The sequence below is a fragment of the Fulvivirga imtechensis AK7 genome, from assembly GCF_000331535.1.
GTDB classification, from domain to species: domain Bacteria; phylum Bacteroidota; class Bacteroidia; order Cytophagales; family Cyclobacteriaceae; genus Fulvivirga; species Fulvivirga imtechensis.
In genome coordinates this window covers 1-57,671 of sequence record NZ_AMZN01000046.1, presented here as the reverse complement: position 1 = coordinate 57,671, position 57,671 = coordinate 1, and the positions used below count along the sequence as shown (strand labels likewise).

The window sequence follows — 57,671 nt, the reverse complement described above, 5'->3', positions numbered from 1 at the left end:
GCAGCTTTAACATAGCACCGATCACTGTCGTTTTATTTTCTCAGCCGCTTGATGATCTTACCAATATTCACCCTTCTGTGGGTCGTGATTTTATAGGTATAAATATCATCAGGCAGTTTTGTAGCATCGAAAATGAATGAATAGGTCACACCTTTTTTGACCATACCTTCATATAATCTGCCGATTCTCCTTCCTTGTCCGTTGTAAACATCTACTGTTGCAAATTCATCAGCATGAGCGGCATAGCGTATAGTTGTACTTTCCATGAATGGGTTGGGATATGCCAGCACCTCTGCTTCCGGCCACGACTGTTTAGCAGACACTTCGTCATAGCTCACACAGCCACCATATTTGTAGCCCACTGTGAAATTCATCTCAGACAAAGTACTTGCGCAATCTGCATTATCAGTGCAGATGGTAAATTCAATATCAAACTCCTCAGGCATACCACCCTCACCAAAGCCACCGATGTCATCGATTTTGAAGCCCGACAGTCCTGTGGTCGGATCTGTACCAAATTCCATTTTCCAGTTTTCAGAGTTGGTCAAAGCTTCAATAGTGCCGCATTCAAGGCCAAACGAAACGTGCGACAATCCATGGACATGCTGTCCGTCATAAGATATAGTGGCTGAGTAGGTGTAGCAATTGCCTTCGACAGATACTAATACTACTTCTGTTTCAAAAGGATCATAACACCCATTACCGTCTCCACCAGTACCTCCACCACCGGAATCGCCATCTCCCGAGGCGCCATCGTCATCTCCACTATCTGAGCCATCACCGTCAGAACCGTCACCACCATCTCCACTTCCATCACCGCTGTCATCATCATCATCAGAAGAGCCGTCATTACCACCTGTACCATCATCACCGCCAGATCCATCGTCCGATCCGTTATCATCTCCGGTATCTGACCCGTCATCAGTACCATCATCCGATCCATTGTCAGTACCGTCATCAGATCCATCATCAGTTCCCTCATTCGGATCAGTAAGATCAGTACACTCTGTCAATGTAGGGTCTACGGAATAGGTATGGCTTGTTGAGCAACCATTACTGTCTGTTATTTCTACCGTATAATCACCGATAGCCAGCCCGGACACGTCTTCTGAGGTTGCACCATTTGACCAGGCAAATACATAAGGAGCGGCACCACCGGTTACTGAAAGATCGAGGCTGAACCCCTCAATTTCACAATTAGCATTATTAACAACAGCCGTTGCCGATATCCCGGCCGGGTCGTTAAGCACAAAATACAGCTTTCTCGAACAACCTGCGGCATCAGTGATGGTGACATTATAGATGCCACTGGTCAGTCCGGTGAGGTCTTTATCCATACTTCCGGTTGACCATAAATAGGAATAGGGGGCTGTTCCTCCCAAAGGGGCAACCTGTATAAAGCCATCGCCCGTTCCATGACAAGAAGGATCCTGCGTATTGCTGCTTACCTGAAAGGTTTCTGCCACTATTGAAATTCGGAGAGTGGCTTGGCAGCCTCCAGTATCGGTTACGGTTACTGTATAAAAACCTGCGGCTAAATTTTGGATATCCTCTGTTGTGGCACCGTTGGACCATAGATAAGTATATACTCCGGAACCACCTGAAACTGTAAGGTCTATGGCGCCACTGTTATTCTCAACACATGAAGTTCTTGTTGTTACGGCAGTCAGTTTCAATGGGTTCTCTTCCTTAACGATAAAAGACCTGCTGACACTGCATCCATTAGCATCTGTTACCTGCACCTGATACACTCCTGCCCCTAAAGCATCAATGTCTTCAGAAGTAGAGCCGTTAGACCAGGCATAAGCGTATGGAGCTGTTCCTCCTGATACCGTCAGGTCTAGGCTTCCGTTTGCTTCGGCACAACCTGTTGGTGTTGATAATGCCGATACCTCAATGGTCGTTATATTTTCTATCGAAACGGGGACTACTTTTTTACATCCTACTGCATCGGTTACAACCAGTTCATAATAGCCGGCACCCACACCATCAATGTTCCCTGTGGTTGCCCCATTTGACCATGCGTAGGTGTAAGGAGTCGTTCCTCCAATTACGGTCACCGATGCGCTGCCATCATTTTTGCCACCACAGGAAGCATCAGCTACATCTAATACCACTTCCATCGAGGCAGCCTGATTAATGAGGGCTGAGAGATTGAGTGATTCACCGGTAGCATCGGTAATAGTTACCGAATACTCTCCGGCAACAACGCCAGATATTGTCTGGTCACTTCCTCCATTCGACCATTGGTAGGTAAAAGGTTCCTGCCCGTCATCTATGATCACTGTTGCACTTCCGGTTGCCTCCCCAAAGCAGTTTATATCCTGTGTTTCAATATGAGCAGATAAATGGCTGCACACAACCTCAGTTTGCTCCCGGTAGATGCATTGCCCCGCCTTGTAAGCCACCTGTGGCGACCAGCAGTCGAGCGAATCACCGCATGAATCATTACTGCAGACAATAAAATCAACCGTAAATTCACCGGCTAGACCATCTTCTCCAAAGTCAGAGATATCATCAATCTTAAATCCATAGATACCGGTAGTAGGGTCTGTTAATCCAATTTCCTGTTTCCAGCCTCTCGAGTTGGAAACGCTAAGGATGTCACCACATGGTACCCCAACTGTGTAGTGAGATAGTGCATGCACACAGTTGCCATCATTAATGATCCGCAGCGAATATTGAAGACATCCGCTTTCCGTTTGGGTAATGTTGACCACCTCCGTTGAGAAACAAGATTCCCCACAATCCTTTCCTGCAGGGAGATGTGCAAAAGAATAAGTACTATATAAACAAAGCCAACTTAAAACAAGACACTTCCATATCGACAATTGCATAGTTCTTCTTTTAAGGTATATGTAGATGCTTTTCAAAGTAATCAGGTAAGTGGCATGATAGACAAGGCGCAGAATAGACCGGTAAGTGATTGATATTGAGGGTTAAGATAGCGGAGTGCGAAGCGTTGAGAGCATGGCGCTTAGTACGTGAAGACACTCATCCCATAGTCCCGACTTTAACCCATCTCTGTATCTCCTCCAAAGGGTGAAACTACTAAATCAAACCATCGTGAACCTTATTAGTACTGTCCTCCGCTGGCGGAGGTGGCCAAAGGCCAGAGGTGGAGAAACTGAAGAGCACCGAACGTCATCGCTAAAGTCTCCCCAACCTGGGGACAGATGTCTGAAGGACAGATGGCACCCCACCCACCTCTGTATCTCCTCCTGGGAGGAGAGCGGTTTCGCATGTTTGGATGAAGATTCGTCTCTCACTCACGACTCACGACTCAATACTAATGACTAAAATTTGCCTACTGCTTCTGCCGATTGCCTACTTCTATAGACCTGCCGGGTTCCGAAAGCTTGTCGCTAAAGTAACCTACTTCCGACTTCGGTCTTCGGACTTTCGACTCCCTAACCTCCCCCTAGTCCCCTCCAAAGGGTGAAACTACTAAATCAAATTATCGTGAACCTTATTAGTACTGTCCTCCGCTGGCGGAGGTGGCCAAAGGTCGGAGGTGGAGAAACTGAAGAGCACCGAACGTCATCGCTAAAGTCTCCCCGACCTGGGGACAGATGTCTGAAGGACAGATGGGCACCCCACTCACCTCTGTATCTCCTCCCAGGAGGAGAGTAGTTCGCATGCTTTGGATGAAGATTCGTTTTTCACTCACGACTCACGACTCAATACTAATGACTAAAAATTTGCCTACTGCTTCTGCCGATTGCCTACTTCTATAGACCTGCCGGGTTCCGAAAGCTGTCGCTAAAGTACCGTACTTCCGACTTCGGTCTTCGGGCTTCGGGCTTCCGGCTCAGCACACCCAATCTCATTTCACTACAATTTCTAGCATTAAATCCCTCCGATCTCCTAAATTTGTCGATTGTATTTGAGTGTGAATAATGACTTACTTCTAAATGAACTGGGAGCAACTACTTTCAAACCAACGGGCAGGAGAGAGCCCCAGACAGCATGACATCAGCCGGAGTGCTTTTGAGCAAGACTACGATAGAATAATATTTTCTCATCCTTTTCGCAGGCTTCAGGATAAAACGCAGGTACACCCTTTGCCTGAGTACGATTTTGTACACACCCGCCTTACGCACAGCCTGGAAGTATCCAGTGTAGGCCGTAGCCTGGGGAAAAGAGCCGGGCAGGTGCTTTTGCAAAGGCATAAGGAGCTTTCTGAAAAATTTTCAGTCCATGATCTTGGAGCTATTGTGGCAGCAGCATCATTGACTCACGACATTGGCAACCCTCCTTTCGGGCATTCCGGTGAAGATGCCATCTCGGAGTTTTTCCTTAATCATCCGGCTGCCAGACTTTTTCAAGATCAGGTAGATGAATGGCAATGGCAGGATCTTACGAATTTTGAGGGCAATGCTCAAGGCTTTAGAATACTCAATAAAGAGCGGTATCAGGGGTTGAAGCTAACCTATGCTACACTGGCTGCATTTAGTAAATATCCGAGAAAATCATTGCTGCCGGGGCGAGACAAGACCAGGAGAAGTCAGAAAAAATATGGCTTCTTTCAGGCGGAAAGCGCACTGTTTGAGGCTATTGCTGACAACGTAGGCCTGATCAGGTATGCAGACCATGTCTGGTCACGGCATCCATTGGCCTTCCTTGTAGAGGCTGCCGATGATATCTGTTATCAACTGATCGACTTGGAAGATGGCTGCCGGCTTAACCTGGTGAGCTACGATGATACCGTGGAGCTTTATGCAGGTATACTTCGCGATAAATTTGATCAGGCAAAGCTGGAACGCATAGAGAGTAACGATGAAAGGATCGGTACATTGCGTGCGCTTTCCATAGGAGTACTTATTGATGAGTGTTGCTCGCTGTTCCTCGATGAGGAAAAAAATCTGCTTAACGGTACATTTGACACCGCTCTTACCGATCAGATTAAAACTACCGAAGTGCTTAAAGACATTGAAAGTCTGTCTATCGAAAAAATTTACAGGGCGCGGTCGGTTATGGAGACAGAGGCTGCGGGATTTGAGGTGGTGCCGGGGCTGCTGGCTTCTTTTACTACGGCAGCCTTTGAGGTGATTAAAAACACCACATTGACAAAAAAAGACCAGTCAGCGCTGCGACTGCTTCCGGTCGAGATAAAAAATGAAATTTCCCAACATACCGATCTGTACAGCGCCCTGATGAGCTGCGTGGATTTTGTATCCGGGATGACGGATTCACACGCTATTTCACTTTATAGAAAAATAAAAGGAATATCTCTACCACGAACTTGATCAGTCGCCAGGTTTAATAGTTTTAAATTATACTTTAAGCCTAAAATGATTACCTTTGTGGTCTTATTCGGACATGTGGACAAAACTCTCGCATATAATTATTAAGTACAGGCTGCTACTGGTGTCGATACTGGTAGCAATTACTGCATTTATGGGGTACCATGCCCGTAATGCAGAGATGAGCTACGACTTTGCCAAAACAGTACCTTCCGATGATCCTGACATGGTTGTTTTTCAACAGTTTAAGCAGGAATTTGGTGAAGATGGAAACCTGGTAGCGCTGGGTATCAGAGATAGTAGCTTGTATACTCCTGAAAATTTTGAAAGACTTCGTGAGCTAAGCACTACAATAGCAGCTTTGCCAGGGGTAAACGATGTGCTTTCCCTGCCACTCATTCAACGGCTTGAAAAGGATACCGCAGAAAGAAGATTTGCGCTTAAGCCTATTTTTAATGAATCTGTGAAGGACCAGGAAACACTGGATAGCTTGCTAAAAGTAGCAGAAGGTCAGAAGTTTTACAGCGGCAGGTTGATCAATGACCAAAACGGTGCGACATTGATCCTGGTTTCTATTAACAGAGAAGTGCTGAATTCTCCAAAGCGGCTGGGCCTGACAGAAAGTATTATTGATGCAGGTACTCACTTTGAAGAAAGCACGAATATTGATCTCAAATATGCCGGATTACCATTTGTACGTTCGGTTGTAGCCGGTAAGGTGAGAAATGAAATGCAGATATTTCTTTTCCTTTCGGTTGCTGTGACGGCATTTATACTTTTTCTTTTCTTCCGCACCTGGGATGCCGTACTTTTTCCAATTATTGTTATTGCCGTAATAGTGGTTTGGGTACTGGGCTCTCTCGTACTATTTAATTATAAAATTACACTACTCACAGGGCTGATACCTCCCGTAATTGTTGTCATAGGCATACCCAATGCGGTATACCTGTTAAACAAGTATCACCAGGAGTTTGAAAAGCATGGAAACAAGATCATGGCGATCAGCCGTGTGATCAGAAAAATAGGACTGGTCACATTGATCACCAATTTCACCACCGCTATAGGCTTTCTGGTTTTGGCCACCACTGATATTACCATACTTAAAGAGTTTGGAATAGTGGCTGGTGTTAATATTATGGCCACTTTCCTTGTGAGCATAATACTTATACCGGCTGTATTCTCCTGGCTGCCCGCACCCGGAGGAAAGCAGTTAAAGCACCTCAAATTCAAAATACTTGATTTTGCGCTTACCAGAATGGATCTGCTCGTGCATAGGCACAGGATCTACATTTACGGCATCACAGTGGTGTTGGTAGTGGCTGCAGTTTTTGGCACTTTAAAGATCAGGGCAGTTTCCTATATGGTGGATGATATTCCTGCTGATAGTCAGATCAAGCAGGACCTGGCTTTTTTTGAAAGGCATTTCAGCGGTATCATGCCACTCGAGATTGTGATCGATACCCACGAGAGAAGAGGCGTAATAGACGTGAGAAATCTTCAGAAAGTGGAGCAGTTTGAAGAGTTTTTGGAATCTAATCAGGATATTTCAAAGCCTGTTTCAATTGTCAGCTTTGTGAAAGCTGCAAAGCAAGCGTTTTATAATAACAACCCCGCAAGGTATAGCCTTCCCGATAGACGTGAGAAGAACTTTATTTTTCCATACCTCCAGGGTCAAAATGATGAAAGCGGATTATTCAGCTCTTTTGTTGATTCTACCTTGCAGAAGATGAGGATATCCATGCAGGTAGCGGATATAGGCTCACACAAAATGGATTCGCTGATCAGTGAAGTGATACAACCGCAAATAGATTCCATGTTTGCAGAGTCGGGCATGACGTTAAGCATAACAGGAACCACACCTCTATTTATTAAAGGAAACAAATTTCTGATAGAGAATCTGCGAATGAGTCTTTTATTGGCATTTTTGATCATTTCTGTGATCATGGCAATTCTGTTTGTAAACTTCAGAATGATCCTCATTTCACTCATTCCAAATATCATCCCATTGGTGATTACAGCCGGTATCATGGGCTTCGCAGGTATTCCGTTGAAACCCAGTACCGCACTTATATTTAGCATTGTGTTTGGTATATCGGTTGATGACTCCATACATTTTTTAGCCAAGTACCGGCAGGAGCTTTTTGCCAATAAATTTTTCGTGCCCGTGGCTGTCAGTAAAACTTTGCGGGAAACAGGGGCTAGCATGATGTATACCTCCATCATACTGTTTGCTGGTTTTGTGATCTTTGCCGGGTCTGGTTTTGGCGGTACGGTAGCGCTGGGGATCCTGACTTCCGTGACGTTGCTAATAGCCATGTTCACCAACCTGATCCTACTTCCGTCATTGTTGATGTCTATTGATGATGGTAAGCGCAGAAAAGATGCACATCCGCTGATAGAACAATATGACGATGGTTTTTACCAGGAAGATGAAGACGAGGAAATAGATCTTGAACTGATCAGGGTAGGTAATAACGAGGCTGCCGAAAAAGAGAACGTTTCTGATAAAATTAAATCATAGAATACTTTAAAGGAGATCAAAAGGTGAAGTACAAAGAGTATAAAGGGCTCAATTATGCCGGAGTAGCTGATCGAATATTGAAATATTGGAAGGAAAACAAGATTTTTGAAAAATCTGTCGATCTACGTGAGGGGCATGAAACATTCACATTCTATGAAGGGCCACCTTCTGCCAACGGTACACCAGGTATTCACCATGTGATGGCTCGTGCTGTAAAAGATATCTTCTGCCGTTACAAAACGCTAAAAGGCTTTCAGGTAAAAAGAAAGGGTGGTTGGGATACCCATGGACTGCCAGTAGAGCTGCAGGTGGAAAAAGAGCTGGGCATTACAAAAGAAGATATCGGGAAAAAGATCTCCGTAGAAGAATATAATCAGAAATGCCGCGAAACGGTAATGAAATATAAAGATGAATGGGACGACCTGACACAAAAAATGGGTTATTGGGTCGACCTGGACAATCCTTACGTTACTTTCGACAGGGAATATATGGAGACGCTGTGGTACCTGCTGAAGCAACTCTACGATAAAGGGCTGCTTTACAAAGGATATACCATTCAGCCTTACTCCCCGGCAGCAGGTACAGGACTCAGTTCTCATGAGCTGAATCAGCCAGGCACGTACAGAGATGTGAAAGACACTACTGTGACGGCACAATTTAAGCTGAAAGGCGAGGAAAATACCCATTTTCTGGCCTGGACAACTACACCATGGACGCTAGCGGCAAATACTGCGTTGGCAGTAGGCGAAAAAATAGACTATGTAAAAGTAAAAACATATAATCCATATACCTTTGAACTGGTTTATGTCATTCTGGCTAAGGATAGAATGGGAGAATACTTCAACGAAAAGGCCAAAGAGGTGTCGTTCGAGGACTTTAAGGAAGGAGATAAATTAATTCCTTTCAAAATTGTGGAGGAATATAAAGGCAGGGATTTAACAGGTATTGAATACGAACAACTACTGCCCTATGTAGAACCAGATGGACCAGCCTTTAAGGTAATACCCGGAGATTTTGTTAGTACGGAAGATGGTACGGGCATCGTACACATCTCTCCTACTTTCGGTGCGGATGACCAAAGGGTAGCCAGGCAGGCAGGCATCGGTGCTATCCTTGTGAAAGATGAAGAAGGTAATGCCGGTCCCATTGTAGACAAGCAAGGGCGTTATGTGAAGGAGATCTCTGATTTTGCCGGTATTTATGTTAAAAACGAATACTACAAAGAGGGAGAGGCTCCGGAAAGATCGCTTGATGTGCAGATCGCTATTAAGCTCAAAGAGGAGAACAAAGCTTTTAAAGTAGAAAAATATGAACACCCTTATCCCCACTGCTGGAGAACGGATAAGCCGGTGTTGTACTACCCATTGGATTCATGGTTTATTAAAACTACTGCCATGAAAGACAGACTGGTGGAGTTGAACAAAACCATCAACTGGAAGCCGGAGTCTACCGGAACCGGTCGTTTTGGCAACTGGTTGGAAAACCTGGTAGACTGGAACCTGTCACGATCGAGGTTCTGGGGCACACCACTGCCTATTTGGGTTACAGAAGACAGAACAGAACAGAAATGTATCGGCTCCATAGAAGAGTTGAAAGCTGAAGTGCAAAAAGCTGTTAAAGCAGGTTTTATGTCCGAACCTATAGGCGATGACTTTGATCTGCACAGGCCTTACGTAGACCGCATATTTCTGGTAAGTGACAGCGGACAGAAAATGTATCGCGAACCGGACCTTATCGATGTATGGTTTGATTCGGGTGCTATGCCCTATGCTCAGTGGCACTACCCGTTTGAGAATAAAGATATTTTTGACACCAACTTCCCGGCTGATTTTATTGCCGAGGGAGTGGATCAGACCAGGGGCTGGTTCTTTACGCTTCATGCTATTGCAGTGATGCTGTACGATAATGTTGCTTTCAAGAATGTTATCGCCAATGGCCTTGTGCTGGATAAAAATGGCAACAAAATGTCTAAGAGATTGGGCAATGCCATCGATCCATTCAAAACATTAGCAGAGCACGGGCCGGATGCCACGCGCTGGTATATGATCTCCAATGCTAATCCCTGGGATAACCTCAAGTTTAACATGGAAGGCGTTGTAGAGGTGCAAAGAAGATTTTTCGGTACCCTTCACAATACTTATTCTTTCTTCGCATTGTATGCAAATCTGGATGGGTTTAACTACAAAGATGGTGAGATTGCCAATGGCGACAGGACAGAAAGCGATCGATGGATACTCTCCAAGTTGAATAGCCTGATAGAGAAAGTGGAGGCTTCTTATGAAGATTACGAGCCCACAAAGGCTGCTAGGCTGATCCAGGATTTCACCACCGATGATCTGAGCAATTGGTATGTAAGGCTGAACAGAAAGCGCTTCTGGAGAGGTGAATACAATGCGGATAAAAAGGCGGCATATCAGACGTTGTATACCTGTCTGGTTACCATTGCGAAGTTGGGCTCGCCAATAGCGCCATTTTATATGGATCAACTGTTTCAGGACCTAAACGCTGTTACGGGGCTGGAAGGCGCAGAGTCCGTACACCTGGCAGATTTTCCTGAGAAGGATGAGTCAGTGATAGATGTAGACCTGGAACAGCGTATGTCGTTAGCACAGAATATTTCATCTTTGGTACACTCACTCAGGAAGAAACATAAGATAAAAGTACGTCAGCCGCTATCAAAAATTTTACTGCCTGTAATAAATGACCAGTTTAAGAGACAAGTAAGTGCAGTAGAAGAGCTGATTTTGTCAGAGGTTAATATCAAGGAAGTAGAGTTTGTGGATGACGAGTCAGGGGTGCTGGTAAAGCATGTGAAACCTAATTTCCGAAAGCTGGGTCAGGAATACGGCCCCAGGGTGAAGGAAATATCCGGGAAGATCAACCAGTTTTCTACTGATGAGATAGCGCAGTTGGAAAACGAAAATAAACTTGTTGTGGAACTATCGGAGGGCACAGTGGAGTTAACGCTAGAGGATGTGGAGATCAACTACCAGGATATTCCCGGTTGGTCTGTGGCTTCCGAAGGAAGGTTAACAGTGGCGTTGGATATCACTATCTCTGATGAACTCAGGAAAGAAGGCATTGCACGAGACCTGGTAAACAGGGTGCAAAATCTTCGGAAGGATATGGGATTAGAAGTTCAGGACAAGATAAAAATTAATATAGAGAGAAACACTGATCTGGTGAATGCCGCGTTGGAAGCCAACAAAGAATATATTTGCAATGAAACACAGGCATTGTCACTGAACATTTTAGACAACCTGAGCGATGGAAGTGAACTGGAGATGGATGAGCACAAGCTTAAGGTTAAAATCGAAGCATAAATGAAGTTATATAAATATTACCTGGCGGCTCTGGGAGTTATAATTATTGACCAGACCGTAAAACTGCTGGTTCATTTTAATATGGACATGGGTACTCCCGGTGAGATTGACGTTTTTGGAGACTGGTTTAAACTACACTATCTGCTCAACCCGGGTATGGCTTTCGGTTTGAAATCAAGCCATGAGTACGGTAAGCTTTTGTTGACACTGTTCCGCCTTGGCGCTATGTTCGGAATTGGGTACTATATTTATTATCTCTATAAAAAGGGCGCAAAAGCAGGCTTGCTATGGTGTATGGGGCTGATCTTGGGAGGTGCCGTTGGGAATGTGATCGATAGTACTTTCTACGGAGTGTTTCTTAATAATGCTCCTGCCGGTTCGCCCTCTCCATGGTTTCACGGGCAGGTGATTGATATGCTGTTCTTCCCCCTTTTTGACGGCTACTATCCGGATTGGGTACCTGGCATAGGCGGTGATTATTTCCTCTTTTTCAGCCCGGTATTCAACATTGCGGATTCGTCCATATTTATAGGAGTTGTACTGATACTTCTGTTTCAAAAGCGCTTCTTTAAAGACAAAGAAGATAATGAAACCATTACCGAAGCTACTGTTTCCATGGATGAACATCATGTTGACAGAGAAAAGGAAGGAGCAATTATTTCATAGTTATATGTGGCTTGATCAGCCACATATGTATGTCATTGTTCGCAATTCAATCGGCTGTCGATAGCTCTGGTAGCCGAACGCATCCTCTCTTCAAACTCACCTCTAACCACTACATAGGGAAGATTCAGCGCTTCCAACTCGCTTTTGAAAAGGTTATAAAAGTACTCCATCAGATGCGGATATTCTCTTTGTGGATCATCTTCCCACGGTATATCGATGTAGGTGAGCAGGTATAGATCATATTTACGGGAGTTGATGGTAGAAAGGATCTCCTTCGGGCAGTAGCCGTACCTGTGTTCATACCATATTTTGATCACGATCAGATCAGTATCACAAATTAGTAATTTATTGGATTTGGCGGCTTTTTCATCTTCCGATCCCAACTGCCCTCTGGCGATCTCTATCAGGTCGCTTTCCTGGTACGGTCGTTGCAGTTGGTCGATATACTCACGAGCATACTCCGGCACCCACTCAGTTTGGTAGTGCGCAGCCAGCGCTGAAGATAAGGATGATTTGCCGGTTGACTCAGGCCCGATGACCACCACTTTTTTCAACTCCCTGCCTGATTGTTCATTGTTTTCTTCCATGCAAGATACCCGGATATCGCCAGACCGATATAGATCAAATACAGAATGGCATAAAAGTAAATGTCTTTGTAAAAATAGACGCCAGTGGCCACTACATCAACAAAAAACCAAAAGTACCAGTTTTCAATTTTCTTTCGTGCGGTTAGCCACATGGCTGTAATACTAAACACTGTGGTGGCACTGTCCCAATAGGGTAGGGATGCATCGGTACGGGATAGCAGGTAGCCTATAAGGAAAGTGCCGGCAAAAGAGGCTACGATGAATAATAATAATAGCGAGGCCGGGGTGTTCGTGACCGGCACCTCTTCTTCCTTGTCTTTATCCCCATGCACCCAATACCACCAACCGTAAATATTCAGCGCCAGAAAGAATACGTGCAGCGCAAAGTCAGCATATAATTTTTCCTGCCAGAATATTACAAATGATACTAATACATAAGCGATTCCCGCGGGCCATGTCCAGATGTTCTCACGGATGAGAAAGACAACCGCCAGCAGCCCGAATATTAGCCCGGCAGCCTCATACGGGTTGATGTTCGTTAAATATTGGACAGTCTGCTCTAAAATCTCGTGCATAGCAAAAGGTGACAAATATATCTTTTTATTTATTATTTTAGCAAAGTCTGAAGTGGCTATAACCCTAATCAGTAGCTCGTGAACAGGAGAAAAGCATTAAAAGGAATAGGTATTGGCGCTTCTGCCGGCCTGTTTCTGCCTACAATATTAACATCATGCAAGGAGGATGATCCCGGAGGGCCAGCCATTGATTATAATGGAAACGTTTTGGTTGTGGGCGCTGGCGTAGCGGGGCTTTATGTGGCCGATCTGCTGATGCAGAAGGGCTTGAATGTGACAGTATTGGAAGCCTCCGAAAGAATAGGCGGACGGATCTTATCTATAAGAGGGTTTGCCGACTTTCCGGTAGAGCTTGGTGCTGATACCATACGAACTGGCGAATCACTGCTGCTGAAGATCACCAGTGAGCTAAATATCCAGGTAAGCGATCTGGCTGAGGCCCGGGAAGACTTATTTTACCTTAACGGACAAACAAAAAACGCTGCCGGATGGGCTGCCGATTCCTCTTTTTCGGCTGCTCAAAATTTCATTAATAATCTTCCCTTCACAGATACTGATCAGTCTATTCTTCAGGCAATTCAGGAGGCAGGCATCACCGGTGATGCGTATCCCCTATTGGAAAGCCTGCTTGGTGACCAGTTGGGTTCTGACAATAGTCGGATCGGGATCAATGGCATAATTAAGTCACTCAACCTCCCAACCAACAATAAATTTTTAGCATTAGCTAATAACCCGCTACAGGACATTATCTTTTCCCGATTTTCCAACGTACTGGATCGAATTGAATATAATACCAAAGTGCTGTCTGTGGATTATTCCGGTGAAGAGGTGACTATTGGGACCAGCAACGGCAATTTAACTGCCAACAAAGTGGTTTTAACGGTTCCGGTTTCAATAATAAAAAGAGGGGATGTAAATTTTATTCCCGGTTTGCCTGATGATAAACTTCAGGCATTGAGTAGGATTGGTATGGATGGTGCCATGAAAATGATACTGAGGTTTAACCGAAATTTTTGGGGGCAGACTACTTTTAAGGTCTTTGGGGGAACAATGATACCTATGTACGAAGGAGCCGGATCTGTCAGAAGCTCCACTAACAGAACATTAATCGCTACGGCATTCGGAAGCGAGGCTGAAGCGTTGGCAGGCTTAAGTGATGAAGTAATAAAAGCTGATCTAATAGCTGAATTAGATGCAATGTTTGAAGGAAATGCCAGTACTAATAATGAATTGAATGCTTTTATAAAAAAAGATTGGTCGGCTGATGAGAATATCGGTGGCGGGTATTCCTATCCGCTGCCCGGAGGTAGCGACAATGATCGCGTTATATTATCGGCCCCGCTCCAGGATAAACTTTATTTTGCAGGAGAAGCGGCAAATGTTAATGGCAACTATGGCACAGTGCATGGAGCGCTCGAATCTGCAGAAAAGACTGTACAAGAAATTATTGATAGCATACTAGCAAAGTAGCCATGAAGAGTTCTCCGTACCATTTTATTCTTTTTGTTGTATTTGCCATTTTCCTGGGAGGTTGTGATTCCCTGGACAGAACCTCGGGAAAGAAGTCCGGCAAGAAAGAAGGAGTGGTCAAACAGTATTATCCGGATGGTTCGCTGAAAAATGAAATAACCTTTGCTGATGGTAAGAAGAATGGAGTAGCCAAAAATTACTATAAAAACGGTCGGCTAAGACAACAAGTCAGCTACCTGAATAATGTAAAACATGGCGATGTGATCACATATTATGAATCGGGAAGTAAATATCAGGTAACGCCTTATGTAAATGGAGAGATCCATGGCCTCAGGAAGAAGTTCCGGGTAGATGGCAGGCTGCTGGCGGAGGTGCCCTATGTTAATAACGAAGCCTGCAGGGGGCTGAAGGAATATTTGACCGATGGAGAGCTGAAAACCCGGTATCCCACTATTGTGGTTGAGGAAATAGACAATCTTTTGAGGTCAAATGAGTTTACTCTGAGAATATCTGTCTCTGATAATTCTAAAAAGGTTGTCTACTATATTGGTGAGCTGGACGAGCAAGGTTGTATTTCCGCTGATGCTATGCGGCTTGAACCTCAACGGCCGGGAGTCTTAGATATTAAATATCATCTCGGTCCGGGGATGTTTATAATGGAAGAGCTCAACATTATTGCAGTAGTACAGACCAGGTTGGGCAATCCTTATATCACCGAGAAAAAGTATAATCTGGCTATAGAAAACAGAGGCTAGCACCAGTGTTGAGTTAAGTGTGCTGTGCCGTATAAGTTGCAGTTATTTTTGTTCCAGGCAACGCAAAAAATATGAGCATCCCGAAAGCTTTCAAGCTTTCGGGACGTAAGCATTTTTAAGGCAGCATGGGACAAAAAGAACAAAGATTGGTATGGCTAAAGTATGCTTAACTCAACACTAGCTAGTACCTCGCTTTATCATTTGATCATACGCTGGCGCACCAATAGCTCATGGTTGCCAGGCGCATACCCCAAACCTTGTGCGATAATGCTTTTTGCTTTTGCGGTATACCCTTTTTTAAAGTAATATACCGCAGCCAGCGAGTACACCCGGCCAATATTTGTAGCATCAATCGTCATTTCAGGCTTGAAGTTTTTTTCAAACAATGCCTTGTACCTGATGGCATCATCAATTTTGTTAAGGTCAAATGAACGACCGCACTGGAGTAAGTACGCATTGACAAGCGCACTGTTAAATAGATTGTTCCCTGCCAGTTGCGGGTGCCTCTGCCGATAGTTTTCAAGACTTTTAATTACAACCAGATTATCACTCTCGTACATCAGGCTACGGCCAAGAGTTGTTACCAGGGCATTGTTTACATCCTGGTTGTCTGGCTTGAGCATAAAAGCATCTTCAAAAAAGGGTAGTGCATCTTTATACTTGCCCTGATTGTGTAAAATACGACCCCGCTCGTAAGCATATAAGTAGTGGATTTCCTGTTTCAGGGTATCATCGGCAATTCCTGCCACCAGCGCTTCATAGAATTTCCGGTAAGTCTCAGCATCCCCTTTATTGATGAGATATACATCATTGATACGGCTGAACTCCCCTAACATCATCTCGCGGGAGATGCCGAATTCTTTGAAACGGGAAAGCTTGCTCAGGTACTGCACATCATTGATATTTTTGTAATTATTCTTGTCAAGGATCTCAACATTCACAGCTATGAGTAAAGAAATAATTTTGTCGGTAGGATAAAAAAGGTATGCTTTTTCCAACTGGCTGTATGCCGCTTCCAGTTGTTGGCCTTCAAGTTTATAAATAGCGTCATTAGTATACTGTACCCCTACTAACTCCTCCAAATTGATTTCCTGGTCGGCAAAGTAGTACTGATCAAATAGCTGAGAAGCTGTTTTTGCCTGATATTCCTCTTGGCTTATCAGTTTGGTTTTTTTCATCTGCTCTACAAAAGCCTGTTTGTACCTTTCGCTAAAAGTGATGAACCCTCCGGTAGGGTCGGTAGTTTCAACAAGTATCCTTTCCGTATCAGGGTAAGCTACTACATAAACATGGGTAGGTTTTTCTTTGATGATAAATGGAATATCAAACCCTTTGAATACCATGCCATAGAGGGCAGATGCAGATACACAATTATAAAAACCATCGGAAAAAATGCTGCTGAACTCGTTTTGTAGTTCGTATTTTTTTAAGAAGCGGTCGTGAATACTGCTATAAATAGCTTTTATTCTTTTTTCAGGCTTCTTTCCTTTCAGCTTTTCAAGGTCAATTTGATCTAACTGTGATTGATAGTGTGAGGCAAACCGGTCATAGGTGGCAGCGTCCATTTGTGGGTTGATGGCCATGAACAGTGCGAGGTAATTATCTTTCGCCTGGGAGAAATGCTCATGGAAAATATCCTTCTCAAAGGTGGAATTAAAGTGGACATCTTTGAGAAAAACCAGGGAATCCTGACTATACCCAAAGGGTGTGAGGGCCAGGGCAAAAAATAAAAGGATAATCCGCTTCATTGTATCATTCAACTAAAACCGGAAAAATAAAGTTTGACCGGGTTAAAATTTCAATGTATAATAAATTAGATTTTTATGCAACTAAGCTGTGGCCTTTGCAGGTATTAATGAATAGGAGGTCGTGATACACTTAACTATTGTCTCTAAGAAAACGCCAATGTCCGCATTACGCTCGTTCCCGACAACTGTAACAACTGTACGGCACTCCGCTTTTTGGAACTTCGCAAGCCTTGACCTTAACGTTCTAAGTGGCTTTAAGAAAGGGCCTGTCCTTCAATCAGGGACCTAAAGCTTCAAATACTCAACTACAAAGCTATCGGGATAGCTTTTGCTGACTTCCCCTTTAAAATTTTCAGCCCTTTCCTGTGATTTGAAATGCCCAACGATCACCCGGTAATTTCGGATACCATCTATCCACCGTGACTGTACGATAACTTCTTTTTGATATGATCTTTTCAGGTTTTCTGATAGCTCAAGTACGCGTCCTAGCTCCTTGAAACTGCCAATCTGAATTCCGAAACCGTTGGGCTGAGTGCGTTCGACCTCCAGGTTAAAGAAGATATTGTTTTCAGTGCCTACGGGCTCCACCACCTCAGGTATATCCGTAGAGGCCATTTCTTCTGCTTGGTTGATTACCTCGATGTTTACTTTTGTTACGCCCTGATGGGTAAATCCCAGTTTCTGAGCTGCTGATTTCGAGAGGTCGATGATACGTCCTTTAACAAATGGCCCCCTGTCGTTGATCCTGACAATGACGGATTTATTGTTCTTTAAATTGGTCACCTTTACCATGGTGCCAAAAGGCAGAGACCTGTGTGCTGCCGTGAGTTTTGAATGTGAATATTTTTCTCCGCTGGCTGTAGGGCGCCCTTCAAACTTGTCAGCGTAAAAAGAGGCTTGTCCATTTTGAACCTGCGCATGAAGCAAACTGAAGGACAATACACCCAAAATTAACAGGGTCATTCTCATGGTGTTAAGGTTGGTTTGATCCATAGTAACGAAGTGATAAAAGGTTCAATTATACATAATATAAATTAATTCGAAAGGTTTCGTTTTTTATATGACCTAATCTGTTTAGTTTTGCCCGGCAAATAACACTAACGCTTATTTGCTATGTCCTTAGACAATTCCAAATTCATTTTAGAAGCCCTTACCTATGACGATGTGCTTCTTCAACCCGGTTATTCTGAAATTCTTCCCAGAGATACCGACACTTCAACACAGCTTACCAGAAACATAAGACTTAACATTCCTTTTGTATCTGCTGCTATGGATACCGTTTCCGAGGCCGAACTGGCTATTGCCATGGCGCTGGAAGGTGGCCTGGGATTTATCCACAAAAATATGTCCAAAGAGGCACAAGCTCAGCAGGTGCGTAAGGTGAAGCGATCTCAGAGTGGTATGATCCTGGATCCGATCACGCTGAATATCAATTCGAATGTATTGGATGCAGAGCACATCATGAGGGAATATAAAATAGGCGGTATACCTGTAGTTGATGAAAACAGAAGGTTGATCGGGATCATTACCAACCGGGACCTCCGGTTTCATAAGGACATGAGCACACCAATCTCGGAGATCATGACCAAAGACGATCTTATTACCGCCGAGGAGAATATTGGTTTGGATAAAGCAGAGGATATATTGCAGCAATATAAAATCGAAAAGCTTCCTATTGTAAACAAGGACGGTATTTTAACAGGTCTGATCACTTATAAAGATATTCTTAAGAACAGAAATAAACCCAATGCCTGTAAAGATGAGTACGGAAGGTTAAGAGTTGGGGCAGCAGTGGGTGTAACTCCTGATATACTCGAGCGTATTGAAGGTCTGAAAACAGCAGGAGTTGATGTGATCAGCATAGATACTGCGCATGGCCACTCCAAAGGGGTGATAGATGCCTGTAAGAAAGTGAAAAAGCATTTTCCTGATCTTGATCTTATCGTTGGAAACATTGCTACCGGTGAAGCTGCCAAAGCGTTGGTAGAGGCAGGTGCTGATGCCGTAAAAGTGGGAGTAGGACCAGGCAGTATTTGTACTACAAGAGTTATTGCCGGTGTTGGTGTGCCACAACTCTCAGCGGTATACGAATCGTCAAAGGCGATAAAAGGCTCAGGAGTACCTGTGATAGCCGACGGGGGCATACGTTTCTCCGGGGATGTCGTTAAAGCGCTCGCAGGTGGAGCTAATAGTGTGATGATTGGGTCACTTCTGGCCGGTACTGAAGAAGCTCCCGGAGAGGTGATAATCTACGAGGGAAGAAAATTCAAATCATATCGCGGTATGGGATCAGTGGAAGCTATGGAAGAAGGCTCCAAAGACCGCTATTTCCAGGATGCTGAAGATGATATTAAAAAGCTCGTCCCCGAAGGAATAGTAGGTCGCGTACCATATAAAGGTTTAGTTTCTGAAGTGTTGTATCAACTGGTTGGTGGCTTGAAAGCGGGTATGGGCTATTGTGGCGCTGCCAGTATCAAGAAGCTTCAGGAGGCTAAATTTGTCAAGATCACCGCAGCCGGCGTACAGGAAAGTCATCCACACGATATATATATCACCAGGGAGGCGCCTAACTATAGCCGGTAATAATATACAACAGGAATTAGCAGCGCTTTACAGAGTTCTGTTGGGCAAAATGTGTGCATCGTGTAATGAAATGACTGACGGTGCACTCATTATCTTTTTTCAGGTTAATAGCCTCTTCCTCAAATTCATTGACACCTTCATGTATTTCTAAAGAACTGCCTCAACATTTCTTAACTATTGCCTCGGCAAATCAATCGGAGTTCCCATCAAATGATGTCAAAATACCTTTCGGTAAGACAACAAAATCATTTAAATTAAAGGTTTGAATTGTGCATTATGAAGAATTTGTTGAAGCGTGATCTTTTGAAGAGTATTATTTCGGGACTATTGCTGACAGCAGCCTGGCCGCCTGTTTCCCTTACTCCTTTACTTTTAGTGGCATTCGTTCCTTTAATTTTAGTGATCAACCGGCAAACCTCTTTGAAAAAAATATGGGGCTACACATACCTCACTTTCTTTATCTGGACATTGGGTACTATGTATTGGATAGGCAATACCAATTTAAATACACAAGGTGTCGCGATAATTGCTATTGCCTGGACCTTGATCCCTTTCTTTCAAAGTTTACCGTTCATGGTCTTTGGCTGGATTAAAAAGGGCTTACCCTCTTCAATCAATTGGCTGGCTTTACCTGTACTTTGGGTGAGCTATGAATATTTGCATAGCAACTGGGAGTTCTCTTTTACATGGCTGCATTTGGGTTTTGGTTTAAGCCCGGTACCATGGCTAGCACAGTTTTATGAAATTACAGGCTATTTAGGCGGGTCGTTGTTGATTATGGTTTTCAATGTGCTGGTGTTTTTGATGATAAGGGATTATGGAAAAAAGCACTTTAGAAGGTGGGTGTATGCTACTACAGCTCTCATCATTATAATTGTAGCTACCAACACCCTTTTATATCCTCAGCCGAGGCACATCAAAACGATAAGGGTAGCTATTATTCAAAGTAATGATGACCCTTATGAAAAATTAGACCAAAATAGTCTTAAAAAACAGGTAGCTGATTTGCGTAGCATGCTGCTTCCACTTCAAAATGACAAAGTGGACCTGGTAGTATTGTCAGAAGGCTTTTTGAAAACTTCACCCATGGCCCCGCTGATATTGAATAATATCGATGAGCAACCGGCGGTGAAGGAAATAAAAGAGGTATCCAGGCAAATTAATGCCCCGATATTAGTTGGATTTATTGGATTTAAATTATATAGCTCGACAAAGTATGCTCCCGCCTCAGCGTTACCGACAGGTGATGGCAGGTACTTCAGTGGGTTTAACGGAGCCATGTTGGTGGCTTATGACCGGCCAACGCAGGTTCAGATGAAAAACAACCTGGTACCCTTCATGGAGAGAATTCCTTACCTCGAACAACTGTCCTTCTTTGAGAGATTTAGGCTAAGGCTAAACCAGGCAGCTCAGAGCTATGAAAAAGATGATGCTGTCAATGTTTTTGAGTATAAAAATATGCGTATCGGAACGCTGATATGCCTGGATGCTCTGTTTCCTTCTTATGCCACGGAATTTGTTAGTAAGCGAGCCAATATATTGGCGGTCATAGCCAATGATAGTTGGGCTGGTAATACTTCAGGGTATCAGCAGAATGCTCAATATGCTTCTACAGTCGCTATTTCTTTACGAAAAGACGTGATACGTAGCGCTACCACGGGGCTCTCCATGTTTGTTGATAAATCCGGGAAAAAGCGCAAGATCACCTCCTGGAATAAATCGGACACTATTATAGATGAAGTGCAGTTGAGCAGTCTCGATACGTTTTATGCATGTACCAATGATTGGCTGGGAGTGATGAGCCTGGTACTGCTGGCAGGCATAGTAATGTACGCTGTCGCGGCAAAAAAGAAGACGGCCGGAGCTTAATACGCTGATCGCTAAATTTCATCCACCATTATTACCCCCTTCTTTTTCCTTTACACGACCTTAAAATTTTTTAATTGTCCCGATTGCCATACAATAAAGCTTTCGGGAGGTTTCAATGTTGTCGCACCTTATTGAAAAACCAGTGATAAACACCTTAAAATGGATTCATGCAAGGTCGATCACTTATCTCGCTGCAAAGCAGATGGTCAATGGTGTACCTGTCATCATAAAGGTAGTGTAATAATGCCGAATAATTCTTAGTATGTTGCAATTGATGAAATATGAACAGGTGTAATTCTGTTTCATGTGATAAAAGAAGTATAATAATAAATTTTTTGTGATTTAGTACAGAATATGGCTATAAGACACATTTTCGAGCCGGTTTTTGCGCTCTGATATAGTCTTATTATGGGAGTTATTTTCCTCTTTTGGGAATTTTGTAAGCAAATACTTGTGCCTCCATTTAGCTAATATATGACATCAAAATGGTGTTTATTAACTCAATAGGTCATTTGTGGTATTTTAAAAGGACGCAGAACGGAAAACTGGCAGAAGTGGCAAATTCTTTGAGTATGTCTTTTGCCGGAAATATTTGGTCTCATTAGTATGAAAAACTTACACCAGGAGAATAGAAGCAAAGAAGAGTTATCTTCGGTTAATATTACAGGAACTAGTAGAGAGACTTACATTGATGGATTGAGTGCAGCAGGATTAAAATTTGTAAGGATTGCCCTGCTTTTGATAGTCGTTCAGTTGGTATCTTATCACCACTCTTTGGCCTGTTGGCCAACCGGTAATGTTACCTGGACAGGCAACAGTAATTCGAATTGGAACAACGCAGCAAACTACAGTGGAAACTGGGGAGCCTTGCCCGGTAACCGTGACAGGGTGATAATAGATCCCGATAACTATACCAATGCACCTGTAATTAATAGTACACCTTCTTTTACGCCAGCATCTATTATGGTGAGAGATGGCGGAAGCCTTACAGTTAACGTTTCAGCCGCTACTAGCTATGTTGAAATTGGGGGTGATGATAATTCCATAGTGGTAAAAAGCGGAGTGAAGCTTTCTGTTAACAGTGATTTTCTGCTGAGTTCCAACGGGGGAAGAGTTACTCTCTCAGGTGGTGGAGATGTTGATGTCAAAAACGACCTGATCTTTGAGAATAATGCCACCCGACTGGTAAACAATTTAACTGGCCAACTTTCAGTGGATGGTGATGCCATTTTTGAAGCCATAGGATCGCGGTTGGACAACAACGGAAACGTTTCGATAGAGGGGGATCTGCGGACTGATGGTATATTGGATATAAACAACAGGGTGAATAATAACTCAGATGCAGTATTGACTATCGGGGGCGATATAGACTTCAAGGGGGCTGCCAGCTATATAGACAATGAAGGTACAATCACCCAATCAGGAAATTTTGCCGGAATAGACCTGTTATCTTTATTTGACAACAAATCCGGGGGCACTTGGAATTGGACTTATACAGGTGGTGCGCCCGATTGGAATGTGGTTTCAGTGCTAACATCAAGCGGTACCATTGTGTACGGGGGCTTAGGGAGCCAGGCAGTATTACCTCTGGAATACAACAACCTGGTAATATCCGGATCCGGTACAAAGCAGCTTCAGGCCGCAACCACTGTAAATGGATCATTGACATTATCAGGAGGCTATGTGGCGCTTAATGATGCCGATCTTACAATTGGTAATAGTGGTAGCATAAATAATGCGTCTGCCTCGCAATTTATTATTACCAATGGGAACGGTCGTTTAACTCAAAATAACCTTGGCTCCGGTGGTCGAACAGGTAATATTCTGTTCCCTGTCGGGACTGCCACTTCCAGTTATACTCCACTTACCATCAACAATTCCGGGGTGGCGGATAACTATTCGATACGACTTGAATCAGGCCTTTATGATGATGGTTATTCGGGGCCAGCGCAAACGGCTAATGCAGTAAACAAAACCTGGTTTATCGATGAAGCAGTTGAGGGGGGCTCCGATGTAACATTGACGTTGCAATGGAATGTTTCAGACCAACTGAGTGGGTTTAGCCCAACTGCCGTGAGAATTATACACTACGATGGCAGCTTGTGGGAGCGTATGTCAGAAGGTGCTGCCTCCGGCACAGGGCCGTTTACCATGTCTGCGTCAGGGGTCTCCTCTTTCTCTCCGTTTGGAGTTGAAGGTGAGGATGGCGTGCTTCCTGTTGAGCTCATGACCTTCAACGCAGCTATGCATGGAGAGGCTGCATTGTTGAAATGGGCAACCGCTTCCGAACTTAATAACGACTATTTTACAATAGAAAAGACAACTGATCTTGAGCATTTTGAGGAAATCGGAATTGTACAGGGTAAAGGTACCACAGATGAGAGAAGTGATTATGAATTCTATGATCGTGATCCTTCGTATGGAATATCTTACTACAGACTAAAACAAACTGATTTTGATGGTACATTTACCTACTCTGAAGTTACAAAAATAGATAACAAAACAGGATCAGAGGTGCCAGGCTTCAAAATGTACCCTGTTCCTAACCGGGGTGAGCACCTGACAATCAGGGCTACAGGTTTGTCTTCAGATGAAGAGTGTGCTCTGGCGATAGTTAATCTGCAGGGACAACTCGTATATCAAGGGTCTGTAAGAATATATAACAATGAGGAAGTGACTCTGAATTTTGGTCAGAAGCTACCCCAGGGCATTTACACCCTCAGGCTAAACGCCACCACACCTATTGTAAAACAGTTTGTGGTTAAGTAGTGTCTCTAAGAAAACGCCAATGTCTGCGTTACGCTCGCCCCAAAAATACTCACGTAGAACAAAGCTTGGAATGGCTAAAGTATGCTTAACACAACACTAGCTAGTTACGGCATCTGCTCTTCAGCGAGTCATAGGTGCGACAATGGTTAACGTATGTTCATAACTATCCTTTAAGGTTGTTGCTGCGAAAGCGTGAAAATAAAAGCGTTGTTCATTGAATAACCCTCCCGACTATCAGTAAAGCTGCATGTATTAGGTCATTAGACTATAAAAAGAAAGGCATGTAAAGTAAAATTATCATAAAGATAATTTGAGAGAAATTCCCTTTTTTGTTGCTTATAACATGCACGATTAAAGTACTATGCATAGTGTGAAATCATTTCATTATGGGCCTGAAAGTCTAAAAATGGGAAGAAATTGCCTGTCTTAATGCCATCAGCATTTGCTACCAGTGATTGGATGTTGAAATTAACTATCTTACCATCAGTATATTATAAAGTGTGCCTTTATTGCAGTTACCGGGCAGCTCCTGTTTCGACACAAAGTGAAAATGTTGTTTTTTAGCTTAAAACATACTTTTAAGATAAAATTTTCATAAAATGATATTTTTAAAGTAAATTGCGTTAATATGGACTATTTGTTACTAAGACAATCTATGAACAACTAGCTGATAATTTGAAGTCTGATATTATGAAACATTTCATCAAAATTCTCTTACTGGTGTTGATTGTTAATCTAGCTGATTATTCCAAATCAATGGCGTGCCTTACCTATACCTGGACTGGGGCATCAAGTTCTGATTGGGGAGATTCGGGAAACTGGGAAGATGATTTTGGGGGTAATGGAGTACCATGGATCTTTGATTACGCAGTTATTGATAAAAGCCAATATGGAACAGCTCCAGATCCGATATTGTCAAGCTCGGAGAACAATCCGTTACAGGTTATCCTGAGTAATAGTGCAAGTCTTACATTAAATAATGATTTTGGTACTAATCAGATAACGACCACAGGTGTAGGAAATCAATTAATTGTAAATGGAGGAGTTACGTTGAGTGCAAATAATTTAGTGCTTTCAGCCGATAACGCTGAGATTAGCATTAGTGGTAATGGAGATATCGACATAGGAGCTTCTATTTATTTTCAGAACAACAACACAAGCCTGACTAATAACCTGACAGGAGAGCTTGATATTGGGGACGATGTGGTTTTTGAGGCAAACAATGCATTGCTGATAAATAATGGCACAATATCTATAACCGATGATATACGCACCACGGGTGCAACAAGAGATGGTAACACTGTCATTAATAACGTAGGGGCAGTATTAAATATAGGAGACAGGATTAATTTTCAATCGGCAGATGGAGTTTTTCAAAATGCAGGTACGATTAATCAAACAGGTAATTTTGTTAACATTAGTACCAATTGTAGTTTTATAAATCTGTCAACGGGTGTCTGGAGTTGGACCTATACAGGTACTCCGCATTCTAATCTGGCAGGTGCATTAACTGCGGGTGGTACTATGATTTATGCAGGTACAGGAGCTCAGCAGATCCAGCCTGTAATTTATGAAAACGTTATAATATCCGGCTCTGGTACAAAGCAGCTTCAGGGCAATACCACAGTAAATGGAACTTTGACGCTATCAGCCGGATATGTGGCGCTCAATGATGCTGATCTTACTATTGGCAATAACGGAAGTATTGCTAATGCCTCTTCATCACGTTTTATCATTACGAATGGTAATGGCCGTTTATCACAAAATAATATTGGTTCAGGAGGCAAAGCAGGTGATATTTTGTTTCCGGTGGGTAGAAGTTCCTCCAGTTATACACCGCTTACATTGAATAATTCGGCAGGTACTGCCGACAATTTTGCGGTAAGATTGGTGTCCGCAATTTACGATAATGGGTATTCCGGGACAGTACAAACTGCTAACGCAGTGAATAAGACATGGTTTATCGATGAAGAGGTAGCCGGGGGGTCAGACGTATCCCTAACGCTTCAGTGGGGTGTATCCGATCAGCTATCAGGTTTTAGTCCATTAAATGTAAGGTTGATTCACTATGATGGCAGTCAATGGGAGAGAATGGCCGAGGGTGCAGCCTCCGGAACAGGACCTTATACCATGTCTGCATCAGGTATTACTTCATTCTCGCCATTCGGTATTGAAGGTGAGGATGGCGTACTTCCAGTAGAACTTGTATCATTCAATGCTGCTCTGCAAAGCGAAGCTGTATTGCTAGAATGGGCAACAGCTTCAGAGCTGAACAATGATTTCTTCACTATAGAAAAAACTACTGACCTTGAGAATTTCCAAGAAGTAGGCACGGTGAAAGGCAAAGGAACTACAGAAGAGAGAAATGACTATAAATTCTTCGATCTAAATCCCTCACAAGGGGTGTTTTATTATAGGCTTAAGCAAACCGATTTTGATGGCACCTTTACTTATTCTGATATCGAAAAAGTAGTCAATACAGCTTCCGGGTCTGCAGAGGCGAACCTGAACATCTACCCAGTGCCAAATAAAGGCGAATTCATAAAGCTAATGGCACATGGAATGGCATCGGATGGCAAGAGATCAGTGACCGTAATGAATGTGCAAGGGCAAATAATTTACGAGGGCCCCGTACTGATCAGCAATAATGAGGAGATCACGCTCAACTTTGACCAAAAGCTTCCCCAGGGTATCTACACCGTAAGAGTACAGGGTTCAGAACCAATGGTGAAGCAATTTACCGTGAACTAGTTTTTTGTAAATTAATAGATTGAAAGGTGTCAGAAAGGGCGCCTTTCTGCTTTTATGTAAAGCGCTGGGGCTGTATATTGAATAATGAGGTGGCTTTAGGATTTTTTGGAGAATGATTACTTCAACTTGCAGTCATTCAGTTGGATATATTTCATAAAGATTGTATCTTTAAAAGATTTTGCCTGTAGGGTTTATGCTGCATCAGGCTTTTTTAGTGTCTCTTCAGCATGGTCCCACAGGATGATTAACCTAAACCCAAACCCAACCAATGAAACTGATAAAACAGTATCATAATACCGGAAACAGACTCCCTGTGGCTATTGGTGTTATTTTAATTTCAGTATTATTATTCTTCTCCTCGTTAACGCTACAAGCGCAATATTATTATCTCGAAAGGTTTAACACCCAACCCAATGGCGCTACCAGCGATGCTGACAATACTCCATGGACAACCATCCAGGGCTCATCCGGGTCTTTGGCTGTTGATGCCAGCTTCCAGGACTTAACTGCCAGTTCGGTGGGAACAGAGGCTGTATGGGAATCAGGATCTATTGCCATTTCCGGAAGTACTTCAATATCGGTGGATGTATTGGAATATAGCAACGCTGAGCCCTCCGATTATGTAAAAGTATACTATAAACTGGATGGTAGCCCGACTGAAGTAGAATTTGCCAGCTTCAATGATGACTTCGGAAGTGGCACTGCCACAACCACAGTTTCAGGATCAAGTGTAGTTATAGTAGTCAGGTTTCTCAACGATCAGGAATTCCATACCATAGATAATGTAGTGGTAGAGAGTGCAGTTGGAGGGGCCACTTTATACTCCATAGCAGATGGCGATTGGGATGATGGCGCTATCTGGTCCACCACGGGTTATGCCGGGGCGGCTTGCAACTGCTTTCCTAACGGAAGTACACCTGTTAATATTGGAAATACCCGCACTGTCAATTTAAATGTGGATGCTGAAGTAAATGACATTACCATTGAAAATACCGGAAGCCTGCTATTTACAGCCGGTAATGTTGAGTTGAATGTTATGAACGATGGTACCTTTACCATTAACAGCGGAGGTACATTCGATGAAAATGGGCAGACCAACTCGGACCTGGACTTTGAGGGGGGCTCGGGTACAAGTCAATTAGTGGTCCATTCGGGCTCAACATTTAGCATCGACAGGTTGTATATGTTTGGTGCCAACACTTTAAATATAAGTGGTGATGGCGATATTACACTGTTGGAAGACTTTCATATCAGCGCTGCAGGGACGATAAACAATAATTCTACCGGAACATTTACTATAGGCGATGACCTGTTGTTCAATGACGACAACGCTACATTCACTAATTACGGAGATATAATAATAACTGATGATCTATTGGCAGGGACAGGCGATGATGGTAATACATTTACCAATGCCTCAGGCGCCCACCTGGATATCGGAGGAGATATTAACCTTTCCGGTAGTAATATGACCATCAACAATTCCGGTACGCTTAGTCAGTCAGGTAATTTTCTTAATATCGGGAGCAGCAGCAGTTTCAACAATCTTGGCGGTAGTTTCTGGTTCTGGGGTTATACCGGAGGGGTGGCCTATGATGCTGATATGCCCAATGTTTTCAATGCAGCGGGTACTGTAAGGTATAATGGCGCAGGTGACCAGTTAGTGATGCCATTGTCTTACAACAATCTGGGCATTGCCGGAGGAGGAACAAAATCATTGCAGGGCGTTACCAGCGTAAGTGGTATGATGTACCTGACCAACGGATTCGTTGCCCTGGGAGACCATAATTTGACTATAGGAAACAGTGGAAGCATTGCCAATGCCTCTTCGGCAAGGTATGTTGTAATCGATGGAAATGGTAGCCTTATTCAAAACAATATCGGCACGGGAGGAAGAAGTGGAGGAGTTTTATTTCCTGTTGGAATAAACACAACCAGCTATACACCTCTGACTATCAACAACTCCGGTACGGCAGATAATTTCACAGTGAGGGTTTGTTCTAATATTTACGAAGAGGGAGGTTGCGCTACCGGTACCATGCAGTCGGTGAATGTGGTAGACAGAACCTGGTTTATCGATGAGGCTGTCGTGGGTGGATCAAGCGCGACACTGGTTTTTCAATGGGGAGCCACTAATGAGCTTTCGGGCTTTGATCGTGCTGACATCAACATAGTGCATCATAATGGCGCTTACTGGGAAACCGTAGGAAACACCTCTGCTACAGGTACAGGGCCTTATACGGCAAGTGTTTCAGGTGTCACATCATTCTCTCCTTTTGGGGTTGAAGATGCTACAGACACTCCGCTTCCTGTTGAGCTGCTCTTTTTTAATGCTAAAAGTAAATCGCATTATGTAGCGCTGACCTGGGAGACTGCTTCGGAATTAAACAACGACTTTTTTACAGTGGAGCGATCAGTGGACCTGGTGTCATTTACTGAAGTTGGTTCAGTGAGGGGAAAGGGTACTTCACATGAGATTTCGAGGTACTATTTAGCAGACAATGCTCCACTGAAAGGCAAAGCGTATTACAGACTGAGGCAAACAGATTTTGATGGTTCCTTCACTTATTCAGCTCCGGTGAAAGTAGAATATGTGGTTATGCAGAGCGACCAGCTACAGGTGTACCCGGTGCCTAATGAAGGAGACTATATCAATATTTTAAACCCGCAACTGAAGGAAGACAGGGTATGCACCATTCATGTAATTGACGGTCAGGGTAAAAAAGTACTCAGCGTTGAAAGGAATGTTCAACAGGGCGTGCCGCTGTTAATTCACTTCAAACATCCTCTTTCACCTGGAATCTATACATTGCTGTTTCATGATGGGGAGCTTAAAAGTCAAGCTTTTATCGTTAAATAGTCCATTTATTTCGTTAAATGTATCATTACTACCATTAAATGGTATGTCTTGATGGTGCAAATCGCGCTGTAAACATACCAGCCTTAGTTTTTGCTTTTTATTCAAAAGCAACTGATAATCAAGTTGTTTACCTTGTAGGTTGGTTTTCAATGTCATTTTGACATTGTGCCGGCTTTTTGAATACATTATCCACTAAAACCAACTAAGACATGGATGTTATCAACAAAAAGCTGTGGCTCATACTTCTTTTCATGATTGTCAGCCCAACCGTATTTGCGCAAGACATAATTTGGCAGGAAGATTTTTCAACTTACCCTAATGGGACCACAGCAGGCTCAGACATTAATTTGCCAGCAGGCAATGATTGGACTATTGACCAACACGGAGGAGGTATTTTTTCAGTACAGGGTGCAGAATTTCAAGCTTCCGGTCTGTCAACTGAAGCAGTTTGGACGTCAGAAATCATAGATATTTCTGTCAGCAACTATGCCAGACTTAGTATAGATGCCAACTGGATTATCACCGCTTTTTTTAATAACAGCGACTATATCCGGATGTACTATAGACTGGACGGAGGTCCTGAAGAATTATTTTTTGAACAAGAAAGCGGTTTTTTTACCGTTGGAGGATCAGCGACAGCTTCACGGGTGTTATCGGGTAACAGCCTGCAGATAGTAATACGCGTGAGTACAGATGACTTTATTTATTTTGATAATGTTACGCTGGCCACAGTTCCGGTGCTTTACTCACGAAGGAACGGCCCCTGGAACAATGGCACCGTATGGTCGGCTGACGATTTTTCGGGAGAACAAGATGCATGTAGCTGTACACCTACCGGGTCGGAAGTAGTGGTAATTGGAGATGGAGATCAGGTGGTGATCAATACTGATGCTACCGCGGCAGCCGTGGTTATTCACAATACCGGCATTTTACGATGGACAGGCAATGCCAGTCTCAATATTGCCTCCGGTTTTGTGGATATACAGTCCGGTGGTACAATTAGTAATAATGGTAATGTTGCCAACATGCGTTTTAACAATCCTCTTTCTGCCCATTTGCACAACTCAGGCAGTTATACCATGACTAATCTGGTCCTTCCCACCGCTGGCGCTCGGCTTGAGCTTACCGGTAACTCGGCCATTACGGTGCTCAACGATATAGATTTTGAGCAAAGGAACACCGTATTGGTCAATAATTCTGCGGCAGGCTTGACTGCAAATCGTATTCTGTTCGATAATGATAACTCAACGCTCATTAACAATGGAGTTATTTCCTTGAACGGTAATATAGAAGCGGGCGCTGGTGATGATGATAATATTATTACCAATACTGCGGGGGGCACCCTGACATTTAGCAATATATCCCTCAACAATGCCAATCTTACCATTAGCAACTCAGGTGTGATCAACCAAACGGGTAATTTTATTAACGGAAGCATCGACACCGGTAGCAGGTTTAATAATTTGCATGGTGGTGTTTGGAACTGGAGCCATACTGGTGGAGGGCATGATACTTCAGTAAATGCCATCCTCAACTGTTCTGATGGCACAAACACATTTAACTACAATGGTGCGGGGCCACAGAACATTATACCGGTGAACTACAGCAACCTGACTGTATCCGGATCTGATGCCAAATCTGCTCAAACGGAACTTGATGTAAACGGAGACCTTTATATTACCGGCTCTTCTCAACTTAATCCTGGCGCTAACAATATTCGTCTTGCGGGAAACTGGACCAATAATAGTGACAATGCCAATCCCTTTAATGAGGGCACGGGTACCGTAATATTCGATGGAATTACGGATCAGACTATTGCCACAACAGGTGAGGAAAGCTTTGGCGGATTGGCAATAATAAAAGGCGGTGGCCGTGTGCTATTGTCTTCCGATGTTCGTGTGGCCGGCACCCTGACATTGAACAGTGGTAATATCGATGTGGGAGGTAGCAATATGATCATTGCAGCCACAGGTCGTATTTCCGGTGGGGCAGTATCAAGTTTCATAGTTGTGAATAACGGACACCTGACCCAGAGTAATATCGGGTCGGGAGGAAGGACGGGGCCTATCTTGTTTCCGGTAGGAGTTTCTTCATCGTCATATACTCCGCTTACTTTCGATAATTCCACGGGCGTGGCAGACAACTTTAGTGTAACCTTATGTGATAAAATAAATTCTGGCGGGGATTGTGGCACGGCAGGCATTGCTGCAGATGCAGTGGGACGCATGTGGTTTATAGAGGAGGAGACGATTGGCGGCTCTGACGCCACGCTAACATTGCAGTGGTCAGCCTCTGACGAACTTCCGGGTTTTGACAGAGCCGATGTTAACCTGCTACACCACGATGGCTCCCACTGGGAGGTGATGTACAACGGCCCTTCTGCAGGTAGCGGACCTTATACCGCGACAGCTTCGGGGATCACCTCTTTTTCTCCGTTTGGTGTAGAGTCGGCAGCCTCAGCGCCACTACCGGTTGATCTTATTTACTTTAAGGCGGAACTTACCGGAGATCAGGTAAACTTATCCTGGAGTACTGCATTGGAAATTAACAACGACTTCTTTACCATAGAGAGAACGACAGACCTTAAAAATTTTGAAGTTGTAGCCACTATACAAGGAATGGGAAACGCTGACGTGAAGAATAACTATACCGCCACAGACTTCTCCCCTGTTGAGGGCACTTCATATTACATCTTGAAGCAAACCGATTTCGATGGCACTTCCAGATACTTTGATCTGGTAGGGGTGAATTATAACATTACCGATCAACAGCAAAAAATAGCGCTTTTCCCGGTCCCTGCCAATGGGGAATACCTTAATGTACGCTTAACAGCTTTTGAAACAGGGGATCTTATACAGGTAGAGGTTTATGATCTTCATGGTAAAACAGTACATGGGCAGACAGCTCCTCCGGGAGCCGGCACGCTGCAATTAGTTTTCCAGAACAAGCTTTCTCCGGGGCTGTATACCTTGCGGGTTAACAGCCCTCACCCGGTGATAGAAAGCTTTACAGTGAAATAATTTTTAAACAATTAACGTGAGTTCGATATAGGATGACTGCCCTTTTTAAAGCATTTTATATCGAACTCACGTTAATTAATTAGTGTCTATAAGAAAACGCAATTTATCGTCATTGCGAGACTTAACATTTTTCACAAAAACGCACAAAATGAGATGACGAATTGTTCTGTTGAAAAGCTGCAGCGAAAGAAATGGGACATCAACTTGTTGCAAATCCAAATGTTGAATAATACGTCATCGGTAACGAAGTGCCGGCAATCCTCTCATCTTTGGCGTGTATTAAGAGGGGGATCACTTCGATTCCTCCCCGTGGCAAGCCCGGAACAGGCGCGATGACGACAAGAGTTTTCTTAGAGTAGACACTAATTAGGGGAGAAATTTAAGCCACTTTAGAATGAAGTGGCTTTTCTTATTATACGGGAAAGGATAATTTATTATCTTCAACCCGCATTATACAATTGCGTTGCAGACTTACGTTTTTAAAAGCAATGTTCAGCAGAAAGGCTATAATAAGATTAAGTACGGTTTTTGCCATCATATCGTGGGTGGGGCTGTTATTTACTGACCTTTCTGTAGTATTTAGCGCGACCAATAATCTGAAACCGGGCATTAGTGCAGACATACCGCCCGTCATGCTTAGCCTGTTTATTTTATCCTTATTCATATTTTTTAAGTATAGGATTGAAAAGGCAGAAAGCATCAATTTTGTGGACCTGCTGTGGAAGGTTTTTGTAACAGGTCTGATAACAACGATCGTATCATTAGCCTTTAGATTGTTTCTGAACCTGCTTGGTAGTACAAAGCTGGTTCAAAATGTAATCTTCCTTGACTTCATATACCTGATCAATCTCGGGCTTATCTGTTCATTTCTGATATCGACATTCATCGTATGGAAAAGGTTGATCCTTTATCAGAAGTCCAAATTTTTGCTTACCGTTTGGCAGATATTTGAGTATTCGCTGTTGTTCAGCCTGCTTTACAACGTTTTGCCGATCCCTGCGGTAAGAGACCTGGAAGAATATTATTCTGTGCTGCTGGTGCTCATGGGAGTTTTCCTTTCTGCAAACATGAAATGGGTGGCCTACCTCAATTTTAAGCAGAAGTGGAAAAGCATTCTGCTTATAGCCTTGGCCATGTTTTACCTGGGCTATTTTGCTTTTACCCTTTTTAGTCTGGCAAGTGATATTGCTGCATCAACAGCAGCATTTGCGGATTTCAGGAGTAATGTATTTATAACGTCCCTGATAGCATTTATTTTTATATACGCACTGTTCTCGCTACTGGTGATACTATTCAATTTACCTACTTCATCAGTTTTCGAACAAAAGCTCGAAGAAGTGGTTAATTTCCAAAGACTTAGTCAGTCAATCCAGACTGAGCAAAGCGAGGAACGGGTGTATGATATTCTGCTTGAGAGCGCAGTAAGTACCGTGTTTGCAGACGCAGCCTGGATTGAAATTTCATCGAATGGCCAAAAAAGTCAGTTCTATACACAGGGGATCACTGTAAAGGAGATCGAGGCAATAAAAAAACATATTAGCGACAACAATGTAAGAGGCGTATTAGATAGAAGTAGTGACAAAACGATAAACCTGAATAAATATTTATCCACCCTTAAAGGGTCAAGATTTAGGTCTATTATGGCTTTTCCCATATATGTAAAAAACCAGCAGTTGGGTACACTTGCCCTGCTTAAGGATGTAAGCGATGGCTTTAACAAAGAAATGACCAAGATCATCGATACTTTCACAAACCAGGCGGGGATATCCATAGAAAACTTCAGATTGCTGTCAGAGGCGCTTGAGAATGAACGCTATAAAGAGGAATTAAAAATTGCCAAAAGAGTGCAAAGCAGCTTACTACCTAAGGTGCTGGATCACGATGGGGACTATGAAATAATGGCTTTTTCTGAAGCTGCTGACGAGGTTGGGGGTGATTATTATGATTCTTACAGGGTTGGCAAATACAAAATAGCCCTGGTCATCAGCGATGTTTCCGGCAAGGGGACTTCTGCGGCCTTTCACATGTCTCAAATGAAAGGGATTTTCCACAGCCTGGCGCAGTTGGATCTGTCTCCGAAAGATTTTTTAGTAAGGGCAAACAAGGCGCTGAGTTTCTGCCTCGATAAGGCCTCTTTTATTACAACTTCCTTTTTTGTAATTAATAGCAAATCGAAAACAGTGGAGTTTGCAAGAGCAGGACATTGTCCTACACTATTTTATGATGCCGAACATGACCAGGCATCCTATTTTCAGAACAAGGGGTTAGGCTTGGGGATACTTCGAAATGATGAATTTGGGAATTACATACAAACCAATACTTTTCATTATAAATGTGGCGACATAGTAGTGCTTTACACAGATGGGATAACTGAGGCCAAGAATGCCAAAGGAGAGGAGTTTGGATATGAAAGACTACAGAAGTTTATAGAGCGTGTTCATAAAAAAAGCGTTCAGGAGATACAAAAAGATCTGATCAGGGAACTATACGAATTTTCGGGAACCAGATCGATTGATGATGATTATACAACATTGATCATCAAGTTCAAATAGAGTAAGTACAAACATTAGTTTAGATATTACGTAAAATAATTATGGTTGACATTAAAAGAATTAAGGAAGGCGAATACGAAGTGATAGCTATCAAGGGAGAAGTAGATGCCAGTTCTTCAATTGAATTAGATAGTGCCATCAGTGATGCTATAAATGATGGAACCAAAAAGCTGCTGGTAGATTGTACATCGCTTGAGTACATTTCTTCAGCCGGGTTAGGTGTTTTTATGTCTTATATTGAAGAATTCAAGAAGAATAATGTTAACCTTGTTATTTTTGGTCTTAATGATAAAGTTGCCAACGTTTTTGGGATACTTGGCCTCGACCAGTTGTTGAAAATTGAAGGAACTAAAATGGAGGCAAAAGCTTTACTAGGATGAAGTACTGTTATAAAGTGCCGTGCAAGAAGGAAAAGCTCAAGGAGATAAGGTGCTTTGTGAAGGAAGTGCTGGATAAGCATGGGCTTTCGGAGGTAGAAGTAAGTACGCTGGTGCTTGCTATTGATGAAGTTTGTGCTAACCTGATGATACATTCACACGGCTGCAACCCAAAAGAATCTATAGAGATTGAGATCAAGGTTGATAAGGGCAAAGGCCTTGAGTTTAATATAATTGACAACGCAGAAATATTTGATATCAATGATTACCAGGAGCCTTCCATTGAAGATATTATAAAAAAGCAAAGAAAGGGAGGTATTGGCTTGATACTGGTCAAAAGGATCATGGATGACATTCAAATCATATCTGATAAAAAGAAACACGTTTGCCGCCTCGTAAAAAAGATCCATATTAATTAAAGCCTTCTCACCACTAATTCTTTAATATTCCCACATTTTCCGTTGAAATTCATTAAAATTGCAAGGTTTTGGAAAAAAATATTTAGAATGAAGCATCAGTTATTTCTGGCTTTACTACTCCTTGCTGCGTGTAAAGCCCCCTCAGATATATCAGGTACAGGAAAAAAAAACAATAATCAGCCAAAAGAGCTTCTTAACGTAGCAGGCGAACCTGTGCCAACCGATGAATTTATCTATGTCTATAAAAAGAATAACGTTAACAATGACAGTGCCTTCACTCGTCAGGATATAAACGAATACCTTGATCTTTATATCAATTTCAAATTGAAGGTTGCAGAGGCAAAAAAAAGGGGGATGGACACGACTGAGGCCTTCTATAGAGAATTCTCTACCTATAGAGAACAACTGAAGAAGCCCTACCTGACAGAAAACCTGGTGACAGAAAAACTTATCAAAGAAGCCTACGAAAGATATAAGACAGAGGTAAACGCTTCTCATATATTGATTGCAGTAGATGAAAAAGCATCTGCTGAAGATACGCTAAAAGCATATAATAAAATTGTTGATATTCGTAAAAGGGCCCTGGAGGGAACGGATTTTGCGGAGTTAGCTGCGGAGTATTCAGATGATCCATCGGCAAGATCAAACGGGGGTAATTTAGGATATTTTACTTCATTTCAGATGGTATATCCGTTTGAATCAGCCGCGTACGATACAGATAAGGGAGCTATTTCCCAGCCTGTGAGAACCCGTTTTGGTTACCATCTCGTTAAGGTTTTAGATAAGCGGCCGAGCCAGGGCAGCGCTGAGGTTTCTCATATAATGATACGTATCCAGTCCAATAAATCAGATTCGCTGGCCGCCCGAAATAAAATATTTGAGATCTATGATCAGGCCAATGGAGGCGTGAATTGGGATGACCTGGCCAGACAATTTTCCGAGGATATCAATACTAAAAATGCCGGTGGTAAGCTCAGGCCTTTCAAAGTAGGACAGATGCCATATAGTTTCCAGGAGGCAGCCTTTAACCTTGAGGAGCCGGGAGATATCTCAGATCCCGTGATGACCCCGTATGGCTGGCATATTATCAGGCTGGAAAAGAAAATCCCGTTGGAAAGCTTTGAGGAAATGGAACCCTCAATCAAGTCCAGAATAGACAGGGACTCAAGAGCACAGCTCAACAGGAAATTTTTGATCAGCAGACTGAAGAAAGAAAACAGCTTTAAGGAGACTGCCTTCAAGAATCAACTATGGAGCTATGCCGACAGTAGTTTGATCAGGGGTAGTTGGAAATATTCAACAGAGAACAACGTTTTAAATGAGCCACTCTTTTTAATAGGTGAGCGAACTTACACCGTAAAGGATTTCTTCACCTATGTACAGAGCAAACAAAAGCCGGCCTCGTATGGTCCTGAAGTTTATATGCAGGTGTTGTACAATAATTTTATAGAAGATACCATTATATCATATGAGGAGGACCACCTCGAGGACAAGTACATTGATTATAAAATGCTTGTGAAGGAATATAAAGAAGGAATTTTGCTTTTTGAACTCATGGAGCGTGAAGTTTGGAATAAGGCTGTTCAGGATACAGTGGGGTTGAAGCAATATTTTGATGACAATCTGGCTAAGTATGTGTGGGACCAAAGGGTGAGTGCAATTGTCTACAACTCGGATAACAACACGGTTTTAGCTGATATTGAACAGCTTATTAATTCCGGGGATTCTCTTTATTTATCAAAAAAGGACCTGGAAAGGAAATATAATAATAAAACCGCTTTAACTTTACAGGTTGAGGAAGGACTTTTTGAAAGGGGAGATCATCCTGTTATTGATAAGATTAAATGGGAGCAAGGCATCCAGCGTATAAACTGGAACGGGAGGTATAACCTGGTATTGATCCGGGAGGTACTTCCGGCCTCATCTAAGGAGCTAAACGAGATCAGGGGATTGGTGATTTCCGACTACCAAAACCACCTGGAGAAACAATGGGTGGAAAAGCTGAAAGAAAAATATACAGTTGAAGTAAATAAGGAAGGGCTAAACTACATTTATGACCAATTGGAAAAATAGAAGTTTGCTGTTGCTGTTCTGCGGGTTGTTTATAATCAGTTGCGACCTGATCAAAATGAAAGAAGACCCGAAAAAGAAAGCGTCATTGAGTGACCCCATTGCCAGGGTGCGCGATCAGTATCTGTACCCTGAAGATGTTGAAGGGATAGCCCCAGCCGGTATGAGTAAAGAAGATAGCACCGAACGTGTTCAACGTTTTGTTAATAACTGGATACACAAGCAGTTACTCATTCAGGAAGCAGCCACTAAGATAGAATTTGACGAAGCTGATATAGAGCGCAAGATCCTTGACTATAAATATAGTCTTATGGGGTATGAGTATCAGGCATACTATGTAAATAAAAATTTGAACACCATCGTTTCGGATGAGGAGGTTGAAAAATATTATGAAGAGAACATCGATAACTTTGTTTTAAAGCAAAACATAGTGAGGGGCAAATTTATAAAAGTACCCAGGGGGGCGCCAAAAACTAAAAAGATAAAGTCACTGTTAATGTCGCAAAAGGTGGATGATATCGAAGAGTTGAATTCGTATTGTCTGAGCTTTGCTACTCAATATCAACTGGATGACAGCGTGTGGATGGTGTTTGATGAAGTGATCAAAAACTCACCCCTGGCTGAAATACCCAATAAAGTACAATTCCTGAAAAATCAGCGGTTTGTGGAGAGTTCGGATGATCAATTCCTATATTTCCTTAAGATAGAGGAGTACCGCATATCGGATAATGTATCTCCTCTTGAATTTGTTAAGGAAGACATAAAAAATATTATTATTAACAAGCGAAAAGTTGGGCTGGCCAAACAGCTTGAAGAGGATGTATATGAAAGAGCAACAAAAGACAAGTCATTTGAAATATATAATTAGCGCTATTTACATAGGCTTGTTGGGCATGGCGCCAATAGCCGGACAATCCCAGCAAAATGGGCTGGTCGTGGATAAGATTATAGCCAAGGTAGATAATTACATCGTTTTGAAATCCGATCTGGAATCCACATATCTTAATTATCTGGCCAGCGGGAATCCTGCTACTCCGGAGGCAAAATGCAGGATACTGGCTCAACTGATCAGCCAAAAGCTCATGGTGGCGAAGGCAGAGATCGATTCTGTAATTGTAACTGATGCTGAAGTGGACAATAATCTGGATAGACGAATGCAAATGATACTTTCACAGTATGGTGGATCAGCGGAGCAACTGGAGGAATATTATGGTAAAACCATAGAAGAATTTCAGGCTGATATCCGTGATCAGGTAAAGGAGCAGTTGGTGGTGCAACGCATGCAGGAATCTATCACTTCAGGTATAAAGGTTACACCTTCAGAAGTGAGGAAGTTCTTTAGCAAAATACCACAGGATAGTTTACCATACTTTTCCACAGAGGTGGAAGTGGCACAAGTAGTAAAGATACCTTCAGTAGGAAGGGATGAGATCGCAGAGGCCAAGCGCAAACTAAATGAAATAAGGGATAAAGTGCTGGCAGGAGAAAGTTTTGAGACGCTGGCCAAGGAATATTCCCAAGACCCGGGTAGTGCCAAATTTGGTGGTAACCTTGGTTTTGCCAAAAGAGGAATGATGGCTCCGGAGTTTGAGGCTGCAGCACTCAAGCTTAAGCCCAACGAAATATCGAAACCTTTTGAAACGCAGTTTGGGGTGCATATTGTGCAGCTCCTGGAAAGGCGCGGAAATGAGTATAACAGCAGACACATACTGCTTATGGCCGCTCCTTCACAAGATGATATTAAACATGCTACCAATTACCTCGATAGTATAAGGAGTAAGATCCTTGCCGATAGCATTTCTTTCGAAAAGGCAGCCAAGGAATATTCAGATGATATTTACACAGCAGGTAACGGAGGCTTTTTTATGGACCAGGTAGGTGGCACAAGAGTGTCGGTTGAAGACCTGGACCCTGTGGTTTTCTTTACTATTGATAGTATGAAGGTAGGGGATATCAGCCGGCCCATGAACTTTAGAACGGATGACGGTAAGGAGGCGGTAAGGATATTATATTATAAATCCAAAGTAAGGCCACATCAGGCCAACCTTCGTGAGGATTGGCAGAAGATACAGGCAGCAGCATTGAATGAGAAGAAAACAAAGGCATTGAACACCTGGTTTAACAAAGCACGGGAAGATGTGTTCATCAGTATAGATAAAACCTATGACCACTGCGGTATCATGAATTAACGAACCAAAAGGTAGACAGGTACGTAAAATAGCGGATGAAAGGCGATGTGATTATTTGCCTATAACAAAAATGATATTGAAGAGGATTGGTCCTCCGAACAATAAATAATCTCAAATGAAGGAATTCAACTCAGAAGTAGAAGCAGCAGATGCCTTACATCGGGCTTATCAAAAATTATCAGATGAAATTTCTAAAGTTGTTATCGGTCAGGATGAGGTTGTCAGGCTATTGTTGACTTCCATTTTTTGTCAGGGGCACTGCTTGCTGGTAGGAGTGCCAGGACTTGCTAAAACACTGCTGATCCAGACCATAGCTTCCGCTCTCGATCTTAAGTTTAACAGGATACAGTTTACTCCGGACCTGATGCCCTCAGATATATTGGGAGCAGAAACTCTTGATAGGGATAGGAATTTCAAATTCATCAAAGGCCCTATTTTTGCTAACATTATTCTGGCGGATGAGATCAACAGAACTCCTCCTAAGACACAAGCTGCCCTGTTGGAATCCATGCAGGAGTATGCAGTGACTATTGCCGGTCAGAGGTATGAGTTGCAAAAGCCGTTTTTTGTTCTGGCCACGCAAAATCCAATTGAGCAGGAGGGTACATACCCTTTACCAGAGGCGCAACTCGACAGGTTCATGTTTAATGTTTTGCTGGACTACCCCGCCTATGAAAAGGAGGTGGATATTGTGAAAAGCACTACTACAGATGTAAGAACTACCATTGGACATGTGCTGAGTGGCGAGGAAATAATTTACTATCAAAGCCTGGTCAGAAAGGTCCCGGTGGCTGATAATGTGATCGAATATGCTGTGAATCTCGTGCATAAAACCCGCCCGGGTACAGAGAAAGCAGCGCCTGTTACAGACCAATATTTGGAATGGGGAGCAGGGCCTCGTGCTTCTCAATACCTGGTGATTGGAGCAAAATGTAATGCCTTGCTCAATGGCAAGTATTCTCCTGATATTGAAGATGTAATCGCAGTTGCCAAACCGACACTGCGTCACAGGGTAGTGAGAAATTTTAAGGCAGAGGCCGAAGGGGTGTCAATTGATAATATTATTGATCAACTGATCAAAGGTTAGAGGAGCTTAGATGGATCCTTCGTGCCTGCTTATGACGTAATTGTATAATTCACTGATTACCAATAATATGAATGGCTGTTGTACCGAACTTAGTAAGATCCTTCTCTGATCAATGTCATCTGGTCATTCTGAGGCGCCCAACAACTTTCAGTTGATTTTGAGGATAATGACATTACGTCATCATTAACCACAGAGGAAGCAGAGGAGGAACAGAAGTCATAAACCACCACGTCATCCTGGAATTTTCGTAGAGCAACGGAGAAAATATTCAGGATCCCCCAGATCAATGGCAGAAGCTAAAGTTCAGTCACAGTCACAGCCAGTAGCGAGGAGATCCCGGATCTTCACTGCGTTACGTCCGGGATGACGGTAGCGGGGGAATTGAATAATATATTGACTATCAGAATGTAATGAAACTTGTCATTGGGAGTGATAGCGAAGAACCTTACCAAGAGCAGAAGGCAAGGAATTATTTTGTATTAGTTGGCGGGTTCATCAGCAATGGTTAAAATTCTCCCGTTGAGGCTTGACCGGTATTTTCTCAGCGGAAATTGTGCCGGTCCTCCTGTGGGATACCCGGTTTTGAAGTTGAACGATGAATTGCAACAGGGGTCTGACATGTATAGTTCCGAAGAATGTACATTAACCGTGGCACAAGCATCATATGGCCTGTAGGAGCAATTCCTTTCGTATACATGGAATGTGGAGGCATTTTCGCGGTAAACAATTATTCCACGGACACCCTGGGACAGTGTAATATACCCCCCATCAAATGACAGATCATTATATGCCGGTAAGTCCAGAGATATACGGATATCGTCAAAGGTAGCATAAGGAATCTCATCCCGTGGAACGTCTTCATTGCAGGAAAATAGGATTGATATAAAGCCGAAGATGGCCAACATCATTCTATTTATAGTCATAAAATCCTTTGCCTGTTTTTCTGCCATGATGTCCTGCATCTACTTTCTGCTGTTGTATTCTGCTGGGCCTGAACTTTGGATCCTGGTAAAAGGAGTTGAACATCGAGGTGGTAACACTGAAGTTGGTATCAACACCAATAAGATCCATGAGTTGAAAGGGCCCCATTTTGAATCCTGAAGCTTGTATCAAAGTATCTATTGTTTCGATACTGGCGACACCCTCTTCCAATACCTTTAACCCCTCGACATAAAAGTGCCTGGCCACCCTGTTAACGATAAATCCGGGAGAATCATTTGCCATAACGGCAACTTTATTCAGTTTTTCAGCAAATTCTCTGGTCAGCATAGCTACTTCAGGGCTGGTTGCCGCTCCTGAGATCACCTCTACCAGCTTCATGATATAAGCAGGGTTGAAGAAGTGCATGCCCACAAACCGATCCGGATGCTTCAACTGCGCACCGATCTGGGTAATAGGAATAGAAGAAGTGTTTGATGCCAAAATAGCGTCTTCCTTGTTTATTTGCTCCAGTTGAGTAAAAACAGCACGCTTAATATCCAGCTTTTCGACTATGGCTTCAACGATAAAATCTGCAACCACTTCAGTGATCTTGGTAGAAGTGGAGATCAGCGCCAATGCCTGCTGCTTTTCAGCCCCGGTTACTTTGCCTTTTTCGATTCCTTTTTTGAGATTTCCTTCTATGAGATTGATTGCATTTTCCAACGCCTTTTCATCGATATCATAAAGAATAGTCTGGTAGCCTGCCATAGCGGAAATTTGCGCTATGCCCTGGCCCATGGTGCCAGCGCCAATTACTCCTACGCTTTTAATATCGTCAATGCTTTTCATCAATGTAAAGTTGAAAACTGCTTGAGAAACCGTACGTCATTTTCAGTGTACAGGCGCAGGTCGTTCACCTGGAACTTAAGTTGTGTGATTCGTTCTATTCCCATTCCGAAAGCAAACCCGGTATATTCTTCATTATCGATGCCACAGTTGGCCAGCACATTTGGATCAACCATTCCCGACCCTGCTATTTCAACCCATCCGGTATGTTTACAGAGTTGACAGCCATCACCCTTGCATATTTGACAAGAGATGTCAATCTCAGCGCTAGGCTCAGTAAAAGGGAAATATGAGGGTCTGAAACGGATCTTCGTGTCTTTCCCGAACATTTCTTTAGCAAAATGATACAATGTTTGCTTTAAATCAACGAAGCTAACATTCTTATCCACATAAAGGCCTTCCACCTGGTGAAATACGCAATGCGCCCTGGCAGAAATAGCTTCATTGCGATAAACACGCCCTGGCATGATAGAGCGGATCGGTGGCTTCTGTTTGTGCATGAGCCTTACCTGCACATTAGAGGTATGTGTACGCAACAAGATATCCGGATTTCTTTCGATGAAGAAAGTGTCCTGCATCTCCCGTGCAGGGTGATTTTCAGGGAAGTTGAGCGCCGTGAAATTATGAAAATCGTCTTCGATTTCAGGTCCGTCTGCTACATTAAACCCGATCCTTTCAAAGATCTGGATGATCTGATTTCGAACATAAGTCAACGGATGCATGCTACCCACTGTATGTCCTGCAGCCGGTAGTGTCAGGTCCTCATGTTCCATAGTTGTTCCCTGTCCGCCCGATTCCAGTTGCTCAATCAAAGCTTTAAACTTTGACTGTGCAGCCTGCTTTACTTCATTAAGTTTCATGCCAAAGGCCTTCTTATCCTCGTTAGGAACATTTTTCAGTTCATTGAATAAGTCGCCAATGACGCTCTTTTTACTAATGTATTTTAAGCGGAATTGCTCGAGTTCCTGTTGATTGGTTGCTTCAGCGGTGGCCAGGTCCTTTAATATAGCGTCTACTTTTTCCTGCATAACTTAATTTAAATGATCATTCCTGCAGCTACCGTTTCATTGGTAGACTCGTCTATAAGTATTACACTACCCGTAATTCTGTTTCGGCTATACCTATCGTAGAACAAGGGTTTTGTTACGCGCAAGCTCACGCGGGCAATATCATTCATGCCAATGTTTTTGTCATCCTCAATTCTATGTAAGGTATTGATGTCCATTTTGTAGTGGATATTTTTGACCATACATCTGGCATCGCTGGTAGTGTGTCTGATACCATACTTCCCGCTTGCTACCAATGGTTTGGCATTCATCCAACACAACATAACGTCTATATCCTGACCGATATTAGGTTTGTTGTTTTCTCTCACGATCATATCACCCCTGCTGATGTCAATATCATCCTCCAGTTGCATAGTTACCGACATTGGAGGGAAAGCTTCTTCGAGTTTATCATTAAAAACTTCGATACTCTTTATTTTAGAAGTAAACCCTGAAGGTAATACCGCTACTGTATCGCCAGGTTTGAAAATTCCACCGGCTATTCTACCAGCATAGCCTCTGTAGTCATGGTATTCATCAGAGTGAGGTCTGATAACATGCTGTACCGGGAATCGGCTGTCAATGTGGTTATGGTCGCTTCCAATGTGAATATTTTCTAAAAGGTAAAGCAGCGTCCCTCCTTTATGCCATGGCATATTCTCGGACTCATTTACTACGTTATCTCCTTTTAAGGCACTGATAGGAAGGAATCGTATATCCTTAACATCTAATTTTGATGAAAACGATTCAATTTCTTCTTTAATACGGTTGTATACCTTTTCATCATAGTCCACAAGGTCCATTTTGTTAATACAGAACACTACGTGTGGGATACCGAGTAGAGCTGCGATAAAAGTATGCCTGTGGGTCTGCTCCACCACACCGTTTCTTGCATCTACCAGAATGAGGGCCAGGTTAGCAGTAGAGGCTCCCGTAACCATGTTTCTTGTGTACTGTATATGACCAGGAGTGTCAGCAATGATGAATTTTCTTTTCGGGGTGGCGAAGTATCTGTAAGCAACATCGATGGTGATGCCCTGCTCTCGTTCAGCCCTGAGACCATCTGTCAGAAGCGCCAGGTTAACATTGGCGTCTCCTTTTTTACGGCTGGATTCCTCGATGGCTTCATATTGATCTTCGAATATTGACTTGGAGTCGTATAACAGGCGGCCTATTAATGTACTTTTTCCATCATCTACGCTTCCGGCTGTGGTGAAGCGAAGCAACTCCATGTCGAGGTATGCTTTTGAGTCTACTGTATTATCACTCATTTTATTTATAGCTTATTCGTTATTTATTATGAAATGTTATGAAATCGGAAATTTTTAGAAATCAGAAATAGGAATCTGAAATTGAAAGGTTTAAGATTCAGCATTCTTCTTAATAATTGAGATGAATATTGAAACTAACGCATCGGACTCTTCGATTAGATTTTCTAAGTCATCGCATACTAATATGCCGCTTTCCTTAATCAGCTCGAGCCAGAAAATTGCTTCGTCAGCTTCTTCAACGACAATACTGAGCTTGGCTCTGAATTCTTTTCCGCTTCTTCCTCTAAAGGCCGATCTGGTATTTGCACCCACAGAAGTTCCACTTCTTAGCAGTTGCTTTCCCAATATTTGTGCTTCAGTTGTTTTAGGCAAACTTTGAAAAACCTTAATAATGTCCAAAGAATATTTTTTAGTTCGTTGCTGAAGATTCTTAGGCTGATCCATTTTTTTAATTTGCGAATTACTATTTCCTATTTCCTATTTTAAAAGTATCCTTGTTTTTTTCGATCTTCCATGGCCGCTTCAGATCGTTTGTCATCCGAGCGAGTGCCTCGTTCGGTTACCCGTGACGCAGCCACTTCATTAATGATTGAGGTAAGATCAGCCGCGTCAGATTCAACGGCTCCTGTACAGGTCATATCACCAATGGTTCTGAATCTTACGGTCTTTTTGATAGGTGCCTCAGTATCCCTTCTTTGAATGAAGTCGCAGCATGCCATAATGGTATTGTCTCTCAGGAACACTTCACGTTCATGTGCAAAATACAACGAAGGAAGTTCAATGTTCTCCTGAAGGATATATTGCCATACATCCATTTCCGTCCAGTTACTGATAGGGAATACCCTAAAGTTTTCGCCAAAGTGCTTGCGGCCGTTGAATATATTCCATAGCTCAGGTCGCTGGTTTTTAGGATCCCACTGGCCGAATTCATCGCGGTGAGAAAAGAACCGCTCTTTTGCCCTCGCTTTTTCTTCATCACGTCTGGCTCCGCCTATGCAGGCATCAAATTTATATTTTTCGATCGTATCAAGTAGGGTTACGGTTTGCAGTCCATTTCGACTGGCATTATAACCCTTCTCTTCTACTGCCTTTCCCTCGTCAATAGATTCTTGTACAGAGCCCACGATAAGCTGAGCGCCTAACTTTTCTACAAAGCTATCCCTAAAGTTAATGGTCTCGGGAAAATTGTGCCCGGTGTCAATGTGTACCAAAGGAAATGGTACTTTGGCCGGGAAGAAAGCCTTTTTGGCCAAATGTGCTACGGTAATGGAATCCTTACCTCCTGAAAACAGGATAGCCGGATTTTCAAACTGTGATGCCACTTCGCGAATGACATAAATTGCCTCCGCTTCAAGTTCTTTAAGATGCGTTAAATTGTAAGCCCTCATGTTATCCTTTGCTGTATTTTACTTTTGGAAGAATGAATTCTAATAATTGATTTAAATTTTCTTCAGCAGAACGATCTGCCGTGTTTAATTCAATGTCCGGATTTTCCGGATCTTCAAATGGAGAGTCGATACCTGTAAAGCTTTTGATCTCCCCCCGCCTTGCCTTGGCATATAAGCCTTTGACATCTCGTTTTTCGCAAACTTCAAGCGGACAGTTGATAAAGACTTCACAGTACTTATCTCCTAATATTTCCTTTGCCATAGCCCTGATTTGCACTGTAGGACTAATCAGCGAACAAATTGTTATAACACCGTTTTGTGCTAAAAGTTTGGATGCTTCTGCAGCTCTTCTGATATTTTCCGTCCGGTCTTCTTCGCTGAAACCCAGATTGTTATTGATTCCGGTTCTCAGGTTATCACCGTCAAGCAGCGCAGTAAGGTAGCCTTCTTTATGCAGGCGGTTTTCAAGGGCTCTTGCTATTGTGCTTTTACCAGAGCCTGACAAACCAACCATCCATATCACAATTGATTTTTGATTTAAAAGAGCTTCTTTTTTCTCAGCAGGGAGTATGGTATCAAATATGGGATGTATGTTTTCAGCCATATGTAGCAAATTTGAACGGCAAAAATACAATTAAATAAATTAATATGTAAAGGAGCCGCACATTTGTGTAGTTTTGTTTTCGTTTATTTTAACCACCTGACATTCGGATTGTTATCATCTGTAAATAAAAAACAGTAACAGCTGTGGCAGCTTAAAAGGCTGCAAAGACCAATACTCAAGACTAAATACTAACTACTAAATTTATCCATGGAGTTTAATATTAAAGAAGAAGAACTGATCAGTTTATCAAGAAAGGCCGGGGAGGCTATCCTTGAGGTTTATAATAATGTTGACCTTGCCAGTGAGGTAGACTATAAAGGAGATGATTCACCACTTACTCATGCAGACAAGGCTTCTCATGAGGTTATAATGAAGGGGTTAAAAGAATTATACCCTAATGTTCCCATTATTTCTGAAGAAGGGGCACACATTAAGTATGAAGACAGGAAAGATTATGAATACTACTGGTTGGTGGACCCCTTAGATGGCACCAAAGAGTTTATCAATAGGAATGGACAATTTACAGTGAATATTGCGCTAATGCACAAGAATACTCCTGTGGCTGGCTTCATCTATACACCTGCACATGATAGTTTATATGTGGGTATAAAAGGTAAAGGAGCGTATAAGGTGGAAAAAGGAGAGAAGAATGAATTGCAGGTAAATAATTCTACCGGAAATCGCATAGCAGTACGAAGCAAATCACATGCGTCTCCTGAGGAAGATGGTGTATTGAAGCAGTATGGTGTTGTGAACGATATTTCAGTGGGCAGCTCTCTAAAATTCTGTATGGTAGCCGAGGGTAAGGCAGACATTTACTATCGCCACGGCCCTACCATGGAGTGGGATACCGCAGCCGGACAGGCAGTGCTGGAGAGTGCTGGTGGTAAAGTATTGAAAGGAACGGGACCGGAAGTATTTAGTTACAATAAAGAAAATTTGTTGAATAGCAGCTTTTTGTGTCTTGGTTTTTAGACGGTAGCCCATTCCGGGTTGTTGTTAACCGCAGAGGAAGCTGAGAAATCGAGATCTCGGAGAATTCCTCTGTGTCCCTCTGCGAAACCTCTGATAGCTCTGCGGTTGAACTTTTCCAACAAGTAATCTTAAGAGCGATTCAGTTTCCGGATAATCAGAAAATCCAGGGTCAGGCTAAGGATAATTGACAAGATCAGAATTAGCGGTAGTAATAGTGCGTCCCCCAACTCAGAACATGCAATGGCCAGGACTATGTACCCCACATTTAATGCTCCCAGCGAAAGGGCAGTTTGAGAGTGCGTAAGGCCCAGTCTCATCAAAGCATGATGCATATGATTTTTATCGGGGGTAAAAGGTGACTGTCTCTTGGATAATCTTAAGATGAAGATCCTTAAGGTATCGAAAAGTGGAATGATAATAATACAGATAGCAGTGGTGATGGAAGCTTTAAACCGGAAGGGACTCTCTACCGGCAAATTGTAATTAGCATCAATAAAATTAATTGCAAGCACTGAGAACATAAAACCAATGACCAGTGCTCCCGTGTCTCCCATAAAAATTTTTGAAGGCTCCCAGTTAAAGGTTAGAAATGCCACAACTGCACCAACCATGCTTAGGGCCAGGATAGCTGTCAATGTTTCTCCGATTAAAAAAAACCATATGCCAAAGGTAGAGAGTGCTATAGTGGCAATAGTACCAGCCAGTCCATCCAGGCCATCAATAAGATTAAAAGAATTTGTGATGACTATAATAGTAAAGACAGTAAGTACGTAACTCACAAACTCGGGTAGTTCGTAGATATCAAAAAGACCATAGAAAGATTTCAATCCGGTACTGGTAAAAATGACCACCATCGAAGCTGCAATGAGCTGCCCGATGAGTTTATAAAGCGGCCTTAACGGGATTATATCATCCCGCATTCCCACGACAAAAATGACTGATACCCCAGCCAGTATGAATTTAAAATCCTGAAATCCATCAAGTGGCATCCAGATGACCAGGGATACGAAAAACCCGAGGAATATAGCAATTCCACCCAATGAAGGAGTGATCTTTTTATGTATCTTCCTTCGCCCCGGGGTATCCATCATTTTCTTTTTCTTTCTGGAAAATTTGATGATCACCGGTATTACCAAAAAGGTAATAATAAACGAAGTAGCTATTGCTAATGTAATCGAAGTCATCTAGGGGTTATTAGATGCGCAAAGGTAAGGAAATATGATTATGTTAAAAATTAAAATATTTGAATGTTTTCGTGTGTACGTTTAGTTTTGCCCGTAAATTAGTAGCTGTGAAGATTCTTTTCTTATCGGACAATTTTCCTCCGGAATATAATGCTCCTGCAACTAGAACATATGAACATTGCAAGGAGTGGGTAAAGTTGGGAGCAAAGGTTACTGTAATCACTTGCTTCCCCAATTTCCCTCAAGGGAAGATTTTTGAAGGATATAAAAATAAGCTGTGGGAGGAAGAATGGATTGATGGTATTCGCGTTATTCGAGTGTGGAGCTTTATAAGTTCTAATAAGGGATTTTTTAGGCGAACAATAGATTTTCTAAGTTATGCTTTTATGGCGTTCTTTGCTGGCCTGTTTATTAAAACTGATATTATTATAGCGACCTCACCTCAGTTCTTTACTGCTGTTTCGGGATATTTCCTTTCTGTATTTAAGAGAAAAAAGTGGATAATGGAGGTCAGGGACTTGTGGCCGGAATCTATTTCTGCCGTAAATGCTGTAAAGGGTAATATAATTATCAAGTGGCTAGAAAAGTTAGAATTGTTCCTCTATCGTAATTGTGCACGAATTGTCGTGGTTACTGATGCCTTCAAAAAAGACATGATTAATAGAGGGATCGATGGTAGTAAAATATTTGTTGTAAAAAATGGTGCCAACCTGTCTCGATTTTCTCCCTTGCCGCCAAATAGTGAAATTAAGGCGAAATTGAATCTAAATGGTAGCTTTGTGATTGGCTACATAGGTACTCATGGCTTAGCCCACAGTCTTGAGTTTATTGTTACAGCGATCTCTAAGATGCAAAATAGCAAAGTTAAATTTTTGTTTATTGGTGACGGTGCGGAAAAGGAGAATGTTGTCAGTAAGGCGCAAGCGCTAAGTGTAGAAAATGTGATTTTTTGTCCACCTGTCGAAAAAGCTAAAGTTCGTGATTATTTATCCGTAATAGATGCAGCTTTGGTGCCCTTAAAAAAGTCGGATACATTTAAATGTGTTATCCCTTCTAAAATTTTCGAATCAGCGGCAATGGGTAAGCCTATACTACTTGGAGTGGATGGTGAATCCAGAGCGATAATAGAGAAGTATGAGGCAGGATTATATTTTGAGCCTGAAAATGAGAAGGATTTTATCGAGAAGGTAAAAGAGTTAGTGAATCAAGGAGATCAGGAAAAGTTCAAAAATGGCTGCTTCAAATTGGCCTCTGATTTTAATCGTGAAAAGTTGGCTAAGGAAATGTACTCTATTGTTTCTGGAGCTGCGAAGAATTACAAATAGGATCAAGTCAGTGTAATTGTCATCTTCAATTTATCTCTAAAAGTAACAATTGCTTTAGTAGTTTCATTTACCCGATTAAAGCCATAAGCAACGTGACACCTTTGGAGTCGTATATCGATATCATCACCTACAAAGCTTATTGTAAAATTACTAGCAGTTAATTGATTATCAATAATTTGTGGATCGACTGTATGGTCAAAGTGGATAAAGGATTTCCCACTTCTATTTTTGCCATTTTCAAGAGTGTCAATAATTGTTATCTCCTCATCGCGGAATAGCCATTCTCTTTGGTGGATAATCCCTAGCTTTTTATAACCATTATGCCTGGCCGAAATAGACCTTTCATTTTCTTCAATCTTAAAAACCTTAGCTCTTCGACCTACGCGAAAGCCTGCCCATACGTGGCTTTGCTCAGTATTGCCTACCATTACTGTGTTATGTGCTGCTGTACTTCTTTGATAATCGCGGAGGGGGCCTATTTCATATGTCGATATAGCAGTATCAATAACTACTGGTTTTTCATTGATATTTAAAATAAAGTTGAAAGTATCACTGTGAGCATGACCGGGAATATAATCTGGACCAATATGTCCGATGTCTATGAATAACTCGTAATTTTTTTTTTGTATTAACCTATACCCTGAGGAACATAAGCTTATTTGTCCAGAAGGGATTTTTAAATGATGAGCGTAACGAAACAATTGATCCGTGGCGGGTGCTATTCCACCAACAGAATCATTGACATGAGGAACGCTTCCATTAGTGAAGGTGATTTTTCTAAGCCATGAGAGCATGAGAGAAGCTTTTTGCTGTAGGAAGAAGTTTAGACCACTTTTGTTCCAGTTATTCTGTGTTAGATTGATGCAATCCAACAAACGGAACAGTAGAATTTGGTGATACATAGGAGACAATTCGAAATGGGCACCATCTTTTAAAACCTGCTCATTTAACTCGTCCCTTAGTAACTTGTCTGCCTTTTTAAAAAGGGTTTCATCTTCAAAGTAATAAGCACCGTATAGGAGTGAGAAGGCATTCTCGAGCAAATGGTTTCCCATAAGATGATATTCGAGATTTTGATATAAATATCTGTAAGTTGAGTAGAGAAAGTCGTCAACTATTTGATCGCTCCTTTTATGAAGGGTGAGAAACTTGATCCAATTTATGTTCCTGAGTGATATAGGATATGGTTCCAAGCCATCTTTTAAAACCTCACTGTTTTGTATATAACTTCTAATCAGTTGAAGACCCAATTCTGGAGAAAGATCTTTCTGATTAAGAAAATCAAAATAGTTTAGATTATAACACCATAGTTTTCCATGGTGAGGGTAATTCCAATCTATTTTGGACAGCCTTTCGAAATTTTGCGATACATTCAAAAAAGTAAATTCAGCTTCTTTGACGTAAGAGCGGTTAGCTACGATAGATGGCAGTAAAGTCAGTGGCTTGGAGTTCTTGCTGAAATTGATCAATTTGAACTTATTGCCTATTACTCTATTCTTTAAAAAGTAAAACCCACGAAAATAAATTTGCATGGGTTTTAAATACTTAAGGGTATTATAATACAGCGCTAACTTACTCAACATCTATCCAAGATTTTTCTTTTAAACTTTTAATGGCCGCAAAGGTAGCTTTTGTGACATTAACTATTTCATTTAGGGAAATTATTGGTTCTCCCCCTTCTACAAGGAAGTTTTTGTAAAGTCGGAACTGATCTGTATGCCCCTTATCCTGTCTTGTTTTTTTATCAGAAGCACGTTTAAATCCGTAGAACTTTGTTTTGCGAAAGTTATCAATTATTGCGGTTCTTTCATTCGAGTATACCTCTATGCGTTCTTTTGAATATGCCTTGCTTCCATTAGAAAAGTAGTTAATAACACCATTTGAGCCATTTTCAAACTTTAAAATAATGGAAGCATTGTCTGTGTCTTCAGCAGGATTTAGCCCTAAGCCGCTCATACACACTGATTTAACTGCACTGCCTGTCAGAAAAACCAGTAGATCAATAAAATGACAAGCTTCTCCCACAATTCGGCCACCGCCTATTTCAAGGTCATGTACCCAAACATCTTTTGGGATATGTCCCGCATTCATTGTGGCTGAAATATTGATAGGCCCAGGATTACTGCCTAAGGCTTTTTTAATGACCTGCGCATGTGGAGAAAATCTTCTATTGAACCCTACAGTAATACTCTTACTTGACTTTTGTTGAGCATTAATTACTTCGTTCAATTGTTGATTGTTCAGCGCTAGCGGTTTTTCCACAAAAACATGTTTGTTGTGATTTAAGGCCTCTGCAGCAATAGAGGCATGACTGCTGTGCCTGGTTGTAATAAAAACTGAGTCTATTTCTGCATCTTCCAATATTATCTTATAATCAGAAGTTGAATTGGCTATTTTAAACTTTTTAGCAAGCGTGGTACTAGACAATCCAGAAGAACTTGCTAAATATTTAACATCAGCGTTGCATTTGGTCAATGCAGGTAAAATGGTCGATGATGTGAAGTTTCCAGATCCAATTATGCCGATTACACCTTTCACAGTGGAATAGGATTTTGTATTCAGCTTTACATTACTTGATTGCAATGGGTTGTCACTGTATTTAATTAACGTAGCAATGGATTTTGAATCCGAAATTTTATCGTAAATAGAAACAACATCTTCCAAAGAAACCTCTTCAGTAATCAGAGGCTTAACATCCAGATTTTTGGTTTGCATGGCATGTAGCACTGCCTCGAAATTACGCTTCTCTGTCCATCGTACGTAAGGCAAGGGATAATCATTACCTTTCAACTCATACTCCTCATCATATCTACCAGGTCCGTAACTACAGGATACTTGAAAGCTTAATTCCTTTTCATAAAAGTCTGAGCGATTAATGTCCAGGCCAATCACACCAACAAGTATTATTCTACCCCTCTTTCGACTCATTTGAGCTGCTTGGGATATGATGTCGTTCCTTTTATTGGAAGCGGTAATGACTACACCATCAGCACCTATATTATTTGTGAAGCTGGTTACAAAGTTGACTGGGTCTGTGCCATCAGCAAGATTGACCGCAGTTATGCCTTTACTCTTCGCCAAATCCACTTTTGTGGCATCAAAATCAAATCCTATGACTTTACAACCATTCGCTTTGAGTAATTCAGCGGTTATTAAACCAATAAGTCCTAAACCAACAACAACAATCGTTTCCCCAAAGGTCGGGTTACATAGGCGTATGCCTTGTAAACCAATAGCACCGATGATAGTAAAAGCTGCTTCTTGATCTGTTACTTCATCAGGTATTTTAGCGACTAGGTTTTTCGGTACATTTACAATCTCCGCATGCGGCCCGTTTGAAACTACTCTATCACCAATCGAAAATTCCGTGACACCATTTCCGATACCAATAACTTTACCAACATTACAATAACCTAAGGGGAGTGGTTGATTTAGTTTATTGAAAACAGCATCCACCGTAGGCTTGATACCATCTGTCTTCATTTTATCTAGTACCTGTTTTACCTTTTCTGGTTGCTGACGTGCTTTATCAAGGAAGTTAGCTTTGCCAAATTCAACCAACATCCTTTCAGTGCCAAGCGAAATTAAGCTTTGAGTGGTTTGTATTTGTATATGTCCTCTTTTAATCTGCGGTGCAGGTACTTCTTCAAGCACTGTTTCTCCGGATTTTAAGTTTTGGATAATTTGTTTCATGTTCTGTTTATTGAAGGAGATAAACTTTTGTGCCGTCTATTGAATTAAAAGATAAACTGGCAAAAAATGCAAGGGTACACTTGAATACATTTTGCATGATTCCGGATAGCAGCTTTTGCATATGAATAAATTTATACTTCATAATTTAAAATGAGGTAAAAAAGACAATACAATTAATATGGATCCTTAATAGGGTTTTGAACTTAATTATAACTGCATTGTTGATCATCTTCTGAAAACGATATTCTTTTAAAGTTGACTGTGTTTTTGACCATGTCTGCAATAATAAGCATCAAGTAAGTAGAAACTTCTATTTCTTTCCAATTCCTTTGGTCTTTCTTCTTTAGAAAAGGCTGGTTGATAGCAAGAACATGACCAACGTCCTTAGGAAAAAATCTTTTTGAATATTTTTTTTCCTTCTCCCATATAGTAATTTTTTGGAAATCATCAATCTTCGCTATTAAATTGGCATCTTGAAAATTAATTGTCTCATTAATACCTTCAAAAGGCTCATTTCTTGACGTTATCATTATATTTATTATGTCTGAGACATCTGTACTGATAGAAATGCTGAGATCATCATCGGGGTGTGCAGTATTGCTATAAACAATTCCGACTTCAAAGACTTTGGGTACATTGCCACGCTTGAACATTAAATGAACCATTAGGTCAATCCAATGCCCTACATTTCCACAGATCCTTGTACCTTCCTGAGGATTTCTGTACCAATGACTTTCTTCTATGAAATGACCTGAGATAAAGCAACCCATACTAAACGATTGACCTTTATTTTGTATTTTTTTCGCAATTATTCTTATAGCCTTGGAGAAGGGTCGATTATAGCCACAGAAGATTTTGGAGTTTGAGTTTCTAACATGTGCACTAAGGTTATTGAATTGATTAAAATTAACAGAGATGGGCTTTTCAATATATACATCTTTTTGCGCTTTAATTGCCTCTATTGCATACTCAGTATGACTAAAATGATTGCTCGCTATATATACTATTTTGCAATCTTTGTTATTAATTAATGTATTTGGATTGACTGATGACTTATACCCGTAAAAATTTCCGGTGAACTGTGACCGTTCCTTGTCAATATCAAAACACTCTAAAAACAATTTACCCTGATGCTTTAGAATAATATAAGAAATAGTTGCAAAGCCGAATTGGCCACATCCTATTAGTGATACAATCTTTTGACTATTCACTTTATACCACGATGGTAATAGATATTTCATCCATTTTTTTCTTGTTCGGGAAGCTGTTTTTACCAAGGTTCTTGAGTATCCGTATAATTGCAAAAACCTATATATCTTTAGCAACTGATACCTCATGCGTTAAAAATTTTTTCTAGTGTTTTTATGTGCATTCTGTATATCTCATTTGGATTTGGTAAACTTTTTACGACCTGATCGGCTTGTGCAATTTTTTTTTCATAAAGCTCTTTATCTGTCAAAAGCTTATGAATCTTCTCCGCAGCATCCTTTTCATTCTTTGGTGCAAAATATAATGCACCCTCTTGACAGATTTCACGACAAAAAGGTAAGTCAGTTGTGACAACTGGAGTTCCCGTTGCCATAGCCTCAATGTGGGTTGCACTGAAGACTTCTAATAGAGTGGGAAGAAAAACAACATCAGATTTATAATACCATTTTAAACATTCCTCTAATGAAATTCTCCCTAAATTTTTTATTTGATCCTCTACTCTTAAATTTTTACTTAATCTCCTTAGTTTCTTTATCTCGTTATTATTTATCCACTCCGGAATCGTTGTTAAAAATTGGAAATTAGTAACACCAAGTTTTTTTAGTTCATAGGCAACTTCTGGTATGATGCTTAAATTTTTATGTGGATATGGAGCTGCCAAACATAAAATATTAACGATGTTCTTTGGTTGTTTATTTATTTTTTTAAAAATCTCTGCGTGCGTATTGGGAACTACAAAAATTCGTTGAGTACTTATACCAAGATTTTCATTAATCTTTCTTTTTGCATCCTGGGTCTGTGTAATTACGAAATGAGTTTTTTTTATGAAAAACCTTTGAATTATGTTTTTAAGATAAATTACCAGTAGATCTTTACCTTTAAAAGTGCTATAGGCTATTTTGTCCGCTCCGATTAGGGTCGGGTTGGTTAGTCGAATGACTTCTTTTGATTTGAAATTTATGTATGACGGTGCACCTACTGAATATACAAGGTCGGGTTTGATTTTTTCTTCAAATTTTAAAATCCGCATACGTGAGTTCCATGAGTTGAATATTTTAGCTGGTGATTTATCAGTTATTAAAGTACGACTGCTTTCTAAGCGAAATGGCTTAAGCTCATTTATTTCCTTTGAGATAATATAATAGTAATCATGTTCTGTATTGTTTAAAGTATATTGAATTAGGTTTGTTGCGACTTGCAGAGCTCCTCCTTGATTGATAGTCGAGGTATTTATTAAAATTTTCATTTTCACGTTTTCTATCTACAAAACAGGTCTATACCTTTCAACCGGCAAAATTAGTTCAAAAGTGATAACTTTTACACTTAGCCAGCTAAATTGTTGTAAATGTTTGAAATATCTACCAGATGGAGATTTTTGGAGCAAATGGGTTGTTATTAGTAGCTACTTCAACACTTCAACAACGAGTTGGTTAACTGAATTTTATTTTTTATTAAAATGTTGGAATTGGAAATGTGATAGCAGGGGGATGAAGAAAGCCACCGGTATAATTCCAGCTCTGCTATTCAGGTAAGATTCAAAAATACATGCTATCAAGAATATTACTAAGACTCCACAAGTGAAATAATTGCGTTTTTTTATCTCGCTCGATAGCGGAATAAAAAAAATACTGAACAGTAGAATTATACCAATAATTCCAAAAGCAATACTCGAATGGAGTAGCTGGCTATGGGCTCCGTAGTTTAGATGTGCAATGCTTATGTAGCCGTTCTCCTGTTTTCGACACCTTTGTTTGATTTTCCTAAAAAAGGCT

Annotated in this window: 39 protein-coding genes; 21 read left to right on the top strand and 18 right to left on the bottom strand. The window is 41.8% G+C overall.

The window, feature by feature from the left end:
• Positions 1-32: 32 nt before the first annotated feature.
• Both C900_RS28465 and C900_RS29910 read right to left on the bottom strand, forming a co-directional pair.
• Complete coding sequence (locus C900_RS28465) at positions 33-2,837, bottom strand: T9SS type A sorting domain-containing protein (protein WP_009580501.1); 2,805 nt, start codon at positions 2,835-2,837, stop codon at positions 33-35.
• Positions 2,838-3,472: 635 nt separating this feature from the next.
• On the bottom strand, positions 3,473-3,640 hold the full coding sequence (locus tag C900_RS29910) for a hypothetical protein (protein WP_157494023.1): 168 nt from the start codon (positions 3,638-3,640) through the stop codon (positions 3,473-3,475).
• Between the two features lie 274 nt (positions 3,641-3,914).
• On the opposite strand from C900_RS29910, the gene C900_RS13430 reads away from it, so the two are divergent.
• Genes C900_RS13430 through C900_RS13415 form a run of 4 tightly spaced genes read left to right on the top strand, consistent with a single transcriptional unit; the run spans position 3,915 to position 11,756 of the window.
• Positions 3,915-5,249: a deoxyguanosinetriphosphate triphosphohydrolase gene (locus C900_RS13430; RefSeq protein WP_009580500.1), complete on the top strand. Its 1,335-nt coding sequence runs from the start codon at positions 3,915-3,917 to the stop codon at positions 5,247-5,249.
• A 55-nt stretch (positions 5,250-5,304) separates the two neighbouring features.
• Positions 5,305-7,767, top strand: a complete 2,463-nt coding sequence (locus C900_RS13425; protein WP_342662397.1) for an efflux RND transporter permease subunit — start codon at positions 5,305-5,307, stop codon at positions 7,765-7,767.
• A gap of 23 nt (positions 7,768-7,790) precedes the next feature.
• Positions 7,791-11,090, top strand: coding sequence for an isoleucine--tRNA ligase (gene ileS / locus C900_RS13420; protein WP_009580498.1), 3,300 nt, complete (start codon positions 7,791-7,793; stop codon positions 11,088-11,090).
• Positions 11,091-11,756 (top strand): lipoprotein signal peptidase, encoded by a 666-nt coding sequence (locus C900_RS13415; RefSeq protein ID WP_009580497.1) that lies wholly within the window; start codon positions 11,091-11,093, stop codon positions 11,754-11,756. It begins immediately after the preceding gene.
• Positions 11,757-11,788: 32 nt separating this feature from the next.
• On the opposite strand, the gene C900_RS13410 is transcribed toward C900_RS13415, so the two are convergent.
• Positions 11,789-12,343 (bottom strand): AAA family ATPase, encoded by a 555-nt coding sequence (locus tag C900_RS13410; protein ID WP_009580496.1) that lies wholly within the window; start codon positions 12,341-12,343, stop codon positions 11,789-11,791.
• Positions 12,307-12,918, bottom strand: a complete 612-nt coding sequence (gene pnuC / locus C900_RS13405) for a nicotinamide riboside transporter PnuC (protein ID WP_051052845.1) — start codon at positions 12,916-12,918, stop codon at positions 12,307-12,309. Before pnuC ends, C900_RS13410 begins: the two co-directional genes overlap by 37 nt.
• A gap of 78 nt (positions 12,919-12,996) precedes the next feature.
• On the opposite strand from pnuC, the gene C900_RS13400 reads away from it, so the two are divergent.
• Entirely contained in the window at positions 12,997-14,388 is a 1,392-nt protein-coding gene (locus C900_RS13400; protein WP_009580494.1) for a flavin monoamine oxidase family protein, read from the top strand.
• A 2-nt stretch (positions 14,389-14,390) separates the two neighbouring features.
• Positions 14,391-15,143: a toxin-antitoxin system YwqK family antitoxin gene (locus C900_RS28460; RefSeq protein WP_009580493.1), complete on the top strand. Its 753-nt coding sequence runs from the start codon at positions 14,391-14,393 to the stop codon at positions 15,141-15,143.
• 197 nt (positions 15,144-15,340) lie between these two features.
• Here C900_RS28460 and C900_RS13390 read toward each other — a convergent pair whose 3' ends face one another.
• Positions 15,341-16,891 (bottom strand): hypothetical protein, encoded by a 1,551-nt coding sequence (locus C900_RS13390; RefSeq protein WP_009580492.1) that lies wholly within the window; start codon positions 16,889-16,891, stop codon positions 15,341-15,343.
• Between the two features lie 285 nt (positions 16,892-17,176).
• Positions 17,177-17,854: a septal ring lytic transglycosylase RlpA family protein gene (locus tag C900_RS13385; protein WP_009580491.1), complete on the bottom strand. Its 678-nt coding sequence runs from the start codon at positions 17,852-17,854 to the stop codon at positions 17,177-17,179.
• 150 nt (positions 17,855-18,004) lie between these two features.
• Between C900_RS13385 and guaB the strand changes: the two genes are divergently transcribed.
• From guaB to C900_RS13320, 13 genes are all read left to right on the top strand, one after another.
• Positions 18,005-19,474, top strand: a complete 1,470-nt coding sequence (guaB, locus tag C900_RS13380; protein ID WP_009580490.1) for an IMP dehydrogenase — start codon at positions 18,005-18,007, stop codon at positions 19,472-19,474.
• Between the two features lie 276 nt (positions 19,475-19,750).
• The gene (gene lnt, locus C900_RS13375) at positions 19,751-21,343 is read left to right on the top strand and encodes an apolipoprotein N-acyltransferase (RefSeq protein ID WP_009580488.1); all 1,593 of its coding nucleotides are present in this window, start codon (positions 19,751-19,753) and stop codon (positions 21,341-21,343) included.
• Between the two features lie 606 nt (positions 21,344-21,949).
• The gene (locus C900_RS13370; protein WP_009580485.1) at positions 21,950-24,112 is read left to right on the top strand and encodes a T9SS type A sorting domain-containing protein; all 2,163 of its coding nucleotides are present in this window, start codon (positions 21,950-21,952) and stop codon (positions 24,110-24,112) included.
• Positions 24,113-24,802: 690 nt separating this feature from the next.
• Positions 24,803-26,863: a T9SS type A sorting domain-containing protein gene (locus C900_RS13365; protein ID WP_009580484.1), complete on the top strand. Its 2,061-nt coding sequence runs from the start codon at positions 24,803-24,805 to the stop codon at positions 26,861-26,863.
• Positions 26,864-27,131: 268 nt separating this feature from the next.
• Positions 27,132-29,723 carry a hypothetical protein gene (locus tag C900_RS28455; RefSeq protein WP_009580483.1) on the top strand — a complete coding sequence of 864 codons (2,592 nt, stop codon included), beginning with the start codon at positions 27,132-27,134 and terminating at the stop codon, positions 29,721-29,723.
• A gap of 209 nt (positions 29,724-29,932) precedes the next feature.
• Positions 29,933-32,743 (top strand): T9SS type A sorting domain-containing protein, encoded by a 2,811-nt coding sequence (locus C900_RS13355; RefSeq protein ID WP_009580482.1) that lies wholly within the window; start codon positions 29,933-29,935, stop codon positions 32,741-32,743.
• A 488-nt stretch (positions 32,744-33,231) separates the two neighbouring features.
• Positions 33,232-35,295, top strand: coding sequence for a PP2C family protein-serine/threonine phosphatase (locus C900_RS13350; protein WP_009580480.1), 2,064 nt, complete (start codon positions 33,232-33,234; stop codon positions 35,293-35,295).
• Between the two features lie 41 nt (positions 35,296-35,336).
• A complete protein-coding gene (locus C900_RS13345) occupies positions 35,337-35,675 on the top strand; it encodes an STAS domain-containing protein (protein WP_009580479.1) in 339 nt (112 codons plus the stop codon).
• On the top strand, positions 35,672-36,091 hold the full coding sequence (locus C900_RS13340) for an ATP-binding protein (RefSeq protein ID WP_009580478.1): 420 nt from the start codon (positions 35,672-35,674) through the stop codon (positions 36,089-36,091). Before C900_RS13345 ends, C900_RS13340 begins: the two co-directional genes overlap by 4 nt.
• An 87-nt stretch (positions 36,092-36,178) precedes the next feature.
• Positions 36,179-38,164, top strand: coding sequence for a peptidylprolyl isomerase (locus C900_RS13335; protein ID WP_009580477.1), 1,986 nt, complete (start codon positions 36,179-36,181; stop codon positions 38,162-38,164).
• On the top strand, positions 38,145-39,029 hold the full coding sequence (locus C900_RS13330; RefSeq protein ID WP_040496764.1) for a peptidylprolyl isomerase: 885 nt from the start codon (positions 38,145-38,147) through the stop codon (positions 39,027-39,029). The genes C900_RS13335 and C900_RS13330 overlap by 20 nt, the downstream gene beginning before the upstream one ends.
• Positions 39,013-40,350, top strand: coding sequence for a peptidylprolyl isomerase (locus C900_RS13325; RefSeq protein WP_009580475.1), 1,338 nt, complete (start codon positions 39,013-39,015; stop codon positions 40,348-40,350). Before C900_RS13330 ends, C900_RS13325 begins: the two co-directional genes overlap by 17 nt.
• Before the next feature lie 115 nt (positions 40,351-40,465).
• A complete protein-coding gene (locus C900_RS13320; protein WP_009580474.1) occupies positions 40,466-41,437 on the top strand; it encodes an AAA family ATPase in 972 nt (323 codons plus the stop codon).
• A 479-nt stretch (positions 41,438-41,916) separates the two neighbouring features.
• On the opposite strand, the gene C900_RS13315 is transcribed toward C900_RS13320, so the two are convergent.
• The 7 genes from C900_RS13315 to cysC form a co-directional block, all read right to left on the bottom strand.
• Positions 41,917-42,360, bottom strand: coding sequence for a Rieske (2Fe-2S) protein (locus C900_RS13315; RefSeq protein WP_157494020.1), 444 nt, complete (start codon positions 42,358-42,360; stop codon positions 41,917-41,919).
• Positions 42,347-43,207, bottom strand: a complete 861-nt coding sequence (locus C900_RS13310; RefSeq protein WP_009580472.1) for a 3-hydroxyacyl-CoA dehydrogenase family protein — start codon at positions 43,205-43,207, stop codon at positions 42,347-42,349. Before C900_RS13310 ends, C900_RS13315 begins: the two co-directional genes overlap by 14 nt.
• On the bottom strand, positions 43,207-44,232 hold the full coding sequence (pheS, locus tag C900_RS13305; protein WP_009580471.1) for a phenylalanine--tRNA ligase subunit alpha: 1,026 nt from the start codon (positions 44,230-44,232) through the stop codon (positions 43,207-43,209). The genes C900_RS13310 and pheS overlap by 1 nt, the downstream gene beginning before the upstream one ends.
• Positions 44,233-44,240: 8 nt before the next feature.
• Positions 44,241-45,521 carry a sulfate adenylyltransferase subunit CysN gene (cysN, locus tag C900_RS13300; RefSeq protein ID WP_009580470.1) on the bottom strand — a complete coding sequence of 427 codons (1,281 nt, stop codon included), beginning with the start codon at positions 45,519-45,521 and terminating at the stop codon, positions 44,241-44,243.
• 90 nt (positions 45,522-45,611) lie between these two features.
• Positions 45,612-45,965 (bottom strand): four helix bundle protein, encoded by a 354-nt coding sequence (locus C900_RS13295; RefSeq protein ID WP_009580469.1) that lies wholly within the window; start codon positions 45,963-45,965, stop codon positions 45,612-45,614.
• A gap of 38 nt (positions 45,966-46,003) precedes the next feature.
• Positions 46,004-46,909: a sulfate adenylyltransferase subunit CysD gene (gene cysD / locus C900_RS13290; RefSeq protein WP_009580468.1), complete on the bottom strand. Its 906-nt coding sequence runs from the start codon at positions 46,907-46,909 to the stop codon at positions 46,004-46,006.
• Position 46,910: 1 nt separating this feature from the next.
• Positions 46,911-47,513 (bottom strand): adenylyl-sulfate kinase, encoded by a 603-nt coding sequence (cysC, locus tag C900_RS13285; protein ID WP_009580467.1) that lies wholly within the window; start codon positions 47,511-47,513, stop codon positions 46,911-46,913.
• A gap of 207 nt (positions 47,514-47,720) precedes the next feature.
• Here cysC and cysQ point away from each other — a divergent pair, with 207 nt between their 5' ends.
• Positions 47,721-48,488, top strand: coding sequence for a 3'(2'),5'-bisphosphate nucleotidase CysQ (cysQ, locus tag C900_RS13280; protein WP_009580466.1), 768 nt, complete (start codon positions 47,721-47,723; stop codon positions 48,486-48,488).
• 128 nt (positions 48,489-48,616) lie between these two features.
• Here the strand turns inward: cysQ and C900_RS13275 are convergent, their stop codons facing one another.
• Entirely contained in the window at positions 48,617-49,672 is a 1,056-nt protein-coding gene (locus tag C900_RS13275) for an MraY family glycosyltransferase (protein ID WP_009580465.1), read from the bottom strand.
• Positions 49,673-49,779: 107 nt separating this feature from the next.
• Between C900_RS13275 and C900_RS13270 the strand changes: the two genes are divergently transcribed.
• The gene (locus tag C900_RS13270) at positions 49,780-50,997 is read left to right on the top strand and encodes a glycosyltransferase family 4 protein (protein WP_040496773.1); all 1,218 of its coding nucleotides are present in this window, start codon (positions 49,780-49,782) and stop codon (positions 50,995-50,997) included.
• A gap of 2 nt (positions 50,998-50,999) precedes the next feature.
• Here the strand turns inward: C900_RS13270 and C900_RS13265 are convergent, their stop codons facing one another.
• The 4 genes from C900_RS13265 to C900_RS28450 form a co-directional block, all read right to left on the bottom strand.
• On the bottom strand, positions 51,000-52,580 hold the full coding sequence (locus tag C900_RS13265) for an alginate lyase family protein (protein ID WP_009580463.1): 1,581 nt from the start codon (positions 52,578-52,580) through the stop codon (positions 51,000-51,002).
• Entirely contained in the window at positions 52,570-54,690 is a 2,121-nt protein-coding gene (locus C900_RS13260) for a bi-domain-containing oxidoreductase (RefSeq protein ID WP_009580462.1), read from the bottom strand. Before C900_RS13260 ends, C900_RS13265 begins: the two co-directional genes overlap by 11 nt.
• A gap of 203 nt (positions 54,691-54,893) precedes the next feature.
• Complete coding sequence (locus C900_RS13255; RefSeq protein ID WP_157494019.1) at positions 54,894-55,931, bottom strand: Gfo/Idh/MocA family protein; 1,038 nt, start codon at positions 55,929-55,931, stop codon at positions 54,894-54,896.
• Between the two features lie 92 nt (positions 55,932-56,023).
• The gene (locus C900_RS28450; protein WP_009580459.1) at positions 56,024-57,145 is read right to left on the bottom strand and encodes a glycosyltransferase; all 1,122 of its coding nucleotides are present in this window, start codon (positions 57,143-57,145) and stop codon (positions 56,024-56,026) included.
• Positions 57,146-57,671 lie beyond the last annotated feature (526 nt).

Coding starts and splice junctions, on each gene's coding strand:
- cysC (WP_009580467.1), bottom strand. CDS start 47,513: ATGGCTGAAAACATACATCCCATATTTGATACCATACTCCCTGCTGAG.
- C900_RS13370 (WP_009580485.1), top strand. CDS start 21,950: ATGAAAAACTTACACCAGGAGAATAGAAGCAAAGAAGAGTTATCTTCG.
- C900_RS13295 (WP_009580469.1), bottom strand. CDS start 45,965: ATGGATCAGCCTAAGAATCTTCAGCAACGAACTAAAAAATATTCTTTG.
- C900_RS28455 (WP_009580483.1), top strand. CDS start 27,132: ATGAAACTGATAAAACAGTATCATAATACCGGAAACAGACTCCCTGTG.
- lnt (WP_009580488.1), top strand. CDS start 19,751: ATGAAGAATTTGTTGAAGCGTGATCTTTTGAAGAGTATTATTTCGGGA.
- C900_RS29910 (WP_157494023.1), bottom strand. CDS start 3,640: ATGCGAACTACTCTCCTCCTGGGAGGAGATACAGAGGTGAGTGGGGTG.
- C900_RS28460 (WP_009580493.1), top strand. CDS start 14,391: ATGAAGAGTTCTCCGTACCATTTTATTCTTTTTGTTGTATTTGCCATT.
- C900_RS13350 (WP_009580480.1), top strand. CDS start 33,232: ATGTTCAGCAGAAAGGCTATAATAAGATTAAGTACGGTTTTTGCCATC.
- C900_RS13310 (WP_009580472.1), bottom strand. CDS start 43,207: ATGAAAAGCATTGACGATATTAAAAGCGTAGGAGTAATTGGCGCTGGC.
- guaB (WP_009580490.1), top strand. CDS start 18,005: ATGTCCTTAGACAATTCCAAATTCATTTTAGAAGCCCTTACCTATGAC.
- C900_RS13335 (WP_009580477.1), top strand. CDS start 36,179: ATGAAGCATCAGTTATTTCTGGCTTTACTACTCCTTGCTGCGTGTAAA.
- C900_RS28465 (WP_009580501.1), bottom strand. CDS start 2,837: ATGCAATTGTCGATATGGAAGTGTCTTGTTTTAAGTTGGCTTTGTTTA.
- C900_RS13320 (WP_009580474.1), top strand. CDS start 40,466: ATGAAGGAATTCAACTCAGAAGTAGAAGCAGCAGATGCCTTACATCGG.
- C900_RS13275 (WP_009580465.1), bottom strand. CDS start 49,672: ATGACTTCGATTACATTAGCAATAGCTACTTCGTTTATTATTACCTTT.
- C900_RS13355 (WP_009580482.1), top strand. CDS start 29,933: ATGGATGTTATCAACAAAAAGCTGTGGCTCATACTTCTTTTCATGATT.
- C900_RS13345 (WP_009580479.1), top strand. CDS start 35,337: ATGGTTGACATTAAAAGAATTAAGGAAGGCGAATACGAAGTGATAGCT.
- C900_RS13390 (WP_009580492.1), bottom strand. CDS start 16,891: ATGAAGCGGATTATCCTTTTATTTTTTGCCCTGGCCCTCACACCCTTT.
- C900_RS28450 (WP_009580459.1), bottom strand. CDS start 57,145: ATGAAAATTTTAATAAATACCTCGACTATCAATCAAGGAGGAGCTCTG.
- cysD (WP_009580468.1), bottom strand. CDS start 46,909: ATGAGGGCTTACAATTTAACGCATCTTAAAGAACTTGAAGCGGAGGCA.
- pheS (WP_009580471.1), bottom strand. CDS start 44,232: ATGCAGGAAAAAGTAGACGCTATATTAAAGGACCTGGCCACCGCTGAA.
- cysN (WP_009580470.1), bottom strand. CDS start 45,521: ATGAGTGATAATACAGTAGACTCAAAAGCATACCTCGACATGGAGTTG.
- C900_RS13260 (WP_009580462.1), bottom strand. CDS start 54,690: ATGAAACAAATTATCCAAAACTTAAAATCCGGAGAAACAGTGCTTGAA.
- C900_RS13365 (WP_009580484.1), top strand. CDS start 24,803: ATGAAACATTTCATCAAAATTCTCTTACTGGTGTTGATTGTTAATCTA.
- C900_RS13255 (WP_157494019.1), bottom strand. CDS start 55,931: ATGAAATATCTATTACCATCGTGGTATAAAGTGAATAGTCAAAAGATT.
- pnuC (WP_051052845.1), bottom strand. CDS start 12,918: ATGCACGAGATTTTAGAGCAGACTGTCCAATATTTAACGAACATCAAC.
- C900_RS13430 (WP_009580500.1), top strand. CDS start 3,915: ATGAACTGGGAGCAACTACTTTCAAACCAACGGGCAGGAGAGAGCCCC.
- C900_RS13415 (WP_009580497.1), top strand. CDS start 11,091: ATGAAGTTATATAAATATTACCTGGCGGCTCTGGGAGTTATAATTATT.
- C900_RS13330 (WP_040496764.1), top strand. CDS start 38,145: ATGACCAATTGGAAAAATAGAAGTTTGCTGTTGCTGTTCTGCGGGTTG.
- C900_RS13265 (WP_009580463.1), bottom strand. CDS start 52,580: ATGTTGAGTAAGTTAGCGCTGTATTATAATACCCTTAAGTATTTAAAA.
- cysQ (WP_009580466.1), top strand. CDS start 47,721: ATGGAGTTTAATATTAAAGAAGAAGAACTGATCAGTTTATCAAGAAAG.
- C900_RS13340 (WP_009580478.1), top strand. CDS start 35,672: ATGAAGTACTGTTATAAAGTGCCGTGCAAGAAGGAAAAGCTCAAGGAG.
- C900_RS13410 (WP_009580496.1), bottom strand. CDS start 12,343: ATGGAAGAAAACAATGAACAATCAGGCAGGGAGTTGAAAAAAGTGGTG.
- C900_RS13315 (WP_157494020.1), bottom strand. CDS start 42,360: ATGACTATAAATAGAATGATGTTGGCCATCTTCGGCTTTATATCAATC.
- C900_RS13385 (WP_009580491.1), bottom strand. CDS start 17,854: ATGACCCTGTTAATTTTGGGTGTATTGTCCTTCAGTTTGCTTCATGCG.